At 76.9% G+C, this 55,290-nt stretch carries 5 protein-coding genes; all 5 read left to right on the top strand.

Annotation, left to right across the window (positions count from 1 at the left end; all coding sequences use genetic code 11):
* The coding region (locus tag ACSNOB_RS14115) for a type I polyketide synthase (RefSeq protein WP_436687056.1) at positions 1–9,033 on the top strand (9,033 nt) is incomplete at its 5' end.
* A 349-nt stretch (positions 9,034–9,382) separates the two neighbouring features.
* The gene (locus ACSNOB_RS14110; RefSeq protein ID WP_436687055.1) at positions 9,383–19,423 is read left to right on the top strand and encodes a type I polyketide synthase; all 10,041 of its coding nucleotides are present in this window, start codon (positions 9,383–9,385) and stop codon (positions 19,421–19,423) included.
* Positions 19,424–19,466: 43 nt separating this feature from the next.
* Positions 19,467–34,310, top strand: coding sequence for a type I polyketide synthase (locus ACSNOB_RS14105; RefSeq protein ID WP_436687054.1), 14,844 nt, complete (start codon positions 19,467–19,469; stop codon positions 34,308–34,310).
* Positions 34,311–34,370: 60 nt separating this feature from the next.
* Positions 34,371–45,536 (top strand): type I polyketide synthase, encoded by an 11,166-nt coding sequence (locus ACSNOB_RS14100; RefSeq protein WP_436687057.1) that lies wholly within the window; start codon positions 34,371–34,373, stop codon positions 45,534–45,536.
* 46 nt (positions 45,537–45,582) lie between these two features.
* On the top strand, positions 45,583–55,290 hold a 9,708-nt coding region (locus ACSNOB_RS14095; RefSeq protein WP_436687053.1), incomplete at its 3' end, for a type I polyketide synthase.

Below are 55,290 nucleotides of genomic sequence, written 5' to 3'. Positions count from 1 at the left end.
CGGTTGCTGCTGGAGGCCTCGTGGGAGACGTTCGAGTCGGCCGGGCTGGACCCGCAGCGGTTGCGGGGCAGCCGGACGGGCGTGTTCGCCGGCGTCATGTACCACGACTACGCCTCCCGGCTCATGGATCTGCCGACCGAGGTGGAGGGCTACGTCGGCACGGGAACCTCGGGCAGCGTGCTGTCGGGTCGGGTCGCGTACACGTTCGGCCTCGAAGGCCCGGCGGTCACCGTGGACACCGCCTGCTCCTCCAGCCTCGTCGCGCTGCACCTTGCCGCGCAGGCGCTGCGTAGCGGGGAGTGTGACCTGGCGTTGGCCGGTGGTGTGACGGTGATGGCGACGCCGGGCACGTTCGTCGAGTTCTCGCGGCAGCGGGGTCTGTCCCCGGACGGCCGGTGCAAGTCGTTCTCCGCGTCGGCCGACGGCACGGGTTGGTCCGAGGGCGTCGGCGTGCTGCTGGTGCAGCGGCTCTCCGACGCGCAGCGGGAGGGCCGGCGGATCTACGCGGTGGTGCGGGGTACGGCGGTGAACCAGGACGGCGCGTCGAACGGGTTGACCGCGCCGAACGGTCCGTCGCAGCAGCGGGTGATCCGGCAGGCCCTGGCCAACGCGCGCCTGAGCCCGGCGGACGTGGACGCGGTGGAGGCGCACGGCACCGGCACCACGTTGGGTGATCCGATCGAGGCGCAGGCGCTGCTGGCCACGTACGGGCAGGACCGGCCGGGGGAGCGGCCACTCCTGCTGGGCTCGGTGAAGTCGAACATCGGGCACACGCAGGCCGCGGCCGGCGTGGCCGGTGTGATCAAGATGGTGCTGGCGATGCGCCACGGTATGGTGCCGCCGACGTTGCACGTGGACGAGCCGTCGCCGCACATCGACTGGGCGGCGGGTGCGGTGGTGTTGGCGACGGAGCCGACGCCGTGGCCGGCGGTGGATCGGCCGCGTCGGGCGGCGGTGTCGTCGTTCGGGATTTCCGGCACGAACGCGCATGTGATCATCGAGCAGCCGCCGGCGGACGTCGTCGAGGGCGAGGTCGTCGCCCGGGGCGTGCCGCCGGTGGTGCCGGTGCTGCTGTCCGCGCGGTCGGAGGCGGCGCTGGCCGCGCAGGCCGGACGATGGGCGCGATCGCTGACGGCCGACGAGGCCATGCGTCCGCTGGACATGGCCTGGTCCTCGGTGACCACCCGGCCGGCGCTGGAGCAGCGCGCCGTCGCGCTGGTGGCCGACCGGGACAGCCTCCTCTCCGCCCTGCGAGCCCTCGACGCGGGCGAGTCCTCCGGCGCCGTCGTCACCGGTTCCGCTGCCGCCCAGGGGCAGCTCGCGCTGCTGTTCTCGGGCCAGGGCGCGCAGCGCGCGGGCATGGGCCGGGAACTGTCCGAAGCGTTCCCCGTCTTCGCCGCCGCCCTGGACGAGGTGTGTGGGCAGCTCGATCCGTTGTTGCCGCGTCCGCTGCGGGAGGTGCTGTTCGCCGAGGCGGGCACCCCGGAGGCGGGTCTGCTGGATCAGACGGTGTTCACGCAGGCGGGGTTGTTCGCGGTCGAGGTGGCGTTGTTCCGGCTGGTGGAGTCGTTCGGGGTCGTGCCGGACTTCGTGGGCGGTCACTCGGTCGGTGAGATCGCGGCCGCGCATGTCGCGGGGGTGCTGTCCCTGGGTGACGCGTGCCAGCTGGTCGCCGCGCGGGGCCGGCTGATGCAGGCCCTGCCCGCCGGCGGCGGGATGCTGGCGGTCGCCGCTTCGGAGGAGGCGGTGGTCGAGTCGATCGCCGTCCTGTCCGACCGGGTCGGCATCGCTGCTGTGAACGGGCCGACCTCCGTTGTGGTGTCCGGTGCGCTCGACGCCCTGAACGAGGTGGAGCAGATGTGGCGGGAGCGTGGTGCGCGGACCCGCCGCCTCACCGTCAGTCACGCGTTCCACAGCCCGTTGATGGAGCCGATGCTGGCGGAGTTCCGCACGGTCCTGGACGGGTTGGCGTTCGCGGCGCCGGTGCTGCCGATCGTGTCCAACGTGACCGGCGCCCTCGCCGACGCCGAGGAGATTCGCAGCCCGGAGTACTGGGTGCGGCACGTCCGCGAGGCGGTGCGTTACGCCGACGGCATCGCCGCCCTGCGTGCCGCCGGGGTGGACACGTTCCTGGAGGTCGGCCCGCAGAGCGTGTTGACCGCGATGGCCGCGGACATCCTGCCCGACGACGACGCCGTGCTGGCCGTCGCCGTCCAGCGCAGGGACCGGCCCGAGGCGCACGCGCTGCTGCACGCCCTGGCCGAGCTGCACGTGCACGGAATGCCGGTCACCTGGCGGGAGTGGTTCGCCGACACCGGCGCGCGGCGGGTCGACCTGCCCACGTACGCCTTCCAGCGCCAGCGCTACTGGCCCGAGGGCACGCCCACGGCGCCGACCGTCCCGGACAGCGGCGACGCCGACTTCTGGGCCGCCGTCGAACGCGGCGACCTCACCGCCCTCGCCGCCGAACTCGGCGAGGACGCCGAGGCCCTGGACGCCCTCAGCCCGGCCCTGCCGGTCCTCTCGCGCTGGCGGCAGGCCCGGTCCCGGGACACCACGCTCGACGGGTGGTCGTACCGGGTCGTGTGGGAGCCGGTGCGGCCGGCCCCGGCGGCCGGGCTGTCCGGGCGGTGGCTGGTCGTCACCGTCGACAGCGGGGCCGACGCGGGCGCCGCGAGGACGCTCACCGAGGCGGGGGCGCAGGTCGACACGCTGGCCGTGCCGCCCACCCTCACCCGGGCCGACCTGGCCGAGCGGCTGCGCCGGACCGGCGCGGAGGGCTGGGCCGGGGTGCTCTGCGTCCTGCCCCGGCAGGACCAGCCCCTGGCGCACACGCCGGCGCTCTCCGCCGGCACGGCGGTGCTGCTCACCCTCACCCGGGCGCTGACCGACACCGGCCTGCCGGGCCGGGTGTGGGCGCTCAGCCGGACCGCGATGCCGGTCACGGCGGGGGAGCGAGCCGGCGACGTCTGGGCGGCCCAGGCCTGGGGACTCGGCCGGGTCGTCGCCCTGGAACAGCCGGACCGCTGGGGCGGGCTGGTCGACCTGCCCGCCCGCGGCGACCGGAGCACCCGCGCCGCGCTCGTCGCCGTCCTGGCCGACGGCACCCTGGACCAGGTGGCGGTGCGCCGCAACGGCCTCTTCGGCCGGCGGCTCGTCCCGGCCGCGCCGCCCGCCAGCCCCGGCTGGCGGCCCGCCGGCACGGTGCTGGTGACCGGCGGTACGGGTGCGCTGGGTCGGCACGTGGCCCGGTGGTTGCTGGCCAACGGGGCCGACGAGGTGGTGCTGGCGTCGCGGCGTGGCCCGGACGCGCCCGGCGCGGCCGAGCTGGTCGACGAGTTGGGCGCGGTGCGGGTGGTGGCCTGCGACGTCACCGACCGGGCGGCGGTCGACGCGCTCGTCGCCGGGCTGCCGGAGCTGACCGCCGTCGTGCACACCGCCGGCGCGTCCGGCGGCACCACCCCGGCCTACGAGGTGACCGACGGCGAGCTGTCGGACACCCTGGCCGGGAAGGTGCTCGGCGCCGCGCACCTGGACGCCGCCTGCCGGGACCGCGACCTCGACGCGTTCGTGGTCTTCTCCTCGGTCGCCGGCGTCTGGGGCGGCGGCGGGCAGGCCGGCTACGCGGCCGGCAACGCCCTGCTCGACGCCCTCGTCGCCGCCCGCCGGGCGGCGGGCCTGCCCGCCACCGCCCTGGCCTACGGCCCGTGGGCGGAGGACGGCATGGCCGCCGGGGAGACCGCGGACGGCCTGCGCCGCCGCGGGTTCAGCCCGCTCGCGCCCGACGCCGCCGTCGCCGCGCTGGGCCGCTGGGTGAACGCCCCGGAGGCGGCGCCGGTGATCGTCGACGTCGACTGGTCCCGGTTCGTCACGGCGTTCACCGCCGCGCGGCCGAGTCACCTCTTCGACCGCGTCGCCCCGGCCGTCGCCGAGGAGCCGGAGCGGCCGGAGAGCGCCGCGGCCACCGACGGGCTGCGGGCCCGGCTCGCGGCGCTGCCGGCCACCGGCCAGGAGGCGCTGCTCGTCGACCTCGTCCGCGCCGAGGCGGCGGCCGTCCTCGGCCACGCCACCACCGACCAGGTGCCGGCCGGCCGGGCGTTCCGGGAACTGGGCTTCGACTCCCTCGCCGCCGTGCAGCTGCGGGACCGGCTGGGTCGGGTCACCGGACTGACCCTGCCGTCGACCGTGGTCTTCGACCACCCGTCGGCGGCGGAACTGGCCCGCTTCCTGCGTACCGAAATCGTGGTCGGAGCGGACGGCGGCCCGGCCACCGGCGGCGCGACCGCGGCCCGGCCGCCGGCGGACGAGCCGATCGCGATCGTCTCCATGGCCTGCCGCTTCCCGGGCGGGGTGTCGTCGCCGCAGGAGCTGTGGCGGCTGCTGGCCGACGGCGTGGACGCGGTGACGCCGATGCCCACCGACCGGGGCTGGGACCTCGACGCCCTCTTCGACAGCGACCCGGAGCGGGTCGGCACCAGCTACACCCGCAGCGGCGGCTTCCTGCCCGACGTGGCCGGCTTCGACGCCGCGTTCTTCGGGATCAACCCGCGCGAGGCCCTGGCGATGGACCCGCAGCAGCGGCTGCTGCTGCACACCACCTGGGAGGTGTTCGAACGCGCCGGCATCGACCCGCACCGGGTACGCGGCTCCGCCACCGGCGTCTTCATGGGCACCAACGGGCAGGACTACGCCACGCTGCTGCTGGGCGCCCGGTCCCAGGTGGAGGGCTACCAGGCCACCGGCAACGGCGCGTCGGTGGTCTCCGGCCGCCTGGCGTACTCGTTCGGGCTGCACGGCCCGGCCGTCACCGTCGACACCGCCTGCTCGTCGTCGCTGGTGGCGCTGCACCTGGCCGCGCAGGCGCTGCGCAGCGGCGAGTGCGACCTCGCCCTGGCCGGCGGCGTGACCGTCATGTCGACGCCGGGCGCGTTCCTCGAGTTCTCCCGGCAGCGCGGCCTCGCCGCCGACGGGCGGGTCAAGGCGTTCGCCGCGGCCGCCGACGGCACCGGCTGGGGCGAGGGCGTCGGCGTCCTGCTGCTCCAGCGGCTCTCCGACGCCCAGCGGGACGGCAACCGGATCCTCGCCGTCGTGCGGGGCAGCGCGGTCAACCAGGACGGCGCGAGCAACGGCCTCACCGCCCCGAACGGGCCGGCCCAGCAGCGGGTCATCCGGCAGGCGCTGGACAACGCGGGCCTGACGCCCGACGACGTGGACGCGGTCGAGGCGCACGGCACCGGCACCACCCTCGGCGACCCGATCGAGGCGCAGGCGCTGCTGGCGACGTACGGGCGGGGCCGACCCGCCGACCGGCCGCTGTGGCTCGGCTCGGTGAAGTCGAACCTCGGCCACACCCAGGCCGCGGCGGGCGCCGCCAGCCTCATGAAGATGGTGCTGGCCCTGCAGCACGAGGTGCTGCCGGCGACCCTGCACGTCGACGCGCCGACCCCGCACGTCGACTGGACGTCGGGCGCGCTGGCGCTGCTCACCGAGGCGCGGCCCTGGCCCGCCACGGACCGGCCCCGCCGCGCCGGCGTCTCCTCGTTCGGGATCAGCGGCACCAACGCCCACGTGATCCTGGAACAGCCCCCGCAGCGGCCGCCGCAGCCGGACGCCCCGACGACCGGGGAACGGCCGGCCGGGGGAGACCTGCCGTGGCCGGTCTCGGCGGCCGACCCCGCCGCGCTGCGCGACCAGGCGGGCCGGCTGGCCGAGCGGATCGCCGCGGGCGACGACCCGGCCGACCTGGTCGCCTGGGCGCTCGCCGACGGCCGGGCCCACCTCGGGCACCGGGCGACCGTGGTCGCCGCCGACCGGGCGACGCGGCTGGCCGCGCTGCGGGCGCTGGCCGGCGGGGAACCCCACCCCGCGCTGGTCACCGCCGAACGGCGCTCGGGCGGCCTCGCCGTCCAGTTCTCCGGCCAGGGCGCCCAGCGGCCCGGTGCCGGTCGACAGTTGTACGCCACGTTCCCGGTGTTCGCGGCGGCCCTCGACGAGGTCTGCGGGGTGCTGGACCGGCACCTGCCGCAGCCGCTGAAGCCGGTGTTGTTCGCCGACGGCGGCAGCGCCGAGGCCGCGCTGCTCGACGAGACGGTGTTCACCCAGGCCGGGCTGTTCGCGCTGGAAGTGGCCCTGTTCCGGCTGGTCGAGTCGTTCGGGGTGGTGCCCGGGTACGTCGCCGGGCACTCGGTCGGCGAGATCACCGCCGCGCACGTCGCCGGGGTGCTCTCCCTCGCGGACGCCGCCACGCTGGTGGCCGCCCGGGGCCGGCTGATGCAGGCCCTTCCGGCCGGGGGCGGGATGCTCGCCGTCGCCGCCGACGAGGCCGCGGTGGCCGCGTCGCTGGCCGGGCTGACCGACCGGGTCGGCGTCGCGGCCGTCAACGGACCCACCTCCGTGGTGGTCGCCGGTGCGGTCGACGACCTCGACGGGCTGGAGCGTCTCTGGCGGGAGCGCGGGGTGCGGACGCGCCGGCTGCGGGTCAGCCACGCGTTCCACAGCCCGCTGATGGAGCCGATGCTGGCCGAGTTCCGGGCCGTCCTCGACGGGCTGACCTTCGCCGCGCCGCTGCTGCCGATCGTGTCGAACCTGACCGGGGCGGTCGCCGACCCGGACGAGATCCGCACGCCCGACTACTGGGTGCGGCACGTCCGGGCGGCCGTGCGGTACGCCGACGGCATCCACGCGCTGCGCGGCGCGGGGGTGGACACGTTCCTGGAACTCGGCCCGCAGGCGGTGCTGACCGCGATGACCGCCGGCCTGCTGCCCGACGAGGGTGCCGGCACGGCCGTGGCGGCGTTGCGCGCCGGCGCCGACGAGCCGGCCGCCCTGCTCTCCGCGCTGGCCGCCCTGCACGGCACCGGGCGGGACGTCGACTGGGCGGCGGTGCTCGGCGTGCTGGCCGGCCCGCGTCCGGACCCCCGGCGGCTGCCCGAGCTGCCCACGTACGCGTTCCGGCCGCAGCGCTACTGGCCGACGCTCGACGCGACCCCGACCCCGGCCGCCGACCCGGTGGACGACGCGTTCTGGCGGGCCGTCACCGACGGCGACCTGGACCGGCTCGGCATCGACCCGGACCAGCCGCTGCGCGACCTGCTGCCCGAACTGGACTCGTGGCGTCGTCGCCAGCACCTCGACGGCACCCTCGCCGGCTGGCGGTACCGGGTCACCTGGGAGCGCCGGTCCCTGACCGGCCGCGACCCGGGCACCTGGCTGGTGGTGGCCCCGCCGCAGCAGGTCACCGACCGGGTGGTCGCCGGGCTCACGGCCGGCGGCGCGACGGCGCACGTGCTGACCGTCGACCCCGCCACGGTCACCCGCGACGGCCTCGCCGCCGACCTCGACCGGCTCACCGAGGCGCACCGGCCGACGGCGCTGCTCTCCCTGCTGGCGCTGGACGAGGCCCCGCACCCGGAGCAGACCGCGCTGCCGACCGGCCTGGCGGCGAACCTGCTGCTCGTGCAGGCGCACACCCTGCGCTCCGCGCCGCCCGTGCCGCTGTGGCTCGCCACCACCGGGGCCGTCGCCGTCGCCGACGAACCGGTCGCCCATCCGACGCAGGCCACCACGTGGGGCCTCGGCCTCGTCGCCGCGGTGGAGCACCCCCGCCACCTCGGCGGGGTCGTCGACCTGCCGGCGGGCGCGGGCCAGGCGTCGTACGCGGCCCTGGCGGGCGCCCTCACCAACGTCGACGGGGAGGACCAACTCGCCGTCCGAGAGTCCGGGGTGCACGCCCGGCGCCTGGTCCGGTACACCGGCCGGCCGGCGGCTGACGGCGGGTACACCCCGCACGGCACCGTCCTGCTCACCGGCGGGGCCGGCGCCCTCGCCCGGCACACCAGCGACTGGCTCGGCCGGCAGGGCGCGGAGGTGCTCCCGCTGGCCGAGCCGGCGGCGGGCAAGCTCGGTGACCTGGTCGACCAGCTCGCCGCCGAGAACCGGCCGGTGACCGCGCTCGTCCACGTGCCGGCGGAGACCGGGTCGGTGCCGCTGGCGGAGCTGACCGTCGCCGGCCTGGCCGCCGACCTGGCCGCCACCGTGGGCGACATCCCGAGGTACGCCGACGAGCTGACCCACCGGCCGCTCGACGCCTTCGTGCTCTGCACCTCCACGTCGGGCGTGTGGGGCGCGGGTGGCCGGGCCGGCCAGTCCGCGGGTGACGCGCTGTTGCACGCGCTCGCGGCCAACCGGCGGCACGGCGGGCTGGTGGCCACGGCCGTGGCGTGGGGGCCGTGGCGGGACGAGCCCGAGTCGGCCGAGCTGGCGCAGCTGCGCCGGCGGGGCCTGCCGGGCCTGCCCCCGGAGCTGGCCGTCGAGGCGTTCGGGCAGGCGCTGCGCGAGGAGGCGGCGCTGGTGGTCGCGGACGTGCGCTGGGACCGGTTCGTGCCGGCGTTCGCGTCGATGCGGCCGTGCCCGCTGTTGACCGGGATCCCCGAGGCGCGCGCGGCGCTGCCCGCCGACGACGTGCGCCAGCCGGCGGACGACGAGGCGGCGACCGCGCTGCGGGAGCGGCTGCGCCCGCTGAGCCCCGGCGAGCGGGAGGGGATCCTCGTCGAGCTGGTGGGCACCCTGGCGTCGACCGTGCTCGGCCACGCCGGGGGCGGGGGACTGGAGCCGGACCGCGCGTTCCGGGAGGTCGGCTTCGACTCGATGACGGCGGTGGAGCTGCGCAACCGGCTCCGCGCCGCCACCGGGGTGCCGTTGCCCGCGAGCGTGGTGTTCGACTACCCGACGCCGGCGGCGCTGGCCCGGCACCTGCGCGACCAACTGGTCGAGGACGGCGCCGCCGCGGCCGCCCCGCTGCTGGCGGAGCTGGACCGGCTGGACGGCGTCTTCGCGGCCAGCGCGCCGGACCGGCTGACCCGGCAGAAGCTGCTGGTGCAGTTGCAGGCGTTCGTCGCCCGGTGGGGCGACGACCGTGGCCCCGTCGAGGAGAAGCCGGTCACGCACGCCCTCGACGACGCGACGGACGCCGAGATCTTCGATTTCATCCACCGCGAGCTGGGTGGTCCCGGCGGCAATTTGCCGGGGCTTTAGAAATGGTGGGTCGCGACCGTTGTCGGCGGTCGCGGCGAAGCCGGCCGGGCGGGGTGTCGCACCCGCCCGGCCGCACCCCGCGCGGCCGGCGTCCCGGGCCGCTCAGCAGGGCTACTCGCCCCCGCCTGCGCCCCCGTCTCCTAGGGGCACCGGTAGGGGCACGCTAGGGGTTGTGACCGCCGTCCGGCGACAATTACCTTTCCTCCGGCAAGTAAGACCTGGTGTGCGCGGAAACGCATTTTGTCTGGCAATTCGTGGTCGGCTGAATGGGCTTTGATCTTCGCGGCTTGTGGCGTCTGTGGACGGTATTGGGTCGCCTGGTTGTTTCCGGCCCGAAGAGGTGGCGCTAATGGCGACTGAAGATACGCTCCGGGAGTACCTGAAATGGGTGACGGCGGACCTTCACCAGACCAGGAGGAAGCTCGGCGAGCTTGAGGCGGCCAGCCGCGAACCCATCGCGATCGTCGGCATGGCCTGCCGCTTCCCGGGCGGGGTGCGCTCGCCGGAGGAGCTGTGGGAGCTCGTCGACTCGGGCCGCGACGCCGTCTCCGGGTTCCCCGCCGACCGCGGCTGGGACCTGGCCCGGCTCTTCCACCCGGACCCCGACCACCCGGGCACGTCGTACGTCTCCGAGGGCGGCTTCGTCGACTCGGCCACCGACTTCGACGCCGCGTTCTTCGGCATCTCGCCCCGCGAGGCGCTGAGCATGGACCCCCAGCAGCGGCTGCTGCTGGAGACCTCCTGGGAGGCGTTCGAGCACGCCGGGATCGACCCCTCGGCGCTGCGCGGCCACCAGGTGGGGGTGTTCGCCAGCACCACCGGCCAGGACTACGTGGGGCTGCTCCAGCAGCCGCCGCCCGGCACCGAGGGCTACATCCTCACCGGCACCGCCGCGAGCGTGGTGTCCGGCCGCATCTCGTACGCCCTCGGCATCGAGGGTCCCGCGCTCACCGTCGACACCGCCTGCTCGTCCTCGCTGGTCGCGCTGCACCTGGCCTGTCAGGCGCTGCGGCAGGGGGAGTGCACCCTGGCGCTGGCCGGCGGGGCCACCATCATGTCCACCCCCGCCGCCTTCATCGGGTTCAGCCGCCAGCGCGGCCTGGCCGCCGACGGCCGGTGCAAGTCGTTCGCCGCAGCCGCCGACGGCACCGCCTGGGGCGAGGGCGTCGGTCTGCTCCTCGTCGAGCGGCTCTCCGACGCGCGGCGCAACGGCCACCCCGTCCTGGCCGTGGTGCGCGGCAGCGCGGTCAACCAGGACGGCGCCAGCAACGGGCTCACCGCCCCCAACGGCCCGTCCCAGCAGCGGGTCGTGCTCCAGGCGCTGGCCAGCGCCCGGCTCGCGCCGGAGCAGGTCGACGTGGTGGAGGCGCACGGCACCGGCACCACCCTCGGCGACCCGATCGAGGCCCAGGCCCTGCTGTCGACGTACGGGCAGGGGCGACCGGCGGACCGGCCGCTCTGGCTCGGCTCCGTCAAGTCGAACATCGGGCACACCCAGGCCGCCGCCGGCGTGGCCGGCGTGATCAAGATGGTGATGGCGCTGCGGCACGAGACCGTGCCGGCGACGCTGCACGTCGACGCGCCCACCCCCAATGTGGACTGGACGGCCGGCGCGGTGTCGCTGGTCACCGAGCCGCAGCCGTGGCCCGCCGGGGAGCAGCCCCGCCGAGCCGGCGTCTCCTCCTTCGGCATGAGCGGCACCAACGCGCACGTGATCATCGAGGAGGCGCCCGCCGTCGACGCGGCCCCGGCGCAGGCCCCGGACGGCCCCGTCGCCGCGCCCGACGCGGCCACCGCCACGGACGCGGGCACCACCGTCGCCACGGACGCGGGCCCCGCCCCGGTCACCGGAGCCGGCCTCGTGCCGGTGCTGGTCTCCGCCCGCGACGCGGACTCCCTCGCCGCGCAGGCGACCCGCTGGGCCGACTGGCTCGACGGCCGCCCCGACCTGCGGCTGACCGACGTCGGCTGGTCGTCGGTCCGCACCCGGGCCAGCCTGGAACACCGGGCCGCGCTGCTCGTGCCCGATCGCGCCGCCCTGCTGGACGGCCTGCGCGCGCTCGCCGCCGGCGGCCACGCCCCGGGCCTGGTCACCGGCGCCGGGTCGCGCGGCGGCAAGCTGGCGTTCCTCTTCTCGGGGCAGGGCGCGCAGCGCAGCGGCATGGGCCGCGACCTGGCCGCCGCGTTCCCCGTCTTCGCCCGGGCCCTGGCCGAGGTCTGCGCCGAGCTGGACCGGCACCTGCCCCGCCCGCTCACCCCGGTGCTCTTCGCGCCCGAGGGCGACGAGGCCGCCGCGCTGCTCAACCAGACCCTCTACACCCAGGCCGGCCTGTTCGCCGTCGAGGTGGCGCTGTTCCGGCTCCTGGAGAGCTGGGGAATCGTCCCGGACGTCCTGCTCGGCCACTCGATCGGCGAGCTGTCCGCGGCCCACGCGGCCGGCGTGCTGTCGCTGCCCGACGCCGCCACGCTCGTCGCGGCCCGGGGCCGGCTGATGCAGGCCCTGCCGGCCGGCGGCGCGATGCTGGCCGTCCAGCTCCCCGCCGACGCGGTAGGGGCCGCGCTGGCGGGTTTCGAGGACCGCGTCGCCGTGGCCGCCGTCAACGGGCCCACCGCCGTGGTCGTCTCCGGCGCCGCCGACGCCGTCGAGGAACTCGAGCGCCGCTGGGCCGACCAGGGCGTACGCACCAGGCCGCTGCGCGTCAGCCACGCCTTCCACAGCCCGCTGATGGAACCCATGCTCGCCGAGTTCGCCGCCGTGGTGCGCGGGCTGGAGCTGCACCCGCCGGCGCTGCCGATCGTGTCGAACCTGACCGGCGCGGTCGCCGACCCCGACGAGATCCGCACCGCCGACTACTGGGTGCGGCACGTGCGGGAGGCGGTCCGCTTCGCCGACGGCGTGGCGCAACTGCGCGCCCTGGGCGCGCGTACGTTCCTGGAGGTCGGCCCCAGCGGAGTGCTCACCGCGCTGATCCGCGACATCCTGACCGCGACCGGCACCGACGACGGCGGCGCCGTGGCGCTGCTGCGCCGGGACCGCGCCGAGCCCGCGTCCGTGTTCACCGCCCTCGCCGAGCTGCACGTCGCCGGGGTCGAAGTGGGCTGGGCCGAGCTCTTCGCGGGCACCGACGCCGCGCGGGTGCCCCTGCCCGGGTACGCCTTCCGCCGGCAGCGGTTCTGGCCCGAGCCGCCGCCCGCCGCCCCCGAGGCCACCGCGCCCGGCGACGACGACGAGTTCTGGGCCGCCCTGGAAAGTGCGGACGTCGACACGCTCCGCGACGAGCTGGGCGTCGGCCCGGACGACGACGAGCAGGTGCGGGCGCTGCTGCCGGCCCTGCCGGTGCTCACCTCCTGGCGCCGCTCCCGGCGGGAACGCTCCCTGGTGGACGGCTGGTCGTACCAGGTGACCTGGCAGCCCGTCCCGGTCGAGGACCGGGACGGCCCCGCCGGCCGCTGGCTGCTCGTGCTGCCGACCGACGACGCCCCGCAGTGGGCCGACCGGCTGGCCGGCCTCTTCCCCGACGCCGAGCCGCTGCCGCTGCCGGTCGGCGCGGCGGACCTCGACCGCGCGGCCCTCGCCGCCCGGCTGCGGGACCTCGTCGCCGGCCGGCCGGTCGACGGCGTGCTCGCCGTGGTCGCCGGCCAGGACCGGCTGCTGCCCGAGCACCCCGGCGTGACCCTCGGCGCCGGCACCACCCTCGCCTTGGTCCAGGCGATGACCGACCTCGACCTGGTGGCCCCGCTGTGGTGCGTCACCAGCGGCGCGGTGGCGGCGGCCCCGGGCGACCGGGTCGCGCACCCGCTGCAGACCGAGGTCTGGGGCCTCGGCCGCGCGGCGGCGGTCGAACAACCGCACCGCTGGGGCGGCCTGGTCGACCTGCCGGCCACCGTGGACGACACCACCACCCGGCGGCTCGCCGCCGTGCTCGCCGCCGCCGGCGAGGACCAGGTCGCCGTGCGGCCCGGCGGGGTCTGGGCCCGCCGGCTCGCCCCCGCCCCGCCGGCGTCGGACGAGTCCGCCGCCGACTGGTGGTCCGGCACCGTCCTGGTCACCGGCGGCACCGGCGCCCTCGGCGGCCACGTCACCCGCTGGCTGCTGGACCGGGGCGTCGGGCAGGTCGTGCTGGCCAGCCGCCGGGGCGCCACCGCGCCGGCCGTGGCGGACCTGCTCGACCGGTACGGCGCCGACGGCCGGGTCACCGTCGCCGCCTGCGACGTCACCGACCGGCGTTCCGTGGCGGACCTGGTCGACTCGCTGCCCGGCCTGACCGCGGTCGTGCACGCCGCCGGCACCGACCAGCTCACCCCGCTGACCGACACCACCCTCGACGAGTTCTCCCACGTCGTCGCGGGGAAGGTGCTCGGCGCCCTGCACCTCGACGCGTGCCTCGCCGACCGCGAACTCGCCGCGTTCGTCATGTTCTCCTCCATCTCCGGCGTGTGGGGCAGCGCAGGCCAGTGCGCGTACGGCGCCGGCAACTCGCTGCTGGACGCCCTCGCGGTCAACCGGCGCGGCCGGGGCCTGCCGGCCACCGCCGTCTCGTGGACCGCGTGGGGCGGCGCGGACGGCATGGCCGCCGAGAACGTGGCCACCGAGCAGCTCAACCGGATGGGCCTGCCGCCGATCGACCCGGACACCGCGCTCGTCGCGTTGGACCGGGCGCTGCGCCGGCCGACGCCCTGCGTCACCGTCGCCGACGTCGACTGGACCCGGTTCCACCCCGCGTTCACCGTGGCCCGGCCCAGCCCGCTGCTCGGCGACCTGCCGCAGGTGCGGGCGATCGTCGCGCAGGAGGAGGCCACCGCGTCGGCCCCGGGCGAGATCGCCGCACCGCTGCGGCACCTGGCCGCGCTGCCGGCGGCCGAGCAGGAGCGGGAGCTGCTGCGCCTGGTCAACGAGCAGACCGCGGCGGTGCTCGGCCACGCCACCCCCGACGAGCTGCGCGGGCGCCCGTTCAAGGACCTCGGCTTCGACTCGCTGACCGCGGTGGACTTCCGGGGGCGGCTGAACGCGGCCACCGGCCTGCGGCTGCCCACCACGCTGGTCTTCGACTACCCCACCCCGGCCGAGCTGGCCGCGCACCTGCGCGAGCTGGTGTCCGGCGCCGACCGGGTCGACGCGCCGCAGACCGTCGTCCTGGACGCCGACGAGCCCGTCGCGATCGTCGGCATGGCCTGCCGCTACCCGGGCGGCGTCGACGGGCCGGAGGCGTTCTGGCGGCTGGTCGCCGACGGCGTCGACGCCATCTCACCGTTCCCCACCGACCGGGGCTGGGAGATCCCCGAGACGGTGGAGGGGGCGCACGCCCCGGCCGGCGGCTTCCTTTACGACGTGCCCGACTTCGACCCCGCCTTCTTCGAGATCTCGCCCCGCGAGGCGGTGGCGATGGACCCGCAGCAGCGGCTCACCCTCGAGGCGTCCTGGGAGGCGCTGGAACGGGCCGGGGTCGACCCCGCGTCGCTGCGCGGCACCCGCACCGGCGTCTTCGTGGGCGCCTCGACCTCCGGGTACGGCACCGGGCTGACCGAGGTCCCCGAGGGGGTCGAGGGCTACCTGATGACCGGCGCCGCGCACAGCGTGATCTCCGGGCGGGTGGCGTACGCGCTGGGGCTGGAGGGGCCGGCCGTCACGGTCGACACCGCCTGCTCCTCGTCGCTGGTGGCGCTGCACCTCGCCGGGGTGGCGCTGCGGCGGGGCGAGTGCGACCTGGCGCTGGCCGGCGGCGTGGCGGTGATGGCCACCCCGACGGCGTTCCAGGAGTTCGCCCGCCAGGGCGGGCTGGCCTCCGACGGGCGGTGCAAGTCCTTCGCCGCCTCGGCGGACGGCACCGGTTGGTCCGAGGGCGTCGGCATGCTGCTGGTGCAGCGGCTCTCGGACGCCCGGCGGCAGGGCCGCCGGATCCTCGCCGTGGTGCGCGGCTCCGCGGTGAACTCCGACGGCGCGTCGAACGGCCTGACCGCGCCCAACGGCCCGTCCCAGCAGCGGGTGATCCGGCAGGCGCTCGCCAGTGCCCGGCTGGCGGTCACCGACGTGGACGTCGTCGAGGCGCACGGCACCGGCACCACCCTCGGCGACCCGATCGAGGCGCAGGCCCTGCTGGCGACCTACGGGCAGGACCGGGGCGACGCCGACCCGCTGCTGCTGGGGTCGGTGAAGTCGAACATCGGCCACGCGCAGGCCGCCGCCGGCGTGGCCGGTGTGATCAAGATGGTGCTGGCGATGCGGGAGGGCACCGTACCGGCGTCGCTGCACGTGGACACCCCGTCGCCGCACATCGACTGGTCGGCGGGCGCGGTGGAGCTGGTGACCCGGTCCCGGCCGTGGCCCGCGGTGGACCGGCCGCGCCGGGCGGCGGTCTCCTCGTTCGGGATCTCCGGCACCAACGCCCACGTCGTCATCGAGCAGCCCACCGACGCCGACGTGGCCGCCGACGCCGAGCCGGCGCCCGCCCCGACCCCCGGCCTGGTCGACTCCGACACGGTGGTGTGGCCGGTGTCGGCCCGCTCCGCCACCGCCCTCGCCGCGCAGGCGTCCCGGCTGGCGCGGCACGTGCGGGAACACCCCGGCCTCGCCCCGGCGGCGGTCGGCTGGTCCCTCGCGACCACCCGGTCGGCGTTCGACCGGCGGGCCGCGGTGATCGGCGCGACCCCCGGCGAGCTGCTGGCCGGCCTGGACGCGCTCACCGCCGGCGCACCGGCCGACAACGTCGTCACCGGCGCCGTCGCCAACCACGGCGCGGGCCCCGTGTTCCTCTTCCCGGCGGCGGGTCCGGCGGGTCCGGCGGCCGGGCTGGTCGGCCGCTGCCCGGTCTTCGACGACACGCTCGCCGAGTGCCGGCAGGCCCTCGCGCCCTGGCTCGACGTCGACCCGGCCGCCCTGCTGACCGGCGCCGACACCTCCTGGACCGGCCGGCCGGAGGTGGCCCGGCCCGTCCTGTTCGCCGTCGGGGTGGCGCTCGCCGCCGTCTGGCGGCACGCCGGCCTCACCCCGGCCGCGGTCGTCGGGGACGGCGACGGCGAGGTCGTGGCCGCCTGCGTGGCGGGCCTGCTGTCCCTGCCCGACGCCGCCCGGACGGTGGCGCTGCGGGCCCGGGCCGCCGCCGGCGAGGTGGACCCCGACGGGCTGCGGGCCGGCCTGGCCGGGCTCGCGCCGCAGCCCGGGACCGCCCGGCTGGCCTCCACGGTCACCGGGGACTGGGCCGAGCCGGCGACCCTCGGCGCCGACCACTGGGCGGAGGCGACGGCGGGCCGGCTCGACGACGCCGTCCGCGCCGCCGTGGCGGCCGGACACGTGACGTTCGTGGAGGTGTCGCCGGAGCCGACGCTGACCACCCGGGTCGCCGCCGTCCTCGACGCCACCGGCGCCACCGGCCACGTCCTGGACACCCTGGGCGGGGCGGCCGACGCCGCGACCCGGCTGCTCACCAGCCTCGCCACCGCGCACACCCTCGGCCTGCCGGTGGACCACCGCCGGGTGCTGGCCGCCACCGAGCCGGTCGACCTGCCGACGTACGCCTTCGACCGGCACCGCTACTGGCTGGAGCGCACCGGCGCCCACCGCTCGGTCCTGCCCGCCGTGGGTCTCGACGTCGTCGACCACCCGCTGCTCAGCGCGGTGGCCGACCTGCCGGGCGACGAGGGCCTGCTGTTCACCGGCCGGATCACCCTCGCCACCCACCCCTGGCTGGCCGACCACGCCGTGCTGGGCACGGTGCTGCTGCCCGGGACGGCCCTAGTGGAGCTGGCGTCGTGGACCGGGCGGCACGCCGGCGCGGCGACCGTCGCCGAGCTGAACCTGGAGGCTCCGCTGGCGATCCCCACCGAGGGGGGAGTCGACGTGCGGGTCCGCGTCGGCCCGCTGGACGACACCGGGCACCGGCCCGTCGCCATCCACTCCCGACGCGACGACGACACCGACCCCGACGGCTCCCGCGCCTGGCAGCGGCACGCCTCCGGCCAGCTCACCGGCACCGCCGACCCGGCGGACGCCCCGGCGGCCGTGTGGCCGCCCGCCGACGCCGAGCCGATCGCCCTCGACGGGCTCTACGCCCGGCTCGCCGCCCAGGGCTACCACTACGGCCCGGTCTTCCGGGCGCTGCGCGCCGCGTGGCGGTCGGGGTCGGACATCCTCGCCGAGGTCGCCCTGGACGCCGACGCGTCCACCGACACCACCGCCTTCTCCGTGCACCCGGCCCTGCTGGACGCGGCGCTGCACGCCATCGGCGCCAGCGTCACCGACCCCGCCGGCGCCGACGGCGCGGCGCCGGCCCCGCCGGGCGGCCCCGACATCCGCCCGGGCCTGCCGTTCACCTGGTCGGGCGTCACCATCCGGCCCACCCGCGCCCGCGAACTGCGGATCCGGCTGCGCGCCACCGACACCGGGTCGGTGACGCTGACGGTCACGGACACCGGCGCGACGCCCGTCGCGTCCGTCGACGGCCTGGTCCTGCGGCCCATCTCCGGCGAGCAGCTCAGCGCCGCCCGCCGGTCCGCCACCCGGTCCCTGCACCGCCTCGACTGGGTCGCCCCCGCCCCGGGCCGCACCGACGGCACGGCCCGGCCGGTCGCCGTCGGCGCCGACTGGCCCGGCGCCGACCGGCACCCGGACCTGTCCGCGCTGGTCGCCGCGACGCGTGCGGGCGGCCCGGTCCCCGACGCGGTGGTGGTCACCTGCGTCGGGCCGGCCGCCGACGAGCCGCACCCCGCCCGCCAGGCGCACCGGGTCGCCCACCGCACCCTCGCCCTGGCCCAGCAGTGGCTCGCCGAGGAGTCCCTCGCGCCGGCCCGGCTGGTGGTGGTGACCCGCGGCGCGGTCCGGGTCGACCCGGACGAGCCGCTCGCGGACGTGCCGGCCGCCACCGCCTGGGGCCTGCTCCGCTCCGCCCAGTCGGAGAACCCGGACCGGATCGTGCTCCTCGACGTCGACGACGACGCGTCGGCCGCCGCGCTGCTGCCGGCGGCCCTGGCCACGGGCGAACCCCAGCTCGCGGTACGCGCCGGCCAGCTGCGGGTGCCCCGGCTGACCCGGCTCGGCCCGCCCCCGGCCGACCGGCCCGGCCCGGACCTGGCCGCCGGCACCGTCCTGGTGACCGGGGCGACCGGCCTGCTCGGGCGGCTGGTGGCGCGGCGGCTGGTGACCCGGCACGACGTACGCCACCTGCTGCTGGTCAGCCGCAGCGGGGCGGACGCCCCGGGCGTCGCCGGCCTCGTCGACGAGCTCGCCGGCCTCGGCGCCACCGCCCGGGTGGTCGCCTGCGACGTCACCGACCGCGACGCGCTGGCCCTGCTGGTCGACCAGATCCCGGCCGACCGCCCGCTGACCGGCGTGGTGCACGCGGCCGGCGTGCTGGACGACGGCATCCTGCCCGCGCTCACCCCGGACCGCTTCGACACCGTGCTCCGCCCCAAGGTCGACGCGGCCTGGCACCTGCACGAGCTGACCGAGAAGCTGGACCTGGCGGCGTTCGTGCTCTTCTCCTCGGCGGCCGGCCTCTTCGGCGGCCCCGGCCAGGCCAACCACGCCGCGGCCAACTGCTTCCTCGACGCCCTCGCCCAGCACCGGCGCGACCGGGGGCTCCCGGCGCTCTCCCTGGCCTGGGGGCCGTGGACCAACGACACCGGGGACGGCCAGACCGGCCACGTCGACGAGGACCGGATGAGCCGGGGCGGCTTCGTCCCGCTCGGCGCCGACGAGGGCATGGACCTGTTCAGCGAGGCGCTGCGCTTCGCCGAGCCGGTGGTCGTACCGGTCAACCTGGACCTCGCGCTGATCGGCCGGCACGGGCCGGCGGCGGTGCCGCCGGTGCTGCGGTCGCTGGTCCGGCCGGCGCCGACGGGCGCCGCGCGGGCCGCGGAGCGCGACCCGGCGGAGGCGCTGCGGGAGACCCTGGCCGCCACCCCCGACGCGGACCGGGACCAGGTCCTCTCCGACCTGGTCCGCACCCACGCCGCCGCGGTCCTCGGGTACGCGTCGATCCGGTCGATCGACGCCGAACGCGGCTTCGTCGAGCTGGGCTTCGACTCGCTGACCGCGGTCGAGTTCCGCAACCGGCTCAACGCGGCCACCGGCCTGCGGCTGCCGTCCACGCTGATCTACGACCGGCCGACCACGGCCGCGCTGGTCGAGCACCTGCGGGGCGCGCTGCTGGCGGAGCGCAGCACGTCCGCGCTCACGGTGCTCGGCGAGCTGAACAAGCTGGAGCACGCCATGCGCACGGTGGCCGCCGGTGACACCGACCGGGCCGCCGTCGGCGACCGGCTGCGCGAACTGCTCTCCCTGTGGACCTACGCCGAGTCCGACGCCGACTCCGCCGCCGACGACGGCGCCAGCCTCCGGTCGGCCTCCGCCGAGGAGATCTTCAGCCTGCTGGACGAAGAGCTCGGCACGGCCTGATCCGGCATGTCGCACACCTCGATTCCTGATACGGAGTGGCCCGATGCCCACTGAGGCCGAGTTCCTCGACTACCTCCGGCGTGCGACTGCCGACCTGCGCGACGCGCGCCGGCGGGTGCGCGAGGTGGAGGCCAAGGACCGCGAGCCGATGGCCGTCATCGGGATGGCGTGCCGGTTCCCGGGCGGCGTCTCCAGCCCGGCGGAGCTGTGGGACCTCGTCGACCGGGGCGGCGACGGGGTGGGTGACTTCCCGACCGACCGGGGTTGGGACCTGGAGCGGCTCTTCCACGCCGACCCGGACAACCCGGGCACGTCGTACAGCAACCAGGGCGGCTTCCTCTACGACGCCCCGCAGTTCGACCCGGGGTTCTTCGGCATCAGCCCCCGCGAGGCCCTGGCGATGGACCCGCACCAGCGGCTGCTGCTGGAGACCTCCTGGGAGGCGTTCGAGCACGCCGGCATCGACCCGCAGCGGCTGCGCGGCAGCCGGACCGGCGTGTTCGCCGGAGTGATGTACCACGACTACGCCTCCCGGGTGCTGGACCTGCCCGACGGCGTGGAGGGGTACATCGGCACCGGCAACTCCGGCAGCGTGGTGTCCGGGCGGGTGGCGTACACCTTCGGCCTGGAGGGGCCGGCGGTCACGGTGGACACGGCCTGCTCGTCGTCGCTGGTCGCCGTGCACCTCGCGACGCAGGCGCTGCGCCAGCGCGACTGCGACTTCGCGCTGGCGGGCGGCGTGACGGTGATGTCCACGCCGGGCACGTTCGCCGACTTCTCCCGGCAGCGCGGCCTGGCCTCCGACGGGCGGTGCAAGTCGTTCGCCGCCGCCGCGGACGGCACCGGCTGGTCCGAGGGCGTCGGGGTGCTGCTGTTGCAGCGGCTGTCGGACGCCCGCCGGGACGGCCGGCGGATCCTGGCCGTCGTGCGGGGCAGCGCGGTCAACCAGGACGGCGCCAGCAGCGGACTGACCGCGCCCAACGGCCCGTCCCAGGAGCGGGTGATCCGGCAGGCCCTCGCGAACGCCCGCCTCTCGCCGGCCGACGTCGACGTGGTCGAGGCCCACGGCACCGGCACCACCCTCGGCGACCCCATCGAGGCGCAGGCGCTGCTGGCCACCTACGGTCAGGACCGGGGCGACGGCGGACCGCTCTGGCTCGGCTCGGTCAAGTCCAACCTGGGCCACACCCAGGCCGCCGCGGGCGCCGCCGGTCTGATCAAGATGATCGAGGCGATCCGGCACCGGACCATGCCCGCCACCCTGCACGTCGACGCGCCGTCGCCGCACATCGACTGGTCCGCCGGCCAGGTCTCGCTGCTGACCGAGGCCCGCCCCTGGCCGGCCGCCGACCGGCCGCGCCGGGCCGCCGTGTCGTCGTTCGGCATCAGCGGTACGAACGCCCACGTCATCCTCGAGGAGGCGCCCGTCGAGGACGCCCCGCCCGCCGACGACGCCCCGCCCGCCGCCGAACCGCCGGTGGTGCTTCCGCTCGCCCCGGTGCTCCTCTCCGCCCGTACCCCCGAGGCGCTCGCCGGTCAGGCCGACCGGTGGGCCGCCCACCTCGGCCGCGCCGACTCGCCGCGGCCGGTGGACGTGGCCGCCTCCTCGGTCCACCGGGCCGGGCTCGACCACCGCGCGGTCGTCCTGGCCGGCGACGCCGACGAGCTGCTCGCCGGGCTGCGGGCGCTCGCCGACGGCGAGCCGAACGGCATGGTCACCACCGGCGCGGCCACCCCGCGCGGCCGGATCGCCTTCCTCTTCTCCGGCCAGGGCGCGCAGCGCCCCGGCATGGGCCGCCAGCTCGCCGAGACGTTCCCCCGCTTCGCCGCCGCCCTGGACGAGGTCTGCGGACACCTCGACCCGCTGCTGCCCCGCCCGCTGCGGGAGGTGCTGTTCGCCGAGGCGGGCACCCCCGAGGCGGAACTGCTGGACCAGACTGTGTTCACCCAGGCCGGGCTGTTCGCCGTCGAGGTGGCCCTGTTCCGGCTGGTGGAGTCCCTCGGGGTCGTACCCGACCTGGTGGCCGGGCACTCCATCGGCGAGATCGCGGCCGCACACGTGGCCGGCGTGTTCTCCGTCGAGGACGCCTGCGCGCTGGTCGCGGCCCGGGGCCGGCTGATGCAGGCCCTGCCCGCCGGCGGCGGCATGCTCGCCGTCGCGGCGGACGAGGCGGCGGTGGCCGACTCCCTCGCCGGGCTGACCGACCGGCTGGACGTGGCCGCCGTGAACGGCCCCGCCGCCGTGGTGGTGGCCGGCGACGCCGACGCGCTCGACCAGGTGCAGCGGATGTGGTCCGAGCGGGGCGTGCAGACCCGCCGGCTGCGGGTCAGCCACGCCTTCCACAGCGGGCGGATGGCCCCGATGCTCGCCGAGTTCGCGGCGGTCGCCGAAAAGCTGACCTTCCGGCCGCCGACGATCCCGGTCGTGTCCAACCTGACCGGCCGGGTCGCCGACGCCGAGCAGCTCCGCGACCCCGGCTACTGGGTGCGGCACGTACGCGGCACCGTCCGCTTCGCCGACGCCGTCGACTGCCTGCGCGCGCAGGAGGTCGACACCTTCCTGGAGGTCGGACCGAACGGCGTCCTGACCGCCATGGCACAGGGCTGCCTCGCCGAGCGGGCGGCGGACGGGCCCGCGCCCCTGCTGGTTGCGGCGTCGCGCCACGACCGACCGGAGCCGCAGGCCCTCCTCGAGGCCCTCGCGCGGCTGCACGTGCACGGCGTCACCGTCGGCTGGGCGGAGCTCCTCCGCGGCGGCCGGCACGTGGACCTGCCGACGTACGCCTTCCAGCACCAGCGCTACTGGCTGGAGCCGGCCGGGCGGTGGACGGACGTGTCCGGGGCCGGCCTCGGCGCGGCCGGGCACCCGCTGCTCGGCGCGGCGGTGTCGGTGGCCGGCGAGGACATGGTGGTGCTGACCGGCCGCCTGGCCACCTCGACGCACACCTGGCTGGCCGACCACGCCGTCTCCGGCGCGGTGGTGGTGCCGGGCGCGGCCCTGGTGGAGCTGGCGGTGCGGGCCGGCGACGAGGTGGGCGCGTCGCGGGTGCGGGAGCTGACCATCGCCGCGCCGCTGGTGCTGCCCGAGACCGGCGCGGTGCGGGTGCAGGTGCGCGTCGGCGCGGCCGACGAGGCGGGCACCCGGTCGGTGACTGTGCACGCCCAGCCGGAGGAGGCCGTCGACCCGGAGTGGGTCCGGCACGCCGAAGGCGTGCTGGAGCCGGCGTCGGCCGACGAGCCGGGCGTGGGGGAGTGGCCCCCGACCGGCGCGTCCGAGGTGGACCTGTCGGGCTGGTACCCGGCGCTGGCGGAGCACGGCCTGGCGTACGGGCCGGTGTTCCGGGGGCTGCGGCGGGCCTGGTCGTCCGGCGGCGAGGTGTTCGCCGAGGTCGCGTTGCCCGACGAGGTGGCCGGCGACGCGGCGGCGTTCGGGCTGCATCCGGCGCTGCTGGACGCCGCACTGCACCCGGTCGGGCTGCTGCTGGGCGGCGAGTCGGGCGGCCCGCGGGTGCCGTTCGCGTTCGAGGGTGTGCAGGTGCACGCCTCGGGCGCGCGGGTGCTGCGGGTGCGGCTGACCCGCAACGGTTCCGGGGTGCGGCTGGTCGGCGGTGACGAGTCGGGCGCGGCCGTGGTGTCGGTGGACTCGTTGGCGTTGCGGGAACTGACCGCGGTGTCGTCCGCGGGGTCGGCGGCCCGGTCGTTGTTCGAGGTGGCCTGGCAGGCCGAGGAGATCGCCGCGGCCGGGGACGTGTCCGGGTGGGCGCTGCTCGGCTCGCCGGCCTCCGTGGACCTGCCGGCGTTCCCGGATGTCGAGGCGGTGGTGGCGGCGGTCGCCGAGCCGTCGGGCGTACCGCCCCGCCTGCTGCTGGTGCCCGCCGGCTCGGCGGGCGGCGGGGAACGGCCCGAGGACGCCGCCAACGGTCCCGACGCGGTACGTGAGGCAGCCTCCGCCGTGTTGGCGACCGTGCGGTCGTGGCTGGCGGCCGACGTGCTGGCGGATTCGCGGCTGGTGGTGGTGACCCGGGGCGCGGTGTCGGTCGGGGCCGAGGACCGGGTCAGCGACCTGGCGGGCGCGGCGGTGTGGGGTCTGCTGCGGTCGGCGCAGTCGGAACACCCGGGCCGGATCGTCCTGGCGGATGTGGACGGGGACCTCGACGCCGGGACGCTGGGTGTCCTGGCCGGGGTGGCGGACGAGCCGGTGGCGACGGGCGGCCAGGTCGCCGTCCGCTCCGACGCGGTCTTCGTGCCGCGTCTGGTACGGGCGGGCGTCGGCGCGGCGGCGGAGACGCCGACCCTCGGTGAGGGCACGGTGCTGGTGACCGGTGGTACCGGTGCGCTGGGCGCCTTGGTGGCGGAGCACCTGGTGTCGTCGTGGGGTGTGCGGTCGCTGGTGTTGGTGTCGCGGCGGGGCCCGGCGGCTGCGGGCGCGGAAGAGTTGGCGCAGCGGTTGAGTGCGTTGGGTGCTGCCGTGCGGGTGGTGGCGTGTGACGTGACGGACCGGGATCAGGTGTTCGGTCTCGTGGATGAGGTCACGGCCGGGGGCCGGTTGGCGGGTGTGGTGCACACGGCCGGTGTGTTGGACGACGGTGTGGTCGAAGGGCTGACCGAAGAGCGTCTTGCGGCGGTGTTGGCGCCGAAGGTGTCGGCGGGCTGGTTCCTGCACGAGGCGACGGCGGGCCTGGATCTGGGTCTGTTCGTGGTGTTCTCGTCGGTGGCGGGGGTGTTGGGTTCGCCGGGTCAGTCGGCGTATGCGGCGGGTAACGCGTTCCTGGACGGGTTGGCGGTGTGGCGGCGGCAGCTCGGGTTGCCGGGGGTGAGCCTGGCGTGGGGCATGTGGGACACCGCCGGCATGGCCGCCTCCCTCGACGCGGCGGACCGGGCACGGTCGACCCGGGGCGGCGTCACCGCGATGAGCGCCGAAACCGGGCTGCGCCTGCTCGACGCCGCCCTGGGCGCCGACCGGCCCGCCCTCGTGCCGGCCGTGATCGACCTGGCCGCCCTCCGCGCCGCGGCCGGCGCCGGCCTGGTGCCGCCGATGCTGCGGGCCCTGCTCGGCACGACCACGACCCGCCGCCAGGCGGGACAGGGCACCACCTGGGCCACCCGCATCACCGGCCTGGCCCCCGACGAGGCACGCGCCCAGGTCGCCGTGCTGCTCCGTGGCCTGGTCGCGCAGGTGCTCGGGCACGGAAGCGCGGAGGCGGTGCCGGCGGACCGGGCGTTCCGGGAGCTGGGCTTCGACTCGCTCACCGCCGTGGACCTGCGCAACCGGGTCAACGCGGCCACCGGGCTGCGGCTGCCGTCGACCCTGGTCTTCGACTACCCGACCCCGGCCGTGCTCGCCGACCACGTGTGGTCCGAGCTGGCCGGTGTGCGTCAGCCGGGCGCCGACGCGACCGGCGGCACGGTCGACGGCACCGACGAGCCGATCGCGATCGTCGGCATGGCCTGCCGCTACCCCGGTGGCGTCGACGACCCGGACCAGTTGTGGGAACTGCTGGCCACCGGTGGCGACGGCATCTCGGAGTTCCCCACCGACCGGGGTTGGGACCTGGACTCGCTGTTCGACCCGGACCCGGACCGCAGCGGCACGTCGTACACGCGGCACGGTGGCTTCCTCTACGGGGCGGCGGAGTTCGACCCCGGCTTCTTCGGCATCTCGCCGCGGGAGGCCCTCGCCATGGACCCGCAGCAGCGGCTGCTGCTGGAGACGTCGTGGGAGGCGTTCGAGTCCGCCGGCCTCGACGTGCGGCGGCTGCGCGGCAGCCGGACGGGCGTGTTCGCCGGCGTCATGTACCACGACTACGCCTCCCGGCTGATGGACCAGCCCGGCGAGGTGGAGGGCTACATCGGCACCGGCACCTCCGGCAGCGTCCTGTCCGGGCGGGTGGCGTACACGTTCGGCCTGGAGGGCCCGGCGGTCACCGTGGACACCGCCTGCTCGTCCTCGCTGGTCGCGCTGCACCTGGCGGCGCAGGCGCTGCGGGCGGGGGAGTGCGAGTACGCCCTGGCCGGCGGTGTCACCGTGATGGCCACCCCCGGCACGTTCATCGAGTTCTCCCGGCAGCGGGGCCTGTCGCCCGACGGCAGGTGCAAGTCCTTCGCCGCCGCCGCCGACGGCACCGGCTGGAGCGAGGGCGTCGGCATGCTGCTCGTGCAGCGGCTCTCCGACGCCCGCCGCGAGGGCCGGCGCATCCTCGCCGTCATCCGGGGCAGTGCGGTCAACTCCGATGGGGCGTCCAACGGCCTCACCGCGCCCAACGGCCCGTCCCAGCAGCGGGTCATCCGGCAGGCCCTGGCCAGCGCCCGCCTGACCCCCGCCGACGTCGACGCCGTCGAGGCGCACGGCACCGGCACCGTCCTCGGCGACCCCATCGAGGCGCAGGCGCTGCTGGCCACCTACGGCCGGGACCGGCCGGCCGACCGGCCGCTGCTGCTCGGCTCGGTCAAGTCGAACCTCGGCCACACCCAGGCCGCCGCCGGCGTCGCCGGGATCATCAAGATGGTCCTGGCGATGCGGCACGGCCTGGTGCCGGCGACCCTGCACGTCGACGAGCCGTCGCCGCACATCGACTGGACCGCCGGCGCCGTGACGCTGGCCACCGCGCCCACCCCGTGGCCGGCGGTGGACCGGCCCCGCCGGGCGGCGGTGTCCTCGTTCGGCATCTCCGGCACCAACGCGCACGTCGTCATCGAACAGGCCCCCGAGCCGCAGCCCGCCGCCGAGCCGCAGCCCGCCGCCGCGCCGCAGCCCGCCGCCGCGCCGCCGCACGGCACCGACACCGCCGTCCCGTTCGCGCTCTCCGCGGCGGACCCCGTCGCCCTGCGCGGCCAGGCGAGCCGGCTGCGGTCCCACCTGGCGGCGCACCCCGAGCTGGAGCCCGCCGACGTGGCGTACGCGCTGACCACCAGCCGGGTGTCGTTCCCGTACCGGGCGGTGGTGCTCGGCCGCAGCCGCGACGAACTGGCCCGGGGCCTCGACGCCCTCGCCGCCGGCGACACCGCCGCCGACGTGGTCACCGGCGTCGCCCTGCGCGACGCCGCGCCGGTCTTCGTCTTCTCCGGGCACGGCTCGCAGTGGCCCGCCATGGCCGCCGACCTGCTCGACACCTCCCCGGTCTTCGCCGCCGCCATCGCCGAGTGCGAGGAGGCGCTCGCGCCCTGGGTGGACTGGTCACTCACCGACGTGCTGCGCGCCGCCCCCGACGCGCCACGGCTGGTCTCCTCCGGCGTGGTGCAGCCCGCGCTGTGGGCGGTCATGGTCTCGCTGGCCCGGCTGTGGAACTCCCTCGGCGTACGGCCGGCGGCCGTGGTCGGCCACTCGCAGGGCGAGATCGCGGCGGCCTGCGTGGCCGGTGCGCTGTCCCTGGCCGACGGCGCGAAGGTCGTCGCGCTGCGCAGCCAGGTGTTGGTCGAGATCGCCGGGCGGGGCGGGATGGCCTCGGTCGCGCTGCCCGTCGCCCGGGTCCACGATTTGCTCACCCCGTGGGCCGGCCGGCTGTCGGTCGCCGTCGTCAACGGTCCCGGCTCCGTCGTGGTCGCCGGGGACCAGGACGCCCTGGCCGAACTGCTCGCCGCCTGCCAGGCCGACGACGTACGCGCCCAGCGCATCGACGTCGACTACGCCTCCCACTCGCCGCACGTCGAGGCCGTCGCCGACCGGCTCACCGGCAGCCTCGCCGGGATCGTCGGCCGCCCGACCGAGACGCCGTTCTGGTCCGCCCTGACCGGCCGGCCCCTGGACACCACCGAACTCGACGCCGGCTACTGGTACCGCAACCTGCGCGAGACGGTGGACGTGGAACGCGTCGTGCGCGGCCTGCTCGACGAGGGTCACCGGGTCTTCCTGGAGGTCGGCCCGCACCCCGTGGTCAGCTTCGGGATCCAGGAGACCATCGACGACGCCGAGCACGAGGCGGTCGTGGTGCACACCCTGCGCCGCAACGCCGGGGGCTGGCCGCGGGTGCTCACCGCCCTGGCGACGCTGCACGCGCACGGCGTCGAGGTGGACTGGACCGCCGTCCACGGCGTGCGCACCGGCCCGCCCGTGCCGCTGCCCACGTACGCCTTCCACCGCCAGCGGTACTGGCCGGAGGCGCCGGCGCTGCCCGGCGTCGCGGCGAGCACCGAGGAGCCGGCCGACCGGCGGTTCTGGGACGCCGTCGAGCGGGCCGACGCCGGGGCGCTCGCCGAGGCGATGCGGCTCGACGACACCGAGGCCCGCCGCCTCGACGACGCGCTGCCGGTGCTCGCCGCCTGGCGGCGACGCCGCCGCGACGAGTCCACCGTGGACGGCTGGCGCTACCGGGTCGCCTGGAAGCCGGTCACCGCGCCGACGACCACCACGCTGGCCGGCACCTGGCTGGTGCCGGTGCCCGCCGCGTACGCCGACGCCCCGCTGACCGGCGCGGTCGTCCGGGCGCTGGCCGAGGCCGGCGCGGAGCCCACCCTGCTCACCGTCACCGAGCCCGACCGGGCCGCGCTGGCCGACCTGTTGCGCGCCACCGACCCGGAGTCCGTCGCCGGGGTGTGCTCGCTGCTCGCCCTCGACGGCGCGCCGCACCCGGCGCACCCCGTGGTGCCGGCCGGGCTCGCCGGCACGCTCGCCCTGGTGCAGGCGCTCGGCGACGCCGGCGTGACCGCCCCGCTCTGGTGCCTCAGCAGCGGCGCCGTCAGCACCGGCCGGGCCGACCCGGTGGACCGGCCCGACCAGGCCCTGGTCTGGGGGCTCGGGCGGGTCGCCGCCCTGGAACACCCGGACCGCTGGGGCGGCCTGGTCGACCTGCCCGCCGACCCGGACCAGCGGGCCCGCGCCCGGCTGGCCGCCGTGCTCGCCGGCCTCGGGCACGAGGACCAGGTCGCCGTCCGTTCCTCCGGCCTGTTCGCCCGGCGGCTGGTCCGTGCCGCCGCCGAACGCCCGGCCGGCGACGGCTGGCGTCCCGCCGGCACCGTCCTGGTGACCGGCGGCCTCGGCTCGATCGGCGCCCACGTGGCCCGCTGGCTGGCCCGTGCGGGCGCCGCGCACCTCGTGCTGACCAGCCGGCAGGGGCCCGCCGCGCCCGGCGCCGTCGAACTGGAGGCCGAGCTGGCCGGCCACGGCGCCACGGTCACCGTGGCCGCCTGCGACGTGGCCGACCGGGCGGCGCTGCGCGCGCTCGTGGACCGGCTGGCCGAGCGTGACGTCCGCATCGACGCGGTGTTCCACGCCGCCGGTGTGCCGCACGCCGGCGCGCTGGCCGACACCGACCTCGCCGAGCTGGCCGCCGCCCTGCACGCCAAGGTCGCCGGGGCGGTCAACCTCGACGAGGCCCTCGGCCCGGACCTGACCGCGTTCGTGCTCTTCTCCTCCGGGGCCGGCGTCTGGGGCGGCGGCTACCAGGGCGCGTACGCCGCCGGTAACGCCTTCCTCGACGCGCTCGCCGAGGACCGGCGTCGGCGCGGGCTGCCCGGCACCGCACTCGCGTGGGGCGCCTGGGACGGCGGCGGCATGGTGGAGAGCGAGGGCGCCGCCGACCAGATGTTCCGCTCCGGCGTCCGGCCGATGCACCCGGACCTGGCGGTCTCCGTGCTGGCCGGGGCGCTGGAACGGGACGAGCCGGCCCTCACCGTCGCCGACATCGCCTGGGACCGGTTCCTCCAGACCTTCGCGCTGGCCCGGCCCCGGCCGCTGATCGGCGACATCCCCGAGGTGGCCCGCGTCCTCGCCGCCGCCGCCGCCGCCGGCACCGGCGACGACGACGAGACGCGGGAGGCGTCCCCGCTGCGCGGCCGGCTGGCCGGGCTCGCCGCGCCGGAGCGGCGCCGGGTCCTGCTCGACCTCGTACGGGTCCACGCGGCAGCGGTGCTGCGGCTGCCCTCGCCGCAGGCGTTGGCGGCCGACCGGTCGTTCCGGGAGATCGGGTTCGACTCGCTCAGCGCCGTCGAGATGCGCAACCGGCTCGCCGAGGCGGTGGGCCTGACCCTGCCCGCGACGCTGGTGTTCGACCGGCCGACACCCGCCGCCCTCGCCGACCACCTGGTCACCCGCATCGCCGGCGACGACACCCCGGCGGCCTCGCCCGTGCAGGCCGCCGCCGCCCTGGACGAGCCGATCGCCGTCGTCTCGATGAGCTGCCGGTACCCGGGCGGCGTCGCCGGCCCGGAGGACCTGTGGCGACTGGTCAGCGAGGGACGGGACGGGATCGCGGAGTTCCCGGCCGACCGGGGCTGGGACCTGGACGCGATCTACCACCCGGATCCCGACCGGCCCGGCACCTCGTACGTCCGGGAGGGTGGCTTCCTCGAAGACGCCGCCGGCTTCGACGCGGCCCTGTTCGGCATCTCCCCGCGCGAGGCGATGGTGATGGACCCGCAGCAGCGGGTGCTGCTGGAGAGCGCCTGGGAGCTGTTCGAGCGGGCCGGCACCGCGCCGGCCGACATGCGGGAGACCAACACCGGCGTCTTCGTCGGCACCAACGGCCAGGACTACGCGACGCTCCTGCTGGCCGCCCGGGTCGAGACCGAGGGCTACCAGGCCACCGGCAACGTCGCCGCCGTCATCAGCGGGCGGCTGGCGTACCACTTCGGGTTGCAGGGCCCCGCCGTCAGCGTCGACACCGCCTGCTCGTCGTCGCTGGTGGCGCTGCACCTGGCGTGCCAGTCGCTGCGGCAGGGCGAGTGCGACGTCGCGGTCGCCGGCGGGGTGACCGTGATGGCCACCCCCGGACCGTTCCTGGAGTTCGCCCGGCAGCGGGGCCTCGCCCTCGACGGTCGGTGCAAGTCGTTCGCCGGGGCCGCCGACGGCACGGGCTGGGGCGAGGGCGTGGGCCTGGTGATGTTGCAGCGGCTCTCCGACGCCCAGCGCGAGGGCCGGCGGATCCTGGCCGTCGTCCGGGGCTCGGCGATGAACCAGGACGGCGCCAGCAACGGCCTGACCGCGCCCAACGGGCCCGCCCAGGAGCGGGTGATCCGCCAGGCCCTCGCGAACGCGCGGCTCTCCGCCGCCGACGTCGACGCGGTCGACGGGCACGGCACCGGCACCCGGCTCGGCGACCCCATCGAGGCGCAGGCGCTGCTCGCCACGTACGGGCAGGACCGGCCCGCCGACCGGCCGCTGCTGCTCGGCTCGGTCAAGTCGAACATCGGCCACACCCAGGCCGCCGCGGGCGTCTCCGGCGTGATCAAGATGGTGCTGGCGCTCCAGCACGGCCTGCTGCCGCCCACCCTGCACGTGGACGAGCCCTCGCCGCACGTGGACTGGTCGGCGGGCGCGGTCGCGCTGCTGACCGAGCCGCAGCCGTGGCCGGACGTGGACCGGCCGCGCCGGGCCGGGGTGTCGTCGTTCGGGGTCAGCGGCACCAACGTGCACGTCATCCTCGAACAGGCGCCCGCCGCGCCGCCGGCCGACACCGGGGCGCCCCGCCCCGCCGACGGGCTGCCGGTGCTGCCCTGGGTCGTCTCGGCCGACAGCGCGGAGAGCCTGCGGGCCCAGGCCGCCCGGCTGGCCGACTGGCTGCCGCAGAGCCCGACCCCCGCCGCCGACGTCGCCCGGGGCCTGGCCACCGGGCGGTCTCCGCTGCGGCACCGCGCGGTGCTGCTCGCCGCCGACGCCGACGCCGCCCTCGCCGGCCTGCGGGCACTCGCCGCCGGGCAGGACCACCCCGGCCTCACCCGGGGCGTCGCCGAACCCGGCGGCGCGCTGGCGGTGCTCTTCTCCGGTCAGGGCGCCCAGCACGCCGGGATGGGGCGCCACCTCTACGCGACGTTCCCCGTCTTCGCCGAGACCCTCGACGCGGCGTGCCAGCACCTCGACGCCCACCTGCCGCGACCGCTGCGGGAGGTGCTGTTCGCCGAGCCCGGCACCGCCGAGGCGACGCTGCTCGACCAGACGGTCTTCACCCAGGCGGGGCTCTTCGCGGTCGAGGTGGCGCTGTTCCGGCTGCTCGAACACTGGGGGATCCGGCCCGACCTGGTCGCCGGCCACTCGGTGGGGGAGATCGTCGCCGCCCACGTGGCCGGGGTGCTCTCCCTGCCCGACGCGTGCACGCTCGTCGGCAACCGGGGCCGGCTGATGCAGGCCCTGCCCGCCGGCGGCGGGATGCTCGCCGTCGCCGCGCCCGAGGTCGACGTGCTGCGGGCGCTCGCCGGCAGGGAGGAGCAGGTCGCCGTCGCCGCCGTGAACGGCCCCGCGGCCGTCGTCGTCGCGGGGGCGGAGGACGCGCTGACCGGGCTGGCGGCCCACTTCACCGACCTCGGGGTACGGACGAAGCGGCTGCGGGTCAGCCACGCCTTCCACAGCCCGCTGATGGAGCCGATGCTCGCCGACTTCGCCGCCGTGGCGGCGACCCTGTCGTACGCCCCGCCGACCGTGCCGCTGGTGTCGAACCTGACCGGCACGGTGGTCGGCGCCGACGAGCTGTGCACCCCGGACTACTGGGTCCGGCACGTGCGCGAGGCGGTCCGCTTCGCCGACACCGTCACCCACCTGCACGCCAACGGGGTGACCCGGTTCCTGGAGGTCGGGCCCGACACGGTGCTGACCGCCCTGACCGCCGACGCGCTGCCGGCCGACGCCCCGGTCACCGTGACCGGCGTGCAGCGGCCCGGCCAGGACGAGGTGGCCACCCTGCTCGGCGCGGTCGCCCGACTGCACTGCCAGGGCGTGGCCGTGCGCTGGTCGCGGCTGCTGCCGGGCACCGGCCCGGTGGACCTGCCCACGTACGCCTTCGCCCACCAGCGCTTCTGGCCGACCCTGGACACGGCGGCGGCAGACACTCCCGCCGCCACCCACGATGACGTCGACTCGGCGTTCTGGCAGGCCGTGGCGTCGGGCGACGGCGACGCGCTCGCCGGACAGCTCGGCCTCGACCCCGACCGGCCGCTGCGGGACCTGCTGCCGGACCTCGACCGGTGGCGGCGCCAGCAGCAGGAGGACACCCTGGCCGGCGGCTGGCGGTACCGGATCACCTGGCGTTCCCAGGCGCTCACCGCGGGCGTCGCCGACGGCGCCTGGACCCTCGTCCACACCGGCGCGGACCAGCCGGTCGTCGACCGGCTCGCCGAACTCGTCACCGCGCGGGGCGGCACCGTGCGGCTGCTCACCGTCGACCCGGCCACCATCGACCGGACGGCGCTCGCCGAGCAACTGACCGCCGCCCCGCCGACCCGGATCGTGTCGCTGCTCGCGCTCGACGAGCGACCGCACCCCGACCGGCCCGCCGTGCCCGTGGGCCTGACCGCGAACCTCGCCCTCGTGCAGGCGGTCACCGACGCCCTGCCCCCGGTGCCGCTGTGGCTGCTCACCCGGCAGGCCGTCAGCACCGCGGCCGACGACCCCGTCGCGCACCCCGCGCAGGCCACCACCTGGGGCCTCGGCCTGGTGGCCGCGCTGGAACACCCCCGGCACTGGGGCGGCCTGCTGGACCTGCCCGCGACCCTGGAACCCGCCGCCGCCGAGCAGGTCCTGGCGGCGCTGACCGCCGCCGGGCACGAGGACCAGCTCGCGGTGCGGGACTCCGGGACGTACCTGCGCCGGCTGGCCCGCGCGCCCCGGGCCGAGGCGCCGGGCGACTGGCGGCCGCCGGGCACCGTCCTGGTCACCGGCGGCACCGGCGCCGTCGGCCGGTACGCCGCCGCCTGGTTCGCCCGGCACGGCGCGCGACGGCTGCTGCTGGTCAGCCGGCGCGGCCCCGCGGCCCCCGCGGCCGACGAGGCGGTGGCGGAACTGGCCGCGCTGGGCGCCGAGGCGCGGGTCCTGTCCTGCGACCTGGCCGACCGGGCCGCGGTCGCGGACCTCGTCCGCGGCCTGGCCGAGAACGGCGAAACCGTGCACGCGGTCGTGCACGCCGCCGGCGTGGGGCGGCTCAACCCGGTCGCCACGGTGACCGAGGCGGAACTCGCCGACGTGGTCTCCGGCAAGATCGCCGGCGCCCGGCACCTGGCCGAGTTCCTCGACCCCGAGCCGCTCGAACTGGTCGTCCACTTCTCCTCCATCGCCGCCGTCTGGGGCGTCGGCGACCACGGGGCGTACGCCGCCGGCAACGCCTTCCTGGACGCCTGGGCGCAGTCGCGGCCGGCGGGGCGGACCCGCGTCCTCTCGGTCAACTGGGGACCGTGGGCCGGCGGCGGCATGGTGACCGACGCGCACGCGGCGGCGATGAGCCGGCGCGGGGTGTCCCTGCTCGACCGGGAACCGGCGATGGCCGCCCTGCGCGCCGGCCTGGCGGGCGACGACACCACCCTCACCGTCGCCGACGTCGACTGGGACCGCTTCGCGCCGGTGTTCGCCTCCGCCCGCCCCCGGCCCCTGATCAGCGAGATCGCCGAGGTGGCCGCCCAGGCCGCGGCGGAGCGGGCGGACGCCGAGGACGGCGACCTGGTCGCCGCCGAGCTGCGCAAGCGGCTCGGTGAGCTGTCGCCGGCCGAACAGACCCGGGTGCTGGTCGATGTGATCCGCACCGCCGCCGGCGAGGTCATCGGGCACGACAGCCCGTACGCCGTGGAGGCCGGCCGGCCCTTCCGGGACCTGGGCTTCGACTCGCTGACCGCGGTGGAGCTGCGGGGCCGGCTGGCCCGGTCGACCGGGCTGAGCCTGCCCAGCTCCGTGGTCTTCGACTTCCCGACCCCGCAGGCACTGGCCGAGCACCTGCGGGCCGAGCTGCTCAGCGAGGCGTCGGTGGAGGCGCTGCCGACCCTCGCGGAGCTGGACCAGTTGGAGAGCGCCCTCGCGCTGCGCGACCCGGACGACATCGGCCGGGTGCGGATCACGATGCGGCTGCACAGCCTGCTCGAACGGCTCGGCGCCGCCGAGGAACGCCGGGAGGAGACCGCCGAGGTGGCGGACCGGCTGCGGGGGGCCAGCAACCAGGAGCTGTTCGACCTCATCGACCAGGACCTCGGGCTCTCCTGAGCCGCCCGCGGAACCTGTGGTGTCACGAGAAAGCGAGATGTCATGGCGGACGAAGAGCGGCTGCGCGAATACCTGACGCGGGTCGTCGCCGAGCTGCACCAGACCCGCCAACGGCTCCGCGAGGTCACCGCCGAGGAGTCCGAGCCGGTGGCGATCGTGGCGATGAGCTGCCGCTACCCGGGCGGCATCAACTCGCCCGAGGACCTCTGGCAGTTCGTCTCGTCCGGCGGGGACGCCATCGGCGACTTCCCCACCGACCGCGGCTGGGACCTGGAGCGGCTCTACCACGCCGACCCGGACAACCCCGGCACCTCGTACACCACCGCCGGCGGGTTCCTGCCCGACGCGGGGCAGTTCGACGCCGCGCTGTTCGGCATCTCGCCGCGCGAGGCGGTCGCCATGGACCCACAGCAGCGGCTGCTGCTGGAGGTCACCTGGGAGCTGTTCGAGCGGGCCGGCATCGCCCCGCTGTCGCTGCGCGGCAGCCGCTCCGGCGTCTTCGTCGGCACCTCCGGCCAGGACTACGCCGCCGTGCTGCACCGGGCGCCCGGCGTCGAGGGGTACGTGCTGACCGGCACCGCCGCCAGCGTCGTCTCCGGCCGGCTGGCGTACACGTTCGGGCTGGAGGGCCCCACGGTCACCGTGGACACCGCCTGCTCCTCGGCGTCGGTCGCCATCCACCTCGCCTGCCAGGCGCTGCGCCAGCGGGAGTGCGGCCTCGCCCTGGCCGGCGGCGCGACCGTGCTGGCCACCCCCGGCCCCTTCGTCGAGTTCTCCCGGCAGCGCGGCCTCGCCGCCGACGGCCGGTGCAAGTCGTTCGCCGCCGCCGCCGACGGCACCGGCTGGTCCGAGGGCGTGGGCATGCTGCTGTTGGAACGGCTCAGCGACGCCCGCCGCAACGGCCACCCCGTGCTCGGGATCATCCGCAGCTCCGCCGTCAACCAGGACGGCGCGTCCAACGGGCTCACCGCCCCCAACGGCCCGTCCCAGCAGCGGGTCATCCGGCAGGCCCTGGCCGGCGCGAAGCTCACCCCCGACCTGGTCGACGTGGTGGAGGCGCACGGCACCGGCACCACCCTCGGCGACCCGATCGAGGCCCAGGCGCTGCTCGCCACGTACGGCCAGGAGCGGGGCGACGCCGCGCCGCTGCTGCTCGGCTCGATCAAGTCCAACATCGGCCACAGCCAGGCCGCCGCCGGCGTCGCCGGGGTCATCAAGATGGTGCAGGCGATGCGGCACGGGATCGTGCCGGCCACCCTGCACGTCGACGAGCCCACCCCGCACGTGGACTGGACCACCGGCGCGGTCACCCTGGTCACCGAGGCCACGCCGTGGCCGGCCGTGGACCGGCCGCGCCGGGCCGCCGTGTCGTCGTTCGGGATGAGCGGCACCAACACCCACCTCATCCTGGAACAGCCCGAGGCGACCCCCGCCGACGCCGACCGGCCGGAACTCCCCGCGCCCGCACCGGTGCTGCTCACCGGCCGCACGCGCGCCGCGCTGCGCCGCCAGGCCGAGCGCTGGTCCCGGTACGTCGCCGACGACGCGGACCTGCGCCCGGCCGACGTGGCCTGGACCTCGGTGGTCTCCCGCTCGCCCCTGGAGCACCGGGCGGTCGTCCTCGCCGAAGACCGGGACGGCCTGCTCACCGCCCTGCACGCCCTCGCCGACGACCGGTCCGCGCCCGGCCTGGTCACCGGCGCCGCCGCCGAGCGCGGCGCGGTCGCGTTCCTCTTCTCGGGCCAGGGCGCCCAGCGCGCCGGCGCGGGCCGGGAGCTGTACGAGGCGTACCCGGTCTTCGCGGCGGCGCTCGACGAGGTCTGCGCCCACCTCGATGACCGGCTGCCCCGGCCGCTGAAGCCGCTGCTGTTCGCCGAGCCCGGCACCGACGAGGCGGCGCTGCTCGACCAGACCGTCTTCACCCAGGCCGCGCTGTTCGCCGTCGAGGTGGCGCTGCACCGGCTGCTCGGCTCCTGGGGGCTGGCCCCCGACCTGGTCGCCGGGCACTCCGTCGGCGAGCTGACCGCCGCCCACGTGGCCGGCGTGCTCACCCTCGACGACGCCTGCGCCCTCGTCGCCGCCCGGGGCCGCCTCATGCAGGCCCTGCCCGCCGGCGGGGCGATGCTCGCCGTCGCCGCCGACGAGGCGCGGGTCGCCGAGTCGATCGCCGGGCTGACCGACCGCGTCGCCGTCGCCGCCGTCAACGGGCCCACCGCCGTGGTCCTCTCCGGCGACAGCGTGGCCGTCGACGAGCTGGCCGAACTCTGGACCGCCCGGGGAGTGAAGGTGCGGCGGCTGCGGGTCAGCCACGCCTTCCACAGCCCGCTGATGGAGCCGATGCTCGCCGAGTTCGCCGCCGTCGCCGCCGGCCTCGACCTGCGCGCCCCCACCCTGCCGGTGGTGTCCAACCTGACCGGCGCGCTGGCCGACCCGGCACAGCTCACCGACCCCGGCTACTGGGTGCGGCACGTCCGGGAGGCGGTCCGCTTCGCCGACGGCGTACGCACCCTGCGCGCCCACGGCGTCGGCACCTTCGTCGAGGTCGGCCCCGACGCCGTCCTCACCGCCACCGTCCAGGAGACCCTCGCCGGGGTCGAGGCCGCCGACGCCGCCCCCGCCGTGGTGGTGCCGGTGCTGCGCCGGGACCGCCCGGACCGCCGCGCCCTGCTCGCCGCCCTCGCCCAGCTCCACGTCGCCGGCACGCCGGTGCGCTGGGCGGACCTCTTCGCCGGCCGGCCCGGCCGGCTCGTCGACCTGCCCACCTACCCGTTCGAGCGGCAGCACTACTGGGTGCCGGCCGAGGAGCCCGGCGACCCGGCCGACGCCGGGACCGCCGTGCTCGACCGCCGGTTCTGGGCGGCCGTGGAACGCGCCGACCTCGACGCGCTGCGGGACACCCTCGCCGTCACCGACTCCGCCGCCGCCGAGTCGCTGCGCACGCTGCTGCCCGTCCTCGCCGACTGGCGTCGGCAGCGGCAGGAACACTCCGTGCTCGACGGCTGGCGGTACCGGGCCGACTGGCAGACCACCCCCGAGCCCGCCCCGGCCCGGCTGACCGGCACCTGGCTGCTGGCGCTGCCCGCCGGCACCGCCGACGACCCGGCCGCGGAGACCGTCCGGGCCGCGCTGACCGGCGCCGGCGCCGACGTGCTGCCGCTGACCGTCGACCCGGACGCCGACCGGGCCGGCCTCGCGGCGTCCCTCGCCGGCACCGACCTCGCCGGGGTCGTCTCCCTGCTGGCCGGGGAGCCGCCCGCCGCCGGCGGCGCCGTGCTGCCCGGCCTGGCCGGCACCCTCGCGCTCGTGCAGGCGCTCGGCGACGCCGGGACCGACGCGCCACTGTGGCTGATCACCCGGGGCGCGGTCGCCGCCACCTCGTACGACCGGGTCGCCGACCCGGCGCAGGCCGCGATCTGGGGCCTCGGCCGGGTGGTGGGCGTCGAGGCGCCGCACCGCTGGGGCGGCCTGGTCGACCTGCCGCCCCGCCCCGACCACCGCACCGCCGTCCGGCTCGCCGCGATCCTCACCGGCTCGACCGGCGAGGACCAGCTCGCCGTACGCGGCCCCGGCGTCTTCGTCCGCCGCCTCGTCCGCGCCGCCCTCGGCGACCGCCCGCCGGCGCGCCGGTTCACCCCCACCGGCGCCGCACTGATCACCGGCGGCACCGGCGGGCTCGGGGCCCGCGCCGCCCGCTGGCTCGCCGCCGCCGGGGCCGAACACGTGGTGCTGGTCAGCCGGCGCGGGCCGGACGCCCCCGGCGCCGCCGAGCTGGAGGCCGAGCTCAGCGGCCTCGGCGCCCGGGTCACCGTCGCCGCCTGCGACATCGCCGACCGGGCCGCCCTCGCCGGCCTGCTCCACCGGGTCGAGGCCGACGGCCCGCCGGTGCGTACCGTCGTGCACACCGCCGGCATCGCCCAGGCCACCCCGCTGGCCGAGGTCACCCCCGCCGAGCTGGCCGAGGTGACCGCCGGCAAGACCGTCGGCGCCACCCACCTCGCCGACCTGCTCGCCGACCGGGAGTTGGACGCCTTCGTCGTCTACTCGTCCATCGCCGCCACCTGGGGCAGCGGCGGCCAGGCGGCGTACGCGGCCGGCAACGCGTACCTGGACGCGCTCGTCCAGCAACGGCGGGCCGACGGCCGGGCCGGCACCGCCATCGCCTGGGGGCCGTGGTCCGACGGCGGGATGCACGCGGCCGACGCCGAACGGAACCTGCGCCGCCGGGGCCTGCCCGCGATGGACCCGGCCGTGGCCATGGGCGCCCTGCGGCAGGCCCTCGACCACGACGACGTCACCGTCACCGTGGCCGACGTCGACTGGTCCCGGTTCGCCCCGGCGTACGCCTCCGCCCGCCGCCGGCCGCTGCTGGACGGCGTACCGGAGGCGCGGGCCGCCCTCGACGGCGGCGCGCCCGCCGACGACGGCGACGAGGGACCGGCGGCGACCCTGCGCCGGCGGCTCGCCGGGCTGACCCCGGCGCGGCGGGAGGAGACTGTCGCCGACCTGGTCCGGGACCTCGCCGCCGACGTGCTCGGCCACGACGGCGGGGCCGCCGCCGTCCCGGCGACCACCGCGTTCCGCGACCTCGGCTTCGACTCCCTGACCGCGGTGGAGCTGCGCAACCGGCTCGTCGCCGCCACCGGGCGGGCGCTGCCCACCACCCTGGTCTTCGACCACCCCACCCCGGTCGTGCTGGCTCGCTTCCTGCTCGCCGGCCTCTTCGACGCCGCCGTCGAGCCGGCCCCCGCCGCCGCGCCGAGCACCGTGGACGACGACGAGCCGGTGGCCATCGTCGCCATGGCCTGCCGCTACCCGGGCGGCGCCGACGACCCCGAACGGCTGTGGCGGCTCGTCGCCGACGGCGTCGACGCCATCGGCGACTTCCCCACCGACCGGGGCTGGGACCTGGACCGGCTCTACGACCCGGACCCGGCGAGCCCTGGCACCACCTACGCCGACAAGGGCGGGTTCCTGCCCGGGGCCGCGGAGTTCGACCCGGGTTTCTTCGGGATTTCGCCGCGGGAGGCCCTGGCGATGGATCCGCAGCAGCGGTTGCTGTTGGAGACGTCGTGGGAGGCGGTGGAGCGGGCAGGGGTTGACCCGGGGTCGTTGCGGGGTTCGCGAACAGGGGTGTTCGTGGGCACGAATGGTCAGGACTATGGGGCCCTGTTGGCGGTGGCCGCGGACGAGGTGGAGGGATTCGCGGCGACGGGGAACGCCGCGAGTGTGGTGTCGGGTCGGGTGGCGTACGCGTTGGGGTTGGAGGGGCCGGCGGTGTCGGTGGACACGGCGTGTTCGTCGTCGTTGGTGGCGTTGCACCTGGCGGTGCAGTCGCTGCGGCGCGGCGAGTGCGACCTCGCCCTGGCCGGCGGCGTCACGGTGATGGCCACCCCCGGCACGTTCGCCGAGTTCTCGCGGCAGCGCGGGCTGGCGGCCGACGGTCGGTGCAAGGCGTTCGCGGCGGGTGCGGACGGTACGGGTTGGGGTGAGGGTGTCGGTGTGCTGCTGGTGGAGCGGCTGTCCGACGCGCGGCGTAACGGTCACCGGGTGTTGGCGGTCGTGCGGGGTAGTGCGGTCAACCAGGACGGTGCGTCGAACGGGTTGACGGCGCCGAACGGTCCGTCGCAGCAGCGGGTGATCCGGCAGGCGCTGGCCTCGGCGCGGCTGTCCACGGCTGACGTGGACGTGGTGGAGGCGCACGGCACGGGTACCACGCTGGGCGACCCGATCGAGGCGCAGGCGCTCCTGGCCACGTACGGGCAGGGCCGGGACGGGCACGAGCCGCTGCTGCTCGGCTCCATCAAGTCGAACATCGGGCACACCCAGGCGGCGGCGGGCGTCGCCGGGGTGATGAAGATGGTCCTCGCGATGCGGCACGGCCTCGTCCCGGCGACGCTGCACGTGGACGAGCCGTCGCCGCACATCGACTGGTCGGCCGGCGCGGTGGAGTTGGTGACCGAGTCCCGGCCGTGGCCGGCGGTGGACCGTCCCCGCCGGGCGGCGGTGTCGTCGTTCGGCATGTCCGGCACGAACGCGCACGTGATCGTCGAGCTGGCCGACGACTCCGCCGAGGCGCCCGAGGCGCCCGACACGCCGGCTCTGGTCGGGTCCGACACCGTCGTCTGGCCGGTGTCGGCGCGGTCGAAGGCCGCCCTCGCCGGTCAGGCCGCCCGGCTGGCCGAGTACGTGCGCGGGCACGACGGTCTGGACCCGGCGGCGGTGGCGTGGTCCCTTGTCACCACCCGGTCGACGTTCGACCAGCGGGCGGCCGTGGTCGGTGCCGGTGTCGCCGAGCTGCTGGCCGGCCTGGACGCGCTGGCCGCCGGTGCGCCGGCCGCCAACGTGGTCACGGGCGTGGCCTCGTCCCACCCCGCCGGTCCGGTGTTCGTGTTCCCGGGTCAGGGTGCGCAGTCGGCGCGGATGGCGGCTGGTCTGGTGGGTCGTGCGCCGGTGTTCGACGCGCGGCTGGCGGAGTGTCAGCGTGCTCTCGCCCCGTACCTGGACGTGGATCTGGTGTCGGTGTTGACGGGTGAGGACGAGTCGTGGTTGGAACGCGTCGAGGTCGTGCAGCCCGTGCTGTGGGCCGTCGGTGTCGCTCTCGCCGCGCTCTGGCAGCACGCCGGCGTCACCCCGGCGGCGGTGGTCGGTCATTCGCAGGGTGAGATCGGCGCGGCCTGTGTGGCGGGCATCCTCAGCCTGGAGGATGCGGCGAGGGCGGTGGCGTTGCGGTCGCGGGCGCTGACGGTGCTGCGGGGGACCGGGACGATGGCGTCGGTGGACCTGTCCGCCGAGGCGGTCACCGCTCGTCTCGCGGGCTTCCCCGGCGTCGGGGTCGCGGCGGTCAACGGCCCGTCGACCGTGGTGGTGTCCGGTCCGCCGCAGCCGGTCGCGGACCTGGTGGAGGCGTGTCAGGCCGAGGGCATCAGGGCGCGGTTGATTCCGGTGGACTACGCGTCGCACTCGGCGGCCGTGCAGGACGTCGCCGAACAACTGCGCGCCGACCTGGCCGACATCGTCCCCCAGGCGGGTCACACCCGCCTCGTGTCGACGCTGACGGGGGACTGGGTCGAGCCCGCAAGCATGACGGCGGACTACTGGTACGACAACCTGCGGCAGACGGTGCGGTTCGACGCCGCCGTGCGCGTCGCCATCGCCGCCGGGCACAGCGTGTTCGTGGAGATCTCCCCGCATCCGGTGCTCACCATGCCGGTCACCGCGATCCTCGACGACACCGGCACCAGCGGGCACACCCTGGGCAGCCTGCGCCGCGGTGACGACGACCCGACGCGGTTGCTGACCAACCTGGCCACGGCGCACGCGATCGGCCTGCCCGTCGACCTGACGAAGGTCCTCGCGGCCACCCCGACCGTCGACCTGCCCACCTACGCCTTCGACCGGGGACGCTTCTGGCTGGAGCCGACCGCGCACCGGGTGCGGGACGTCGGCTCCGCCGGCCTCCAGGATGCCGGACATCCGCTGCTCAGCGCGGCCGTGCCGGTGGCCGACGACCGGGCGGTCGTGCTGACCGGGCGGCTGTCGGTGCGTACCCACCCGTGGCTCGCCGACCACGCCGTCGGCGGCGCGGTGATCGTCCCCGGCACCGGCGTCGTCGACATGGTGGTCCGGGCCGGCGACGAGGTCGACGCCGGCCAGGTGGGCGACCTCACGCTGGTCAACCCACTGGTGCTGCCGGCTACCGGCGCGGTCCAGGTGCAGGTGCGGGTGGGCCCGCCGAGCGACACCGGCGAGCGGACGGTCACCGTGCACTCCCGCCCCGAGGCGGACGGCGACACCGAGTGGACCCGGCACGCCGAGGGCCTGCTGCTGCCGCAGCTCGCCGCCCCGACGGCCGTGCCGGGGGAGTGGCCGCCGGCGGACGCGGTCGAGGTCGACGCCGACCTGGACGCCTGGTACGCCGCGATGGCCGAGGGCGGTCTCGGCTACGGTCCCGCCTTCCAGGGCCTGCGCCGGGTGTGGCGCGGCGACGACGAGGTCTACGCCGAGGTGGCGCTCCCCGCCGAGGCGGCCGCCGAGGCGTCCCGGTTCGGGCTGCACCCGGCCCTGTTCGACGCGGCCCTCCAGGCCAGCGGGGTCACCGCGCTGCTCGGCGACCCGGCGGACTCCTCCGGTGCCGGCTGGATGCCGTTCGCCTTCCGCTCGGTCGCCCTGCACGCGCACGGCGCCACCCGGCTGCGGGTGCGGCTGCGGCCGCTCGGACCGGACACGGTCGCCGTGACCCTCGCCGACACCGCCGGCCAACCGGTCGCCACCGTCGAGTCGCTGACCTTCCGGCCGGTCGCCGCCGGCCGGGCCGACGAGGCCGCCGCGCTGCGCCGCACCTCGGTGTTCCACCTGGATTGGGCGCCGCTGCCGGCCACCGACGCGACGGCGGGGGACACCCGCTGGGCGCTGCTCGGCGACGACACCCTCGGCCTCGCCGAGGCGTTGGCCGCCGCCGGGCACCCGGTGCGCGGCCACGCCGACCTGGCGACCCTGGTCGAGGCCGTCGAGCGGTACGGGGACGTACCCGATGTGGTGCTGGACCTGCGGTTCGGGGCGGAACCGGACCCGGACCGGGCCGGCGAGGCCGCGCACGACGCGGCCCGGGACGCGCTGGCGCTGGTCCAGGGCTGGCTCGGCGAGCCCCGGCTGGAGCAGGCGCGGCTGGTCCTGCACACCCGGGGCGCGGTCGGCGCCGCCCCCGGCGAGGCGCCCCGCGACCTGGCCCGGGCGAGCCTGTGGGGGCTGGTCCGCTCGGCGCAGTCCGAGCATCCCGGCCGCTTCACGCTGCTCGACACCGACGACGCCGCCGCCTCTCTCGCGGCGGTCCCGGCGGCGGTCGCCTCCGGGGAGCCGCAGCTCGCGGTCCGTGACGGCGGCCTGCTGGTGCCCCGGCTGGCCCGGGCGCGCGACGCCGGAGTGCTGCCGCTGCCCGCCGACGAGGTGCCGTGGCGGCTGGACGTCACCGAGAAGGGCACGCTGGAGAACCTGGCCCTGCTGCCGACCCCCGCGGTGGCCGGGGACCTGCCGGCGGGTCACGTCCTGGTCGGGATGCGCGCCTCGGGGCTGAACTTCCGGGACGTGGTCCTGGCCCTCGGCATGGTTCCCGACCAGGAGGTGCTGGGCAACGAGGGCGCCGGCGTGGTGCTCGGCGTCGGGCCCGGAGTCGACGACCTCGCGCCCGGCGACCGGGTGATGGGCATCTTCTCCGGCTCGTTCTCCTCGGCCGCGGTCTCCGACCGCCGCCTGCTCACCCGCATCCCCGACAACTGGTCGTTCACCGACGCCGCCGCCGTGCCCGTGGTCTTCCTGACCGCCTGGTACGGCCTGGTGGAGCTGGCCCGGCTGCGCGCCGGGGAGTCCGTGCTGGTCCACGCGGCGGCCGGCGGGGTCGGCATGGCCGCCGTGCAGATCGCCCGCCACCTCGGCGCGGAGGTGTACGGCACGGCCAGCCCCGGCAAGTGGCCCGCGCTGCGCGCCACCGGCTTCGACGACGCGCACCTCGCCTCCTCCCGCACCCTCGACTTCGCCGACGAGTTCGCCGGCCGCACCGGTGGCCGGGGCGTCGACGTGGTGCTCAACGCGCTCAGCGGCGAGTTCGTCGACGCGTCGCTGCGGCTGCTCGCCCCGGGTGGCCGGTTCGTCGAGATGGGCAAGACCGACAAGCGGGACCCCCGGCGCGTCGCCGCCGACCACCCCGGCGTGAGCTACCAGGTCTTCGACCTCATCGAGGCCGGCGAGGACCGGATCGCCGGCATGCTGGCCGAGCTGATGGCGCTCTTCGCCGCCGGCGCGCTGCGGCCGCTGCCCCGGCGCACCTGGGACGTCCGGCGCGCCCCCGAGGCGTTCCGCTTCCTCAGCCAGGCCCGGCACGTCGGCAAGCTCGCCCTGAGCATCCCGCAGCCGCCCCGGCTCGACGGCACGGTGCTGGTCTCCGGGGCGACCGGCACCCTCGGCGCGCTGCTCTGCCGGCACCTGGTCACCGCGCACGGCGCCCGGCAGCTGCTGCTGGTCAGCCGCCGCGGCCCGGACGCCGAGGGCGCCGACGAGCTGCTCGCCGACCTCAAGGCGCTCGGCGCGGACGTGTCGATCGTCGCCGCCGACCTGGCCGACCCGGACGCCGTCGCGGACGTGCTGTCCATGGTGGACCCGCGGCATCCGCTGCGCGCGGTCGTACACGCCGCCGGGGTCCTCGACGACGCCACCGTCGAGTCGCTCACCGCGGACCGGCTCGACGCGGTGCTGCGGCCCAAGGTCGACGCGGCCTGGAACCTGCACCGGGCCACCCTCGGCCACGAGCTGACGGCGTTCGTGCTCTTCTCCGCCGCCGCCGGCGTGTTCGGGGGCCCGGGCCAGGGCAACTACGCGGCCGGCAACGCGTTCCTCGACGCCCTCGCCGAGCACCGGCGGGCCCTCGGCCTGCCGGCGGTCGCCCTGGCCTGGGGCCGCTGGGCCCGCGCCAGCGGCATGACCGGGCACCTCGACTCGGCCGACATCCGCCGGCTCGACCGGGGTGGCATGGCCGCCCTGGCCGACGACGAGGCCCTCGCGCTGTTCGACGCGGTCTGGCGCGCCGAGCGGGCGACGCTGGTGCCCGCCAAGATCGTCACGGGGACGGCCGCACCCGGCGCGCCGGTCCACCCGCTGCTGGCCAACCTCGTCCGCCCCGCCGCCCGCCGGGCCGCGGCCGGCGAGGTCGCCGACGGGCAGGCGTTCGCGGAGACGCTGCGCGGCCTCCCCGACGACAAGCGGGCCCGCGCCCTGCGGGACCTGGTGCTGTCGCACATGGCGGTCGTCCTCGGCCACGGCGACCCGGCCGGCATCGAGCCGACCCGCGCCTTCCGCGAACTCGGCTTCGACTCACTCACCGCCGTCGAGCTGCGCAACCGGCTCGGCGCGGCCACCGGGCTGCGGCTGCCGGCGACGCTGGTCTTCGACAACCCGACGCCGACCGCGCTCGCCGAGCACCTGGCCGGGCAGTTCGCCCCGGTGGCCCCGGCGGGCGACCGGTCGGCGGCGGCGGGCCGGGAACTCGACCGGCTGGAGGCGGCGCTCGCCGGGCTCGACCCCACGGACGACGAGTTCCGCCGGATCACCGACCGGCTGCACGGACTGCTGGACCGGCTGACCGAGCGGCAGGCGGACGCGGACGGCGACGACGACCTCGAGTCGGCCACCGCCGAGAACATCTTCGACCTGATTGACCGCGAGCTGGAGACGTCGTGACCACCAGCCGCAACGACATCGGCATGCCGAGTGAGGTAGGTCCACGGTGAGCAACGAGGACGAGAAGTACGTCGAGTACCTGAAGCGTACGACCTCGGAGCTGCGGCGTACCCGGCGGCGGCTGCGCGAGCTGGAGGCCCGGGACTCCGAGCCCATCGCCATCGTGGCGATGAGCTGCCGGTACCCGGGCGGCGTCGACAGCCCCGAGTCGCTGTGGCAGCTCGTCCGCGACGGCGGTGACGGGATCGGGCCGTTCCCCGCCGACCGGGGCTGGGACCTGGACCGCCTCTTCCACCCCGACCCCGACCACCCGGGCACCAGCTACGTCCGCGAGGGCGGCTTCGTCTACGCCGCCGCGGACTTCGACGCGGACCTCTTCGGCATCTCGCCCCGCGAGGCCGTCGCCATGGACCCGCAGCAGCGGCTGCTGCTGGAGACCTCCTGGGAGGCGTTCGAGCGGGCCGGGCTGCCGCTGCCGGCGGTGCGGGGCAGCCGTACGGGGGTGTTCGTCGGGGCGGCGTCGCACGGCTACGACGGCATGATGGCGCAGGCCGAGAACGGCGAGGGGCACCTGCTCACCGGCAACGCCACCAGCGTGATCTCCGGCCGCGTCGCGTACACCCTCGGGTTGGAGGGGCCGGCGGTCACCGTCGACACCGCCTGCTCGTCCTCGCTGGTCGCCATCCACCTGGCCGCGCAGGCGCTGCGCAACGGCGACTGCGAGCTGGCGCTGGCCGGCGGCGTGACGGTGATGCCCACCCCGGCGGTGTTCGTCGGCTTCAGCCGTCAGCGCGGCCTCGCCGCCGACGGCCGGTGCAAGGCGTTCGCCGCCGGCGCCGACGGCACCTCCTGGTCCGAGGGGATCGGGATGCTGCTGCTCACCCGCCTCTCCGACGCCCAGCGCCACGGTTACCCCGTGCTCGCCGTGGTCCGCGGCAGCGCCGTCAACCAGGACGGCGCGTCCAACGGCCTGAGCGCCCCGCACGGCCCCTCCCAGGTGCGCGTCATCCAGCAGGCCCTGGCCAACGCCCGGCTCACCCCCGAGCAGGTGGACGTGGTGGAGGCGCACGGCACCGGCACCCGGCTCGGCGACCCGATCGAGGCGCAGGCCCTGCTCGCCACGTACGGGCAGGACCGGGGCGACACCGCGCCGCTGCTGCTCGGCTCCGTGAAGTCGAACATCGGGCACACCCAGGCCGCCGCCGGCGTCGCCGGCGTGATCAAGATGGTCATGGCGATCCGGCACGGTCTCGTCCCGCCGACCCTGCACGTGGACGAGCCGTCCCCGCACATCGACTGGACCGCCGGCGCGGTCACCCTCGCCACCGACCCCACGCCGTGGCCCGACGCGGACCGGCCGCGCCGGGCCGCCGTGTCGTCGTTCGGGGTCTCCGGCACCAACGCGCACACCATCATCGAGCAGGCGCCGGCCCCGACCGAGGCCGAGGACGAGCCGGCCGTGGCGGCCGACCGCCCGACGGTCCCGGTGCTGCTCTCCGCCCGGTCGGCGGACGCCCTCGCCGCGCAGGCCGGCCGCTGGGCGGCCTGGCTGGCCGCCGACCCGACCCCGCGCCCGCTCGACGTGGCCTTCTCGTCGGTCACCGCCCGGTCCACCCTGGACCACCGGGCCGTCGTGTCGGCGACCGGCCGCGACGACCTGCTCGCCGGGCTGCGCGCCCTCGCCGCCGGGGAACCGGCCGGCAACGTCGCCGCCGGCGCCGGATCACCGCGCGGTCAGCTCGCGGTGCTCTTCTCCGGCCAGGGCGCGCAGCGCGCCGGCATGGGCCGGGAGCTGTACGCCGAGTTCCCCGTCTTCGCCGCCGCGCTGGACGAGGCGTGCGGACACCTGGACCGCGCCCTGCCGCGCCCCCTGCAAGAGGTGCTGTTCGCCGAGGCGGGCACGCCCGAGGCCGAGCTGCTGGACCAGACGGTGTTCACCCAGGCCGGCCTCTTCGCGGTCGAGGTGGCCCTGTTCCGCCTCGTCGAGTCGTTCGGGATCGTGCCGGACCTCGTGGGCGGCCACTCCATCGGCGAGGTCACCGCCGCGCACGTGGCCGGGGTGCTGTCCCTGGAGCACGCGTGCGCGCTGGTGGCCGCCCGGGGCCGCCTGATGCAGGCGCTGCCGGCCGGGGGCGCGATGCTGGCCGTCGCCGCCCCCGAGGCGGACGTGCTCGCCACGCTGGAGGGGCGCACCGACCGGTTGGGGATCGCGGCGGTGAACGGCCCGTCGTCCGTCGTCGTCTCCGGCGCCGTCGAGGCCCTCGACGAGGTGGAGCGGCTCTGGCGGGACCGGGGCGCGCGCACGCGCCGGCTCGCGGTCAGCCACGCCTTCCACAGCCCGCTGATGGAGCCCGTGCTCGCGACCTTCCGCGCGGTGCTCGGCCGGCTCACCTTCGCCGCGCCGGCGCTGCCGATCGTGTCGAACGTGACCGGGGCGCTCGCCGACGCCGACGAGGTCCGCACGGCCGACTACTGGGTGCGGCACGTCCGCGAGGCCGTGCGCTACGCCGACGGGATCACCACCCTGCGCGCCGCCGGGGCGGACACGTTCCTGGAGATCGGGCCGCAGAGCGTACTGACCGCGATGACCGGTGAGGTCCTGCCCGACGGGGACGGCGTGCTCGCCGTGCCGATCCAGCGCAAGGACCGGCCCGAGCCGCAGGGCCTGCTGGCCGCGCTGGCCGAGCTGCACGTGCACGGGGTGCCGGTGACCTGGCAGCCGTGGTTCGCCGGCACCGGCGCGCGCCGGGTCGACCTGCCCACGTACGCGTTCCAGCACCGGCGCTACTGGCCCGAGGCGGGCGACGCCGCCGGGCAGGCCGCGCCGACCGACGCCGCCGAGGGCGGCTTCTGGGCGGCGGTGGAACGCGGCGACCTGACCGAGGTGGCGTCCCACCTGGCCGTGCAGGACGACCCCGCCGCGGTCGAGGCGCTCGCCCCGGCCGTGCCGGTGCTGTCGTCGTGGCGGCGGGCCCGGCAACGCGACGCCGTCGTGGACGGCTGGTCGCACCGCGTCGGCTGGGAGCCGGTGCGTCCCGCCGCCGCGTCGACGCTGACCGGCCGCTGGCTGGTCGTCACCGCCGCCTCCGACGACGACGCCGCCGACGCCGGTGTAAGTGGGACGCTGGCCGGCGCCGGAGCCCACGTCGACACCCTCGCCGTCGCCCCCGGCGCCGGCCGCGCCGAGCTGGCCGAGCTGCTGCGCCGGCACGGCGACCAGGGCTGGACCGGGGTGCTCTGCGTGCTGCCCGGACGCGACCGGGCGCTGCCGGACGCCCCGGCCGTCTCCGTCGGCGCCGCGCTGCTGCTCAGCCTCACCCAGGCGCTCGCCGACGCCGGCCTGCCCGGCCGGCTCTGGTGCCTCACCCGGGGCGCCGTCGCCGTCGGCGCCGAGACCGTCGCCGACCCGTGGCCCGCGCTGGCCTGGGGCCTGGGCCGGGTCGTCGCCCTGGAACAGCCGGACCGCTGGGGCGGGCTGGTCGACCTGCCCGCCCGCGTCGACCGGAGCGCCGGGGACGCGCTGCTCGCCGTCCTCGCCGACGCCGGGCACGACCAGGTGGCGATCCGCCCGCAGGGCACCTTCGGCCGGCGGCTCGTCCCGGCCGCGCCGCCCGCCGGTGCGGGCTGGCGGCCCGCCGGCACGGTGCTGGTGACCGGCGGTACGGGTGCGTTGGGTCGGCACGTGGCCCGGTGGTTGCTGGCCAACGGGGCCGACGAGGTGGTGCTGGCGTCGCGGCGTGGCCCGGACGCGCCCGGCGCGGCGGAGCTGGTCGACGAGTTGGGGGCGGTGCGGGTGGTGGCCTGCGACGTCACCGACCGGGAGGCGGTCGACGCGCTCGTCGCCGGACTGCCGGAGCTGACCGCCGTCGTGCACACCGCCGGGGTGGTCGACGACGGCGTCCTCGACGGGCTCGACCTGACCCGGATGCAGGCCGTCCTCGACGGCAAGGTCCGCGCCGCCCATGTGCTGCACGAGGCGACCGCCGGCCGGCACCTCGACGCGTTCGTGCTCTTCTCCTCCCTCGCCGGGGTGATCGGCAGCGCCGGACAGGGCAACTACGCGGCGGCCAACGCCTACCTCGACGCGTTCGCGGCCTGGCGGCGCGGCCAGGGCCTGCCCGGCACCGCCATCGCCTGGGGCGCCTGGGCCGAGGACGGCATGGCCGCGGCGACCACCGCGCTGACCGCCCGCCTCACCCGGGGCGGGATCAACCCGCTCCCCGCCGCCGAGGCGGTCACCGCCCTCGGCCGGCTCGTCAACACCGCCGAGCCGGCGGTCACCGTCGCCGACGTCGACTGGGGCCGCCTCGCCGCCGCCTGGGGCCGGCCCACCCCGCTGATCGCCGCCCTGCCCGGGGTGCCGGCCGTGCCCACCGGCCCCGTCCGCGCCGTCGTGGTCGGCCGGTCCCTGCCGCAGCTCGCCGACCTCGTCCGCACCCAGGCCGCGGTGGTGCTCGGCTACCCGGCCGGCCAGCCGCTGCCCGACCGCACGTTCCGCGACCTCGGCTTCGACTCGCTCACCGCCGTCGAGCTGCGCAACCGGCTGACCGCCGAGACCGGCATGAGCCTGCCCGCCACGCTGGTCTTCGACCACCCCACCGTCGCCGAGCTCGCCGCCCACCTGCACGGCCTCACCGCCGGCCACACCGCCGACGAGGTGCTCGCCGACGGTACGCACCTGCACCGCGAGCCGATCGCCATCGTCGCCATGAGCTGCCGGTTCCCCGGCGGTGTCACCTCGCCCGAGCAACTGTGGGAGCTCGTCGCCAGCGGCACCGACGCGATGAGCCTGATGCCCGGCGAGCGCGGCTGGAACCTCGCCGAGCTGTACCACCCCGACCCCGAGCACCTCGGCACCAGCTACGTCCGCGAGGGTGGCTTCGTCACCGGGGCCGGCGAGTTCGACCCCGCGTTCTTCGGCATCAGCCCCCGCGAGGCCCTCGCCATGGACCCGCAGCAGCGGCTCCTGCTGGAGGCCACCTGGGAGGCGTTCGAGCGGGCCCGGATCGACCCGACCGCGCTGCGCGGCAGCCGCACCGGCGTGTACGTCGGCACCAACGGCCAGGACTACGGCTCGCTGCTGATGGCCGCCGGGGACGTCGACGAGAACTACCTCGCCACCGGCACCTCCGCCAGCGTCATTTCCGGCCGGCTGGCGTACACCTTCGGGCTGCACGGCCCGGCGGTCACCGTCGACACCGCCTGCTCGTCGTCGCTGGTCGCGATGCACCTGGCCGCGCAGGCCCTGCAGGCGGGGGAGTGCGACCTCGCCCTGGCCGGCGGCGCCACCGTGATGGCCACCCCCGGGATCTTCGTCGGCTTCTCCCGGCAGCGCGGCCTCGCCGCCGACGGCCGGTGCAAGCCGTTCGCCGGGGCCGCCGACGGCACCGGCTGGGGCGAGGGCGTCGGCCTGCTGGTGCTCCAGCGGCTCTCCGACGCCAAGCGCGACGGCAACCCGGTCCTCGCCGTGCTGCGCGGCAGCGCCGTCAACCAGGACGGCGCGTCCAACGGCCTCACCGCCCCCAACGGCCCCGCCCAGCAGCGGGTGATCCGGCAGGCTCTGGCCAACGCCGGGCTGACCGCCGACCAGGTCGACGCCGTCGAGGCGCACGGTACGGGCACCACCCTCGGCGACCCGATCGAGGCGCAGGCGCTGATCGCCACGTACGGGCGGGACCGGCCGGCGGGCCGGCCGCTGTGGCTCGGGTCGATCAAGTCGAACATCGGGCACACCCAGGCCGCCGCCGGCGTGGCCGGGGTGATGAAGATGGTCCTCGCCATGCGGCACGGGGTGCTGCCGCCGACCCTGCACGTGGACGAGCCCACCCCGCACGTCGACTGGTCGGCCGGCAGCGTCGAACTGCTCACCTCCGCCCGCCCCTGGCAGCCGGCCGACGGCATCCGCCGCGCCGCCGTGTCCTCGTTCGGCATCAGCGGCACCAACGTGCACACCATCCTCGAACAGGCCCCCGCCGGCGAGCCCGAGCCCGAGCCGACGACCACCGGGCCGGCCGGGGAGCTGCCCTGGGTGCTCTCCGGGCGCACCGCCGACGCCCTCACCGCCCGCGCCCGGGACCTGCGCGCCCACCTCGACACCGTCGAGGACGCCGGGCTCGCCGACGTCGGCTGGTCGCTCGCCGCCACCCGCGCGTCCCACGACCACCGGGCCGTCGTCTTCGCCGCCGACCGGGACGAGCTGACCGCCGCCCTCGACGCGCTCGCCGCCGGCCGGCCCACCCCGGCAACCGTCACCCGCGTCCCCGGCACGCCGGGCGAGGTCGCGTTCGTCTTCCCCGGCCAGGGATCCCAGTGGGTCGGCATGGCCGCCGAACTCCTCGACACCGCCCCGGTCTTCGCCGAGAAGTTCGCCGCCTGCGCCGAGGCGCTGCGCCCGTACGTCGACTGGTCGCCGACCGACGTGGTGCGCGGCGCGCCGGACGCCCCGTCGCTGGAGCGGGTCGACGTCGTCCAGCCCACCCTGTTCGCGGTCAGCGTGTCGCTCGCCGCGCTCTGGGAGTCGTACGGCGTGCGCCCGTCCGCCGTCGTCGGACACTCCCAGGGCGAGATCGCCGCCGCGCACGTCGCCGGGGGCCTCACCCTTGACGACGCGGCGGCCGTGGTGGCGCTGCGCAGCCGCATCATCGCCGGCATCGCCGGGGACGGCGGCATGGTCTCCGTCGCCACCACCGCCGACGAGGCCACCGACACGATCACCCGCTGGGCCGGGCGGGTCGCCCTCGCCGCCGTCAACGGACCCACCTCCGTGGTGGTCTCCGGCGACGGCGCGGCCCTCGACGAGCTGGTCGCCCACTACGAGTCCCGCGAGGTGCGGGTGCGCCGCGTCCCGGTGGACTACGCCTCCCACTCCGCCCACGTCGAGCCGCTGCGCGAGCAGCTCCTCGAACTGCTCGCCGGGCTGCGCCCCCGCACGGGCGAGGTCCGGTTCCGGTCCACCGTGGCGGGGGACTGGCTCGACACCGCCGCCCTCGACGCCGACTACTGGTACCGCAACCTGCGGCAGACGGTCCGCTTCGACGACGCGGTGCGCAGCCTGGTCGCCGCCGGCTACCAGACCTTCGTCGAGGTCAGCGCCCACCCGGTGCTCACCATGGCGGTGCAGGAGAGCGTCGAGCTGGTCGCCGCCGACCCCGGCGCGGCCACCGTCACCGGCACCCTCCGCCGCAACGAGGGCGGCCTCGGCCGCTTCCTCCGTGCCCTGGCCGAGGTGTACGCCGGGGGAGCGCCGGTCAACTGGCGGCCCGCGTTCGCCGGCTTCGCCGGACGCCGCCGCGACCTGCCCACGTACCCGTTCCAGCGGCAGCTCTACTGGCCGCAGCCGTCCGCCGCGCAGGCCCCGGCCGCCGGCGCCGCCGGCCCGGTCGCCGACGACGAGGTCGACGCCCGGTTCTGGGCCGCCGTCGAGGCGGAGGACCTGGCCGCCCTCACCGCCGAACTCGCCGACTCCACCGACGTGGGGCCCGTCCCGGAGGCCGCCTTCGCCGACGTGCTGCCGGTGCTCGCCGCCTGGCGCCGCCGGCACCGCGACCAGGCCACCGTCGACTCCTGGCGGTACCGGGACAGCTGGCTGCCGATCGCGGCCGACGACCCCGGTGAGCCCACCGCCGCCGGCACCTGGTGGCTGGTCACCGGCCCCGACGACACCGACGCCGCCCAGGCCGCGTTCTGCCGGGAGGCGCTGCAACGGCACGGCGGCACCGTCGTACCGCTGGCGCTGGACGGCGACCGCACGGACCGCGCGGCCCTCGGCGCCCGGCTGCGCGACCTCGCCGACGGCGGCGCGCCGGTCGCCGGGATCCTGTCGCTGCTGGCGCTCGACGAGACGCCCGCCCCCGCGCACCCCTCGGTGCCGGTCGGCTTCGCCGGCACCGTGACGCTGGTGCAGGCGCTCGGCGACGCCGGCGTCCGCGCCCCGCTGTGGTGCCTCACCCGGGGCGCCGTCTCCACCGACCCGGGCGACCCGCTGCCGCACCCGCTGCAGCAGCTCGCCTGGGGCTTCGGCCGGGTCGCCGCCCTCGAACACCCGGACCGCTGGGGTGGCCTGGTCGACCTTCCCGCCGAGCCGGACGACGCGGCCGCCCGCCGGCTCGTCCGCGTCGTCACCGGCCTCGACGGGGAGGACCAGGTCGCGCTGCGGCGGGCCGGTGCGTTCGGCCGCCGGCTGCTGCACGCCCCGCTCGGCGACGCGCCCGCCGCCCGCGAGTGGCGGCCCTCCGGCACCGCCCTGGTCACCGGCGGCACCGGCGCGCTCGGCGGACACATGGCCCGCTGGCTCGCCGCCAACGGCGCCCCGCACCTCGTGCTGCTCAGCCGGCGCGGCCGGCAGGCCGAGGGCATCGCCGAGCTGGAGGCCGAGCTGGTCGGGTTGGGCGCCCGGGTCACCGTGGCCGCCTGCGACGCCGCCGACCGGTCGGCGCTCGCCGCCGTCCTCGCGGACCTGCCGCCCGAGCACCCGCTGACCACCGTCGTGCACACCGCCGCCGTGCTCGACGACTCGGTGATCAACTCGCTGACCCTGGACCAGGTCAACTACGCGCTGAGCGCCAAGGTCACCGCCGCGCTGAACCTGCACGAGCTGACCCGCGACCTGGACCTCGACGCGTTCATCCTGTTCTCCTCGATGGCGGGCACGGTCGGCAGCTCCGGTGTCGGCAACTACGCCCCCGGCAACGCGTTCCTCAACGCCCTCGCCGAGCACCGGCGCGACCTCGGCCTGCCCGCCACCTCCATCGGCTGGGGCGCCTGGGGCGGGGGCGGCATGGCCGACGGCGAGTTCGGCCGGATGCTGCACCGCCACGGCGCGCCCGAGATGCCCCCACGGCTCGCCGTCGCGGCGCTGCACCAGGCCGTCGAGCACGACGAGACGTTCCTGACCATCTCGAACATCGCCTGGGACCGGTTCTTCGTCGCGTTCACGGCGACCCGACCCGGCCCGCTGATCTCCGAGATCCCCGAGGCACAGCGGTTGCGGGCCACCAAGGGCCTCACCGAGGCGAAGCAGGCCGACGACGCCGGCCCCGCCGCCGCGTTCACCCGGATGAGCGCCACCGAGCGCCAGCAGGCGCTGCTCGACCTGGTCCGCGACCAGGCGGCCACGGTCCTCAAGTACGCCGACGGCGAGGCCGTCGACCCGCACCACGCGTTCCGCGACCTCGGCTTCGACTCGGTGACCGCCGTGGAGCTGCGCAACCGGCTCGCCACCGCCACCGGGCTGCGGCTGCCGGTGACCCTGGTCTTCGACTACCCGTCCCCGACCGCGCTCGCCCGGCACCTGCACGAGGAACTGGGCGGCGGGGTCGCCGCGACGGTGGAGACCGCCCCCGTGGCGCTCGGCGACGACGAGCCGGTGGCCATCGTCGCCATGTCCTGCCGCTTCCCCGGCGGCGCGAACGATCCCGAGCGGTTCTGGGAGATGCTGCGCGCCGGCCGGGACGCCGTGTCCGACCTGCCCGGCGATCGGGGCTGGGACATCGACCGGCTCTACGACCCCGACCCCTATTCCACCGGCACCTCCTACGTCCGCAGCGGGGCCTTCCTGTACGAGGCGGCGGAGTTCGATGCGGGTTTTTTCGGGATTTCGCCGCGGGAGGCCCTGGCGATGGATCCGCAGCAGCGGTTGCTGTTGGAGACGTCGTGGGAGGCGGTGGAGCGGGCAGGGGTTGACCCGGGGTCGTTGCGGGGTTCGCGAACAGGGGTGTTCGTGGGCACGAATGGTCAGGACTATGGGGCCCTGTTG

The sequence above is a fragment of the Micromonospora sp. URMC 106 genome (genome assembly GCF_051386395.1).
Classification (GTDB): domain Bacteria; phylum Actinomycetota; class Actinomycetes; order Mycobacteriales; family Micromonosporaceae; genus Micromonospora.
This window is presented reverse-complemented; position numbering and strand designations above follow the sequence as displayed.

Coding starts and splice junctions, on each gene's coding strand:
- ACSNOB_RS14110 (WP_436687055.1), top strand. CDS start 9,383: ATGGCGACTGAAGATACGCTCCGGGAGTACCTGAAATGGGTGACGGCG.
- ACSNOB_RS14105 (WP_436687054.1), top strand. CDS start 19,467: ATGCCCACTGAGGCCGAGTTCCTCGACTACCTCCGGCGTGCGACTGCC.